Annotated in this window: 53 protein-coding genes, 3 tRNA genes and 1 pseudogene (1 of these 57 only partly in view); 23 read left to right on the top strand and 34 right to left on the bottom strand. The window is 68.4% G+C overall.

Annotation, left to right across the window (positions count from 1 at the left end; translation table 11 throughout):
* Positions 1-128: 128 nt before the first annotated feature.
* From M1L36_RS10610 to M1L36_RS10590, 5 genes are all read right to left on the bottom strand, one after another.
* Complete coding sequence (locus M1L36_RS10610) at positions 129-917, bottom strand: enoyl-CoA hydratase/isomerase family protein (RefSeq protein ID WP_250873708.1); 789 nt, start codon at positions 915-917, stop codon at positions 129-131.
* Positions 918-992: 75 nt separating this feature from the next.
* On the bottom strand, positions 993-1,844 hold the full coding sequence (locus M1L36_RS10605) for an SDR family oxidoreductase (protein WP_250873707.1): 852 nt from the start codon (positions 1,842-1,844) through the stop codon (positions 993-995).
* Between the two features lie 93 nt (positions 1,845-1,937).
* The gene (locus M1L36_RS10600) at positions 1,938-2,738 is read right to left on the bottom strand and encodes an enoyl-CoA hydratase/isomerase family protein (protein WP_250873706.1); all 801 of its coding nucleotides are present in this window, start codon (positions 2,736-2,738) and stop codon (positions 1,938-1,940) included.
* 67 nt (positions 2,739-2,805) lie between these two features.
* Positions 2,806-3,390, bottom strand: a complete 585-nt coding sequence (locus M1L36_RS10595; RefSeq protein ID WP_250873705.1) for a class I SAM-dependent methyltransferase — start codon at positions 3,388-3,390, stop codon at positions 2,806-2,808.
* A 326-nt stretch (positions 3,391-3,716) separates the two neighbouring features.
* Positions 3,717-3,787: transfer RNA gene (locus tag M1L36_RS10590), tRNA-Gly, on the bottom strand.
* A gap of 295 nt (positions 3,788-4,082) precedes the next feature.
* On the opposite strand from M1L36_RS10590, the gene M1L36_RS10585 reads away from it, so the two are divergent.
* Positions 4,083-4,913 carry an NAD+ synthase gene (locus M1L36_RS10585; protein WP_250873704.1) on the top strand — a complete coding sequence of 277 codons (831 nt, stop codon included), beginning with the start codon at positions 4,083-4,085 and terminating at the stop codon, positions 4,911-4,913.
* Positions 4,914-4,943: 30 nt separating this feature from the next.
* Here M1L36_RS10585 and M1L36_RS10580 read toward each other — a convergent pair whose 3' ends face one another.
* Complete coding sequence (locus M1L36_RS10580) at positions 4,944-6,920, bottom strand: alpha/beta hydrolase family protein (protein WP_250873703.1); 1,977 nt, start codon at positions 6,918-6,920, stop codon at positions 4,944-4,946.
* Between the two features lie 87 nt (positions 6,921-7,007).
* Positions 7,008-7,748: an enoyl-CoA hydratase/isomerase family protein gene (locus M1L36_RS10575; RefSeq protein WP_250873702.1), complete on the bottom strand. Its 741-nt coding sequence runs from the start codon at positions 7,746-7,748 to the stop codon at positions 7,008-7,010.
* Between the two features lie 60 nt (positions 7,749-7,808).
* Here M1L36_RS10575 and M1L36_RS10570 point away from each other — a divergent pair, with 60 nt between their 5' ends.
* On the top strand, positions 7,809-8,429 hold the full coding sequence (locus tag M1L36_RS10570) for a DUF7114 family protein (protein WP_250873701.1): 621 nt from the start codon (positions 7,809-7,811) through the stop codon (positions 8,427-8,429).
* A 50-nt stretch (positions 8,430-8,479) separates the two neighbouring features.
* Positions 8,480-8,551: transfer RNA gene (locus M1L36_RS10565), tRNA-Thr, on the top strand.
* A 46-nt stretch (positions 8,552-8,597) separates the two neighbouring features.
* On the opposite strand, the gene M1L36_RS10560 is transcribed toward M1L36_RS10565, so the two are convergent.
* From M1L36_RS10560 to M1L36_RS10525, 8 genes are all read right to left on the bottom strand, one after another.
* Positions 8,598-8,969 carry a hypothetical protein gene (locus M1L36_RS10560; protein ID WP_250873700.1) on the bottom strand — a complete coding sequence of 124 codons (372 nt, stop codon included), beginning with the start codon at positions 8,967-8,969 and terminating at the stop codon, positions 8,598-8,600.
* 33 nt (positions 8,970-9,002) lie between these two features.
* Positions 9,003-9,356, bottom strand: coding sequence for a hypothetical protein (locus M1L36_RS10555; protein WP_250873699.1), 354 nt, complete (start codon positions 9,354-9,356; stop codon positions 9,003-9,005).
* Positions 9,357-9,432: 76 nt separating this feature from the next.
* Positions 9,433-10,554 (bottom strand): oxidoreductase, encoded by a 1,122-nt coding sequence (locus tag M1L36_RS10550; protein ID WP_250873698.1) that lies wholly within the window; start codon positions 10,552-10,554, stop codon positions 9,433-9,435.
* Between the two features lie 108 nt (positions 10,555-10,662).
* Entirely contained in the window at positions 10,663-11,160 is a 498-nt protein-coding gene (locus M1L36_RS10545) for a DUF7992 family protein (protein ID WP_250873697.1), read from the bottom strand.
* Between the two features lie 54 nt (positions 11,161-11,214).
* Positions 11,215-11,820 carry a GAP family protein gene (locus M1L36_RS10540; RefSeq protein ID WP_250873696.1) on the bottom strand — a complete coding sequence of 202 codons (606 nt, stop codon included), beginning with the start codon at positions 11,818-11,820 and terminating at the stop codon, positions 11,215-11,217.
* Positions 11,821-12,007: 187 nt separating this feature from the next.
* Positions 12,008-12,895 (bottom strand): fructosamine kinase family protein, encoded by an 888-nt coding sequence (locus tag M1L36_RS10535; RefSeq protein WP_250873695.1) that lies wholly within the window; start codon positions 12,893-12,895, stop codon positions 12,008-12,010.
* Positions 12,896-12,952: 57 nt separating this feature from the next.
* On the bottom strand, positions 12,953-13,279 hold the full coding sequence (locus M1L36_RS10530; RefSeq protein ID WP_250873694.1) for a DUF7344 domain-containing protein: 327 nt from the start codon (positions 13,277-13,279) through the stop codon (positions 12,953-12,955).
* 151 nt (positions 13,280-13,430) lie between these two features.
* Positions 13,431-15,830, bottom strand: a complete 2,400-nt coding sequence (locus tag M1L36_RS10525; RefSeq protein WP_250873693.1) for a PAS domain S-box protein — start codon at positions 15,828-15,830, stop codon at positions 13,431-13,433.
* A 197-nt stretch (positions 15,831-16,027) separates the two neighbouring features.
* On the opposite strand from M1L36_RS10525, the gene aceA reads away from it, so the two are divergent.
* Both aceA and aceB read left to right on the top strand, forming a co-directional pair.
* The gene (aceA, locus tag M1L36_RS10520) at positions 16,028-17,089 is read left to right on the top strand and encodes an isocitrate lyase (protein WP_250873692.1); all 1,062 of its coding nucleotides are present in this window, start codon (positions 16,028-16,030) and stop codon (positions 17,087-17,089) included.
* 69 nt (positions 17,090-17,158) lie between these two features.
* Positions 17,159-18,460: a malate synthase AceB gene (gene aceB / locus M1L36_RS10515; RefSeq protein WP_250873691.1), complete on the top strand. Its 1,302-nt coding sequence runs from the start codon at positions 17,159-17,161 to the stop codon at positions 18,458-18,460.
* Between the two features lie 141 nt (positions 18,461-18,601).
* Here aceB and M1L36_RS10510 read toward each other — a convergent pair whose 3' ends face one another.
* Together M1L36_RS10510 and M1L36_RS10505 are read right to left on the bottom strand one after the other, a co-directional pair.
* Entirely contained in the window at positions 18,602-20,428 is a 1,827-nt protein-coding gene (locus M1L36_RS10510; protein ID WP_250873690.1) for a multicopper oxidase family protein, read from the bottom strand.
* Between the two features lie 213 nt (positions 20,429-20,641).
* Positions 20,642-22,912 (bottom strand): NADP-dependent malic enzyme, encoded by a 2,271-nt coding sequence (locus M1L36_RS10505; RefSeq protein WP_250873689.1) that lies wholly within the window; start codon positions 22,910-22,912, stop codon positions 20,642-20,644.
* 124 nt (positions 22,913-23,036) lie between these two features.
* Between M1L36_RS10505 and M1L36_RS10500 the strand changes: the two genes are divergently transcribed.
* Genes M1L36_RS10500 through M1L36_RS10480 form a run of 5 tightly spaced genes read left to right on the top strand, consistent with a single transcriptional unit; the run spans position 23,037 to position 27,464 of the window.
* Entirely contained in the window at positions 23,037-23,864 is an 828-nt protein-coding gene (locus M1L36_RS10500; protein ID WP_250873688.1) for a COX15/CtaA family protein, read from the top strand.
* A gap of 59 nt (positions 23,865-23,923) precedes the next feature.
* On the top strand, positions 23,924-24,832 hold the full coding sequence (locus M1L36_RS10495) for a basic amino acid ABC transporter substrate-binding protein (protein ID WP_250873687.1): 909 nt from the start codon (positions 23,924-23,926) through the stop codon (positions 24,830-24,832).
* Positions 24,833-25,615 carry an amino acid ABC transporter permease gene (locus tag M1L36_RS10490; RefSeq protein WP_250873686.1) on the top strand — a complete coding sequence of 261 codons (783 nt, stop codon included), beginning with the start codon at positions 24,833-24,835 and terminating at the stop codon, positions 25,613-25,615.
* A complete protein-coding gene (locus tag M1L36_RS10485) occupies positions 25,612-26,475 on the top strand; it encodes an amino acid ABC transporter ATP-binding protein (protein WP_305794461.1) in 864 nt (287 codons plus the stop codon). Before M1L36_RS10490 ends, M1L36_RS10485 begins: the two co-directional genes overlap by 4 nt.
* Entirely contained in the window at positions 26,472-27,464 is a 993-nt protein-coding gene (locus tag M1L36_RS10480; protein ID WP_250873685.1) for an amino acid ABC transporter permease, read from the top strand. Before M1L36_RS10485 ends, M1L36_RS10480 begins: the two co-directional genes overlap by 4 nt.
* A gap of 37 nt (positions 27,465-27,501) precedes the next feature.
* Here the strand turns inward: M1L36_RS10480 and M1L36_RS10475 are convergent, their stop codons facing one another.
* Positions 27,502-28,563, bottom strand: coding sequence for a zinc-dependent alcohol dehydrogenase family protein (locus M1L36_RS10475; protein ID WP_250873684.1), 1,062 nt, complete (start codon positions 28,561-28,563; stop codon positions 27,502-27,504).
* A 90-nt stretch (positions 28,564-28,653) separates the two neighbouring features.
* Between M1L36_RS10475 and M1L36_RS10470 the strand changes: the two genes are divergently transcribed.
* A complete protein-coding gene (locus M1L36_RS10470; protein ID WP_250873683.1) occupies positions 28,654-29,232 on the top strand; it encodes a GNAT family N-acetyltransferase in 579 nt (192 codons plus the stop codon).
* A gap of 77 nt (positions 29,233-29,309) precedes the next feature.
* Here M1L36_RS10470 and M1L36_RS10465 read toward each other — a convergent pair whose 3' ends face one another.
* The 3 genes from M1L36_RS10465 to tenA form a co-directional block, all read right to left on the bottom strand.
* Positions 29,310-29,861 carry a hypothetical protein gene (locus tag M1L36_RS10465; RefSeq protein WP_250873682.1) on the bottom strand — a complete coding sequence of 184 codons (552 nt, stop codon included), beginning with the start codon at positions 29,859-29,861 and terminating at the stop codon, positions 29,310-29,312.
* Positions 29,862-30,001: 140 nt separating this feature from the next.
* The gene (locus M1L36_RS10460) at positions 30,002-31,462 is read right to left on the bottom strand and encodes a replication factor C large subunit (protein WP_250873681.1); all 1,461 of its coding nucleotides are present in this window, start codon (positions 31,460-31,462) and stop codon (positions 30,002-30,004) included.
* Between the two features lie 66 nt (positions 31,463-31,528).
* Positions 31,529-32,212, bottom strand: a complete 684-nt coding sequence (gene tenA / locus M1L36_RS10455; protein WP_250873680.1) for a thiaminase II — start codon at positions 32,210-32,212, stop codon at positions 31,529-31,531.
* A gap of 110 nt (positions 32,213-32,322) precedes the next feature.
* Between tenA and M1L36_RS10450 the strand changes: the two genes are divergently transcribed.
* The 3 genes from M1L36_RS10450 (at position 32,323) to M1L36_RS10440 (ending at position 34,195) form a co-directional block, all read left to right on the top strand.
* Entirely contained in the window at positions 32,323-32,778 is a 456-nt protein-coding gene (locus tag M1L36_RS10450; protein WP_250873679.1) for a pyridoxamine 5'-phosphate oxidase family protein, read from the top strand.
* Positions 32,779-32,853: 75 nt separating this feature from the next.
* Positions 32,854-33,477, top strand: a complete 624-nt coding sequence (locus M1L36_RS10445; RefSeq protein WP_250873678.1) for a GNAT family N-acetyltransferase — start codon at positions 32,854-32,856, stop codon at positions 33,475-33,477.
* 118 nt (positions 33,478-33,595) lie between these two features.
* Entirely contained in the window at positions 33,596-34,195 is a 600-nt protein-coding gene (locus M1L36_RS10440; RefSeq protein WP_250873677.1) for a DUF7978 family protein, read from the top strand.
* Between the two features lie 31 nt (positions 34,196-34,226).
* Here the strand turns inward: M1L36_RS10440 and M1L36_RS10435 are convergent, their stop codons facing one another.
* The gene (locus M1L36_RS10435) at positions 34,227-34,727 is read right to left on the bottom strand and encodes a GNAT family N-acetyltransferase (RefSeq protein ID WP_250873676.1); all 501 of its coding nucleotides are present in this window, start codon (positions 34,725-34,727) and stop codon (positions 34,227-34,229) included.
* 72 nt (positions 34,728-34,799) lie between these two features.
* Positions 34,800-35,504 (bottom strand): metal-dependent hydrolase, encoded by a 705-nt coding sequence (locus M1L36_RS10430; RefSeq protein WP_250873675.1) that lies wholly within the window; start codon positions 35,502-35,504, stop codon positions 34,800-34,802.
* A 127-nt stretch (positions 35,505-35,631) separates the two neighbouring features.
* Between M1L36_RS10430 and M1L36_RS10425 the strand changes: the two genes are divergently transcribed.
* On the top strand, positions 35,632-36,099 hold the full coding sequence (locus M1L36_RS10425) for a GNAT family N-acetyltransferase (RefSeq protein ID WP_250873674.1): 468 nt from the start codon (positions 35,632-35,634) through the stop codon (positions 36,097-36,099).
* A 60-nt stretch (positions 36,100-36,159) separates the two neighbouring features.
* Here the strand turns inward: M1L36_RS10425 and M1L36_RS10420 are convergent, their stop codons facing one another.
* On the bottom strand, positions 36,160-37,302 hold the full coding sequence (locus M1L36_RS10420; RefSeq protein ID WP_250873673.1) for a CBS domain-containing protein: 1,143 nt from the start codon (positions 37,300-37,302) through the stop codon (positions 36,160-36,162).
* A gap of 98 nt (positions 37,303-37,400) precedes the next feature.
* Here M1L36_RS10420 and M1L36_RS10415 point away from each other — a divergent pair, with 98 nt between their 5' ends.
* Positions 37,401-37,742, top strand: a complete 342-nt coding sequence (locus tag M1L36_RS10415; RefSeq protein ID WP_250873672.1) for a lycopene cyclase domain-containing protein — start codon at positions 37,401-37,403, stop codon at positions 37,740-37,742.
* Between the two features lie 16 nt (positions 37,743-37,758).
* Here the strand turns inward: M1L36_RS10415 and M1L36_RS10410 are convergent, their stop codons facing one another.
* From M1L36_RS10410 to M1L36_RS10400, 3 genes are all read right to left on the bottom strand, one after another.
* Positions 37,759-39,669, bottom strand: a complete 1,911-nt coding sequence (locus M1L36_RS10410) for a glycoside hydrolase family 15 protein (protein ID WP_250873671.1) — start codon at positions 39,667-39,669, stop codon at positions 37,759-37,761.
* A 455-nt stretch (positions 39,670-40,124) separates the two neighbouring features.
* Positions 40,125-41,972, bottom strand: coding sequence for a pentapeptide repeat-containing protein (locus M1L36_RS10405; protein WP_250873670.1), 1,848 nt, complete (start codon positions 41,970-41,972; stop codon positions 40,125-40,127).
* 460 nt (positions 41,973-42,432) lie between these two features.
* A tRNA-Val gene (locus tag M1L36_RS10400) sits at positions 42,433-42,507 on the bottom strand.
* 184 nt (positions 42,508-42,691) lie between these two features.
* Here M1L36_RS10400 and trpD point away from each other — a divergent pair.
* From trpD to trpG, 4 genes and pseudogenes are all read left to right on the top strand, one after another.
* Positions 42,692-43,699: an anthranilate phosphoribosyltransferase gene (gene trpD / locus M1L36_RS10395; RefSeq protein WP_250873669.1), complete on the top strand. Its 1,008-nt coding sequence runs from the start codon at positions 42,692-42,694 to the stop codon at positions 43,697-43,699.
* Positions 43,700-44,329 (top strand): annotated as a pseudogene (locus M1L36_RS10390) (phosphoribosylanthranilate isomerase).
* The gene (gene trpE, locus M1L36_RS10385; RefSeq protein ID WP_250873668.1) at positions 44,326-46,080 is read left to right on the top strand and encodes an anthranilate synthase component I; all 1,755 of its coding nucleotides are present in this window, start codon (positions 44,326-44,328) and stop codon (positions 46,078-46,080) included. The pseudogene M1L36_RS10390 and the gene trpE overlap by 4 nt, the downstream one beginning before the upstream one ends.
* A gap of 32 nt (positions 46,081-46,112) precedes the next feature.
* Positions 46,113-46,703 carry an anthranilate synthase component II gene (gene trpG, locus M1L36_RS10380; RefSeq protein WP_250874051.1) on the top strand — a complete coding sequence of 197 codons (591 nt, stop codon included), beginning with the start codon at positions 46,113-46,115 and terminating at the stop codon, positions 46,701-46,703.
* Positions 46,704-46,731: 28 nt separating this feature from the next.
* Here the strand turns inward: trpG and M1L36_RS10375 are convergent, their stop codons facing one another.
* Positions 46,732-47,163: a hypothetical protein gene (locus tag M1L36_RS10375; RefSeq protein WP_250873667.1), complete on the bottom strand. Its 432-nt coding sequence runs from the start codon at positions 47,161-47,163 to the stop codon at positions 46,732-46,734.
* Between the two features lie 67 nt (positions 47,164-47,230).
* A complete protein-coding gene (locus tag M1L36_RS10370; protein WP_250873666.1) occupies positions 47,231-47,416 on the bottom strand; it encodes a DUF8029 family protein in 186 nt (61 codons plus the stop codon).
* A gap of 347 nt (positions 47,417-47,763) precedes the next feature.
* Here M1L36_RS10370 and M1L36_RS10365 point away from each other — a divergent pair, with 347 nt between their 5' ends.
* Entirely contained in the window at positions 47,764-50,880 is a 3,117-nt protein-coding gene (locus tag M1L36_RS10365; RefSeq protein WP_250873665.1) for an adenosylcobalamin-dependent ribonucleoside-diphosphate reductase, read from the top strand.
* Positions 50,881-50,988: 108 nt separating this feature from the next.
* Here M1L36_RS10365 and M1L36_RS10360 read toward each other — a convergent pair whose 3' ends face one another.
* From M1L36_RS10360 to M1L36_RS10350, 3 genes are all read right to left on the bottom strand, one after another.
* Positions 50,989-51,288, bottom strand: coding sequence for a DUF8036 family membrane protein (locus M1L36_RS10360; RefSeq protein ID WP_250873664.1), 300 nt, complete (start codon positions 51,286-51,288; stop codon positions 50,989-50,991).
* Complete coding sequence (locus M1L36_RS10355; protein ID WP_250873663.1) at positions 51,288-51,560, bottom strand: ArsR/SmtB family transcription factor; 273 nt, start codon at positions 51,558-51,560, stop codon at positions 51,288-51,290. Before M1L36_RS10355 ends, M1L36_RS10360 begins: the two co-directional genes overlap by 1 nt.
* A 64-nt stretch (positions 51,561-51,624) precedes the next feature.
* On the bottom strand, positions 51,625-53,112 hold the full coding sequence (locus tag M1L36_RS10350) for a molybdopterin-dependent oxidoreductase (RefSeq protein WP_250873662.1): 1,488 nt from the start codon (positions 53,110-53,112) through the stop codon (positions 51,625-51,627).
* Between the two features lie 101 nt (positions 53,113-53,213).
* Between M1L36_RS10350 and M1L36_RS10345 the strand changes: the two genes are divergently transcribed.
* Positions 53,214-53,360, top strand: a complete 147-nt coding sequence (locus tag M1L36_RS10345) for an HVO_2523 family zinc finger protein (RefSeq protein WP_250873661.1) — start codon at positions 53,214-53,216, stop codon at positions 53,358-53,360.
* Positions 53,361-53,411: 51 nt separating this feature from the next.
* On the opposite strand, the gene M1L36_RS10340 is transcribed toward M1L36_RS10345, so the two are convergent.
* Positions 53,412-54,068, bottom strand: coding sequence for a VTT domain-containing protein (locus M1L36_RS10340; RefSeq protein WP_250873660.1), 657 nt, complete (start codon positions 54,066-54,068; stop codon positions 53,412-53,414).
* A gap of 129 nt (positions 54,069-54,197) precedes the next feature.
* On the opposite strand from M1L36_RS10340, the gene M1L36_RS10335 reads away from it, so the two are divergent.
* The gene (locus tag M1L36_RS10335) at positions 54,198-54,557 is read left to right on the top strand and encodes a DUF5830 family protein (protein WP_250873659.1); all 360 of its coding nucleotides are present in this window, start codon (positions 54,198-54,200) and stop codon (positions 54,555-54,557) included.
* 43 nt (positions 54,558-54,600) lie between these two features.
* Here M1L36_RS10335 and M1L36_RS10330 read toward each other — a convergent pair whose 3' ends face one another.
* Positions 54,601-55,168, bottom strand: the 3' portion of a protein-coding gene (locus M1L36_RS10330; protein ID WP_250873658.1) for a DUF7115 domain-containing protein. The gene runs 374 nt beyond the window's last position; 568 of the gene's 942 nt are visible here — the last part of the coding sequence; the start codon falls outside the window, past its right edge — the gene reads right to left on this strand; the stop codon is at positions 54,601-54,603.

Below are 55,168 nucleotides of genomic sequence, written 5' to 3'. Positions count from 1 at the left end.
GACGACGCAGTGGGGAGGGTCGACGACGCGGGCTCGGTTCGCACGGTACGGGCCGTCCACGGGACACCGACGTTCCGTCCGACACGCTGTCCGTACGACACTGGCCGTCGACACGACGCAGACCGTTCTCAGCGCCCCTCGAACTCCGGTGACCGCTTCTCGACGAACGCCCGGACCCCCTCCGCGAAGTCGTCGGTGCGGGCCGTCTCGGCCATCGCGTCGGTCTCGGCGGCGAGCTGCGCCTCCATCCCGCGGGTGGTGCTCTCGGTCAACAGCCGTTGGGTCCGACCCAGCGCGACGGTCGGTCCCTCGGCGACCTGTGCGGTGACGTCGGCCACCCGGCTCTCGAACTCGTCGGCCGCGACGCTCTCGGTCGCCAACCCCAGGTCGGCCGCCTCCTCGGGGTCGATGCGCTCGTTCAACAGCGCGATTCGTTTGGCCTGCCGCAGGCCCACGACGCGCGGGAGGAAGTACGTCGAGGAGCCGTCGCCCGTCGCGCCGATACCGGGGTAGCCGAACTGGAAGTACGACGCCTCGCTGGCGAGCACGTAGTCACCCATGATGGCGAAGCTGAACCCCGCGCCGACCGCCGGACCGTTGACCGCCGTCACGACCGGCACCTCGGCTTCGCGCAACTGGAACACCGCGTCGTGGAGCAGCGACGCGCCTTTTCGAATCTCGCCGGCGGCGTCCTCGCTGACGAACGTCGCCACGTCGCCGCCCGCACAGAACACGCCGTCGGACCCGGTGAGGACTAAACAGCGCACCGGCTCCTCGTGGAGTCGAATCGCGAGGTCGAACAGCTCCTCGGTCATCGTCCCGTTGAGCGCGTTCATCTTCGAGGTGCTGTGAATCTCCGCACGCAGGACGCCGTCCTCGAACGTCGTCACGAAGTTCTCGTAGTCGGGTTCGGTCATGGCTGTGGGTCACAGGGTGGTGGCAAAAGGGTTCGCTCGGGTCGCTGTCGACGGCCGCGGATGGGTCGGTACCGACTACTCCGGGCGCTGGAAGTCGGGGTCGAACATCTGTGCGGAGGTCGGTGCGGGGTCGCCGGGCGTGCAGTTGTACGCCGAGAAGTCCTCGACGCCGACCTCGCGCAGGAGGTCCTCGTCGTAGACGGCCTGTCCGGTGAACTCGCTTGGGTCGCGGTCGAGCAGTTCGAGCACCGTGTGCGCGAGGATGTCGGGAGTGCGCCAGTCGTCTTCGGTCCCAAGTCCGAAGTAGCGGGTCGCGCGGGTGTCGAGGGCCGTCACCGGCCAGAACGCGTTGGCGGCGATGTCGTCGCCGCGCAGTTCCTGGGCGAGCGAGAGCGTCACGAACGTCATCCCCATCTTCGCCCACGAGTAGGCGGCCTTGCCGGGCGCACTGGAGAGCTTCACGGGCGGGGCGTTGGTGAGGATGTGGCCGCCGCCGATCTCCTTGAGGTGCGGGATGAACGCTCGGGAGGTGACGTACGTTCCCCGGACGTTGACGTCCGTGACGAGGTCGAAGCGGTTGGCGGGCATCTCCTCGACGGCGGCGAGCTGGATGGCGCTCGCGTTGTTGATGACGACGTCGACCTCGCCGAACACGTTGATTGCCTCCTCGACGGCGTCGTGAATCTGGTCGGTCTCCCGGAGGTTGAGCTGGATGGCGTGGGCGTCGACGCCACGCTCCTCGCACGCCTCGGCGGTCTTGTGGATGGTGCCCTCGAGGTCGGAGTCGCTGTCGTCGACGGTCTTGCCCGTCGAGACGACGTTACAGCCGGCGTCGGCCAGCGCGAGTGCGATCTCCTTGCCCACACCGCGGGTGCTGCCGGTGATGAAGGCGGTTCGCCCGCTCAGGTCGGGTGCTTGGAAACTCATACCCCAACGTGGCCGACCGGTCACAATAACGTTCCCCTCACCGCAATCGCCGCCCCGCGTCGTCCTCCGGACGTTCCCCGACCGTCGCCGCTCTCAGCACCCCTCGAACTCCGGGTCGCGGCCCTCGATGCGCGCGCCGAACCCCTCCTCGTGGTCGTGGGTGTCGTACAGCGGCGCGGCGAGGTAGCCCTCCACGTCGAGGCCGTCCTCCAGGGGCACGTCGAGCGCGTGGTCGAACGCCCGCAGGGCGCGCTCCATCCCGAGCGGTGCGTTCTCGGTCAGTCCGTCGGCGAACGCTCGGGCGCGCTCGTCGACCTCGTCGTCGGGGACGACGTCGTTGACCAGCCCCATCCGTTCGGCCTCCTCGGGGGCGACGTACTCGCCGGTCAGGACGAGTTCTTTCGCCCGCGCCAGGCCCACGAGTCGCGGGAGGCGCTGGGTCGACCCGCCGCTCGGGAACACGCCCAGTTTCACCTCGACGACGCCGTACTTCGCCTCCGCACCGATGATGCGAAAGTCCGCCGGCAGGGTCAACTCGAACCCGCCGGCGACGGCGGCGCGCTTGATACCGACGACGACCGGCCGCGGGAATCGCTCGATGCGCTCGAACAGCGCCCGCAACTCCGTACCGATGACCTCGTGGAGCGCCGCACCGCTGTCGCGCATCATCGGGAGGTCCATCCCCGCACAGAACACCGGCCCCTCGCCCAGTAGCGTCACCGCCCGCACGTCCTCTCGGTCGGCGACGTGGTCGAACGCGTCCGTCAGGTCCGCGATGACCGCCCGGTCCATCGCGTTGCGTTTGTCGGCCCGGTCGATGAGTACGTCCGCGCGGTAGCCGTCGATTTCGACGCGAGCGTACCCGTTCTCGGCGGTGAACGCCTCGTGTGACATGGACTAGCGCTCGGGTGGTGGTGCCAAAAGTCCGCGGGCGGGTGCCCCGGCCGTCGCGGCGGGTGGCTCAGTTCGGTACCGCGAGCACCGCGACCCAGTTGTCGGTGGTCTCGACACGGGTCGTCTCGAACCCGTTCTCGGAGAACAGGTCGGTCACCTCTTCGGGACGGTAGTAGACGAAGTGGCGGTCGTTCGCGTCGTGAGTGGCCCGCTCGCTCGACTTCACCGAGAGGTAGACGACGCTCTCGGGACGGAGGACTCGACGGAACTCCCGGAGCGTCCCCGCCGCCTCCGCCCGCGGGACGTGGAGGAACGACGCCGAACTCCAGAGTCCGTCGAACGTCCCCTCGTCGAACGGCAACCGCCGCATGTCTCCGTGGACGAACGACGCCTCGGGGTGGCGGTCGGCCGCCGCCTGGAGGAACCCGGGTGTGAGGTCGAGGCCAGTCACGTCGTACCCCGTGTTCAGAAACGTCTCGACGTCCGCGCCTGGGCCACAGCCGACGTCCAGCACCCGTTCGCCGTCGAGGCCCTCGACGGCATCGCGGAACGCCGCACCGTAGCGGGCGGCGACGGACTCCGAACGGTACTTCTCGACGTACGCGTCGGCGTCGGTACTGTAGGCGTCGAGTGTGCGGGAGACCTCGTCCATGCCTTCCGCACAGACCTGTCGGTGAAAGTGGTTCCGAACCGAACTCGACTGCAGTGGGTCGCCGGAAATGACGCCCACGGTAGCGCGGTCGCTCTTCACGCTCGTTCCGAGCAGAATGCACCGTCGGGGAATCGAACCCCACTCGCTCCCTGCAGTCGCTCGCTGGTTCGATTCTGAAGTAGAGCGTTTGCTCGTCGCGTTCGCGACTCGCAAAATGCACCGTCCGGGAATTGAACCACGCCGAGACGTGCTCGCTTCGCTGCGTGCGTCTCGTCTACTTCAATTCCCACCTACTGATTTCGTCCTCACTGCCGTTCGGACAGAAATGCACCGTCCGGGAATTGAACCCGGGCTATTGGCTTGGGAAGCCAATGTCCTACCACTGGACCAACGGTGCTCCCTTCGTCACCGGCGACTGCGTCGCCGGTTTCCAGCGGGACCTTCGGTCCCGCGCGGCTCACACCGAGACTCGCGTCCCTTCGGGACCGCTCGCCAACGGTCTCGGTTCTGTCAGCACTGGTTGTTCTGCATCACCCCACTTGAACGTAGCGTCTCATCGCGACGCCGAGGAGTCGTGCCGGTCGGAACCCCGTCGTTCAGTTCGGGTCGAGGTACCCACTCTCGATGGACGAACGGTCGGAAATATCGCGTGACAGGGCAGCTATTAGTCGGTCGAACGCCTCGATACGACCATGAGTGACGCCGTCGCCCGACCGAAGGACCTGCCCGTCGACCTCACGCTCTCCGAGTCGGAACTGGAGGCCCACCGCGAGCACATCACGGCGTTCGTCAGGAGCGTGGTCGACGACGCGGGGGCCGACGGTGCGGTCATCGGCCTGTCGGGAGGTATCGACTCGACGCTGACCGCCCACCTCGCCGTCGAGGCGCTGGGGGCGGAGGCGGTCCACGGCCTCGTGATGCCCAGCGACGTCAACACCGAGGGGAACATGAGCGACGCCGAGCGAGTGGCCGAGATGCTGGGTATCGACTACGACGTCGTCGACATCGAACCCATCGTCGACGCGTTCGTCGACGCCTACCCCGCAGGCGAGGACCACCGGATGGCCCTCGGAAACGTCCGGGTCCGCACGCGGGGGGTGCTCAACTACTTCGTCGCCAACGCAGAGTCGCGCATCGTCCTCGGGACGGGCAACCGCTCGGAGACGCTGACGGGCTACTACACGAAGTACGGCGACCAGGCGGTCGACTGCAACCCCATCGGCAACCTCTACAAGCGCCAGGTTCGCCAACTCGCCGACCACGTCGGCGTCCCCGAGGACCTCGTCGAGAAGCCCCCGAGCGCCGAGATGTGGGTCGGCCAGACCGACGAGGAGGAGATGGGGCTGAGCTACGACCTGCTCGACGCGGTGCTCGTCCTCCACGTCGACGGCCCCCTCTCGACGGCCGCGACGGCGAGCACGCTGGACGTCGACGAGTCGGTGATCGACCGCGTCGACGAACTGTACGCGACGAGCGAGCACAAACGCCACATGCCGCCCGCGCCCGACGCGCTCTCGCTCTGAGTCGGCCCGAACCCTCCTCGCGCGGTTCTCTCAACCCCCGCGCTCGACGGCGACGCCACGTTCGTCCAGCGCCGCGAACACGTCCGGGACGTCGCAGTCGAGCACGTCGGAGACGGTGAGTCGCGCGTCGTACGGGTAGTCGCGACTCGTCGCCATCTCGCGGAAGTTCGGACCGAGGTCGCGAAGGCCGAGGGCGTCGACGCGCTCGTCCGCGCCCGCGGCGTACAGCGCGTGGTACGCGCCGACGCCCTCCCCGACGAGCGACACCGTCTGGCTGTCCGTCCGGGACCGGAGGAACGCGGCGGCACACAGCACGTCGAACACGCGCATCCCGAACAGCGAGTCGTCCAGCGCGTCGTACGCCAGTTCGAACTCGGTCCCGTAGACGCCGTCGTACGCGTCGACCCAGTGCGGAATCGGTATCTCTCGGTTCCGGACCGCCCCGACGCCCCGCGGGTCGAACGCGAACGCCGTGCCCCGTTCGGCGGCCAGTTCGCGCAGTTCTGCGGCCCGGTCGGGGTCCGCGACGGCCTCGGTGCCGTCCTCGTAACAGACGACCGCGGGCGAGCGGGCCGGGACGCCGAGCGTCGAGACGAGCACGCCCGCGACGACGACGTCCGGGTCGCGTTCGGTGCGAAACCAGACGTGCTCGACCGAGAACCCGTCCGTCTCGGTCTGGCGGGTGGTTCGCGGGTGTCGGTCGGCGGCGGACCGGTCGAGGTCGAACCGCTCGACGAGTCGGTCGCGGAGTCGGACATCGCTCGCGGCCTCGTCCTCCCGCGGGTCGCCGGCAGACGCCGCTCGGAGACGGTCCGCGTCGAGGTCCGAACGGAGCAGGTCGGTGACGGTGCGCTCGTCGGGGAAGGCGGTCAGGACGGCTCCGTCGGTGGTGCAGTCGAGGGCCGACGGGTCGACGACCGCGTGCTCGTCACGAGGTGAGTACTCCCCGACGCCGAGGTGCGCACAGAGCCACTCGTACACCGGGTCGCCGAGGTCGTACACCGAGCAGTGTGGCTCGTCCGCGACGACGAGTTCCAGGCGGTCGGCCACGTCGGACAGGTCGTACACTCGCCGCGCTCGCTCGACCGCATCGTGGACGCCCTCCACGGGGAAGTACTGGTCCGAGGCGGCCGCCCCGACGAGGAGCGGTCGCGGAGCCATCGCGGCGAGGAAGTCGTCGTGGTCGACGCCGTCGGCGATGGCTCCCGGGAGCAACTGCTCGGCGTCGATGCGCTTGCCCGTCCGAAGCCACTCGGCACGCGTCGTGACCGAACAGCAGGGGGCGGCGACGGCGACCCGGTCGTCGAGCAGGCCGAGGAACTGGGTCCGGAGGCCGCCGCCGGAGGTGCCGACGACGCCGAGTCGCTCCGAGTCGACGTCGTCCCTGGTAGCGAGCACGTCCAGCGCACAGCGGTCGTCGTGGACCACGTACCGCGCCAGCGTCGCGCCCGCGGTGAGACACTGCTGGCCAGCGTAGCAGTGTTCGGAGACGCCGCCGCGGACGACGTCCGCGCCGAGGTCGGTGTCGGGGTACTGTTCGCGCTCGCCCTGCCCCAGCGAGTCGACGACCAGCACGAGGACGCCGTTCGTCGCGAGTTCGATACACGCGCGCTGGTTGAGCGGGTCGGCCTTCCCCGCGTCGACGTGTCCGCAGAGGAACAGCACGCCGGGGTGAGGCACCTCGCTCTCGGGCACGTAGCAGTTCGCGGTGACGTGGAATCGCGGGTGACTCTCGAAGACGATGCGCTCGACGCGATAGCCGTCGCGGTCGTCCGTTCCCACCGTCTCCATCGCGAGGGCTTCCGGGCGGTCGGGCAGTCCGCCGATGCGGTCGAGAAACCACTCGCGGACGCGCTCGCGGCGGTCCTCGTACTCCTCGCGGGTGTCGACGGCACGTTTCTCCGCGTGAGTGCGTTCGAACTGCGCCTCCGCTCGTCGCCGGAGGTACCGAGTCAGTTGGTCGGCGGCGTCGTAGTGCCCGTCCAGGGCCGGCAGGAACCCGTCCATCGTCTCTCCCGGGGCGACGGACCACCTCGTGAAAAGTCCGGGGGACCCGGACGTCCTTCGGGCCGTTCGGTGGGGGCTACCTACCGCTCAGTCCCGCCGGAGCGCGTCGGCGTTCCGGGCGACGAGGTCGGCGAACACGCCAGCCTCGGCCGTCTCCCGGTCGTCGTCGCTCCCGCGACTCCGGAGCAGCGGCTTGACCCGTTCGAGCGCGGCGTGGTCGTTGTCGGCCAGTTCGCGGGCGACGGTCGCGGGGTCCTCGACCACCCGGGAGACCAGCCCCATCCGGAGCGCCTCGTCGGCGTCGACGGCGCGCCCGGAGAGCGTGAGGTCCATCGCGTTGCCCTCGCCGACGATTCGCGGGAGACGGACGGTCCCGCCCCACGCGCCGAACAGGCCGAACGTGACGCCCGTCTCGGCGAACGTGGCCGCGTCGGTCGCGACCCGGAGGTCACACGCGAGTGCGAGTTCGACGCCACCGCCGCGGGCCGCGCCGTCGATTCCCGCGAGGACGACCGCCGAGGAGTCGGCGATGGCGCGGGCGGTCCGCTGGCCGTGTTCGGCGAAGGCGGCCGCCGGGTCGGTATCCGTGGTGTCGCCGTCGGTGGTGTCGCCATCGGTCGTGGTCGCGGCCGCGACGTCGGCGACGGCGTCGAGGTCCGCGCCCGCACAGAAGGCACTGCCCGCCCCCCGGAGGTAGACGACCGGTTCCGGAGGGTCGGAGACGGCGGCGGCGAGGTCGTCGAGCATCGCGGGGGTGAGCGCGTTGCGTCGTTCGGGTCGGTCGAGTGTCACCGTCCGGACGCCCGCGCTGTCCTCGATTCGGAGCACGACCGTCGCTCGGATGCGGTTTCCAAAGGTCTTTGCGTGTTCCGGGGCTATCTCGAAGCAATGGAGGACGCCGCCGCCGTCCGTCGGACTGCGCGTGCGTCGGTCGACGACATCGAGCCGAAACGGCTCCGCGACGACCTGCACGCGTTCATCGACGACGGCTCGATGGTCCCGGGGGTGGTGACGACGCTCGTCGGCCGGTCCCACGGCGCAGCGGGCGACTCGCTCCTCGAACGCGCCGCCGGCGTCCAACTCGTCTACGACGGGCTCCGTCTCACCCGCACGCTCGCCGACACCGAGCCGTGGCTCTCGGGGGACCGCGACACCGGCGACATGCACGTCCTCGCGGCCAACGCGCTGGTCGCTCGGGGGTTCTACCTCCTCGCGCGCACCGAGGCCGCCGAGGCCGCCGTCGGCGTCGTTCGCGCGTTCGGCCGCGACGAGACCGAACGTCGCGAGCGCGGCGACAGCGACCCGACGACCCTCGAAGCCGACGTGCTCGACCTGGCGGTCGTCGCGGGAGCGACGGCCGGCGGCGGCGACCCGACCGACGCGCTCCGGACGATGGCGTCGGACCTGGCGGGCACGCTCGACGCGCCGTTCCCGCCGGCGGCGACGCTGGCCGACCACGACGTCGCCGACCGCGTGCGACGTGATACCGGGGCGTTCGCCGACCACTGAATCGAAACGCCTAAAGTCGAGTCGTGGCACTCTGAAAACGCACTCAGCGTGCCTGGGTAGCTTAGCGGTAAAGCGCGTCCTTGGTAAGGACGAGAGCCCGGGTTCAAATCCCGGCCTAGGCTTCTTCCGAACTCACTTTCTCCGACAGTAACGCTTCCCGGACACCGACTACTCGACGAACGTCAGTCCCTCCGAAGACTCCGTCCGCAGGTCGCCCGCGAGACCGTACACCGTCGCGAACGCCTCGTCCTCGAACGAGACCGTCGTCCCCGTGTCGGAGAACAGGGTGGACCGCCCGAGGACGCCACACTGTGCCTCGTAGCCGTCGCCGTGGATCTCGGCGCTCGTCCAGCGGAGCGCGGTGAACACCGCGTCGCACGACGGGGGCCGCCACAGCTGGAGCCGACAGTGGAAGTCGTCTGCGAGTATCTCGCTGACGAACTCGTACACGTCGCTCGTCGGCCCGTCGTGGTCGACCTGCGGGTCGTGGTCGGTGCGTTGGAGGGGGCCGGTCTGCCGAAGTGGGTAGTTCTCGTACAACCGGTGGTAGTTCGCCCAGTACAGTTCGTCGCGCTAGTCGTGGCCGACGGTGGTGAACGAGTACGACGGCCCACCGATGGAGGGCCGTTCGAGGCCGAACCAGACGCGCTTTGCGTATCCGTCGAGGACGCCGTAGGCACCCGACTGGTCGTCGAGTCGCCACGCGAGGTAGCCGGCCTTGCTCTCCATGTCGTGAGCGACCGTCTCCGGGGTCCAGAGCGGTTGCCAGAACTGGAGCTCGAGCGTAAGATGCTCCGTACCGTCGGTGACCGTCAGTTCGGCCACGTCACCACGGTGGACGTCGTCGCCACCAGGTGCCGGTCCGTCGTCGACCGGGCAGTCGCTGTACTCGACGTCGTCCGACCCGAGTTCGTGGCTCCACGGCATCGTCACTACCACGCCAGTCACACGAGAAAACGTTTCCGAACCCCGACACGTTTCGGTGGGCGAACGATCGGTCGTCTCAGTCCAGCGACGCCACGTCCGTCTCGGGCACTTCGTCGTCCCCGATGGTCGCCGAGGGGAGCAGGATGCCCTCGAAGTCGAACGGGTCGGGGTCCTCGCCGCGGGCGACCTGCTCGGGCCAGTCGGGGTTCGACAGCGCGCTCGTCCCGAGGGTCAGCAGGTCCGCACCGGCTTCCAGCACGCTGCGAGCGGTCTCGGGGTCGCCGAGACCACCGTTGGCGACGACGGGGGCGTCGCCGTACTCGACGGCGGCCGCCGCGAGCGTCGGACCGTCGTCGCCGAAGGCGGGGGCGGTGATGTCCGTCTCGGTGACGTGGAGGTAGTCCGCGCCGGCTTCCGAGAGCGCCGCGAAGACGACTTCGGCGTCGTCCTCACCGCCGGGCCACTCGTAGCCGTCGTCGTTGACCTTCTCCTGGGAGACGCGGATGCCGACGACGAACGACTCGGGCATCGCCTCGCGGACGGCGGCGAGCACTTCGGCGGGGAACCGCACTCGCGACTCGACGTCGCCGCCGTACTCGTCGTCGCGCCGGTTGGCGTCGGCGGCGAGGAACTCGTTGAGCAGGTAGCCGTTGGCGGCGTGGAGTTCGACGCCGTCGAAGCCGGCCGCACGGGCGTTCTCGGCCGCGGCGACGAACGTCTCGCGCACGTCGTCGAGTTCGTCGTGGGTGAGCGCCTTCGGGGTGTCGAACTCCCCCTCGCCGCCGTAGAGGCCGGACTTCTCCCCGTCGGGCCGAATCGCGGAGGGGCCGGCGGTCTCGTCGGTGTGGGGGTTGCCCTGCGAGATGGCCCCGGCGTGCATCAACTGGGCGAAGATGGGTGTGCCCTCGTCGTGGACCGCCTCGGTCACCTGCCGCCAGGCTTCGACGTGGTCGTCGGTGACGAGGCCGGGTTGGTTCTCGTAGCCCTGGCTGTACTCGGCGTCGGTGTAGACGCCCTCGGTGAGGAGGAAGGAGAAGCCACCGCGGGCGAACTTGGCGTAGTAGCGCGCCATCCGTTCGGTCGCGCGACCGTCCGCGGTCGCGCTCGTTCGGGTCATCGGGGCGAGACCGACCCGGCCGTCGACCGTCAGGTCGTCGAACGAGAACGCCTCGAACAGCGCGTCGTGGTCCGTTGGCATCGACTCTCGGTTCGGCCGCGCGCAGTAAGTACGCCCTCCGGGTTTGCACGGGCCGTACACTGTCCGTACGGTAGCGATGCACACGATAGCCCCGAGAGTGGGAGACGGTCAGCGCTCTTCGCTCGGCGGTTCGAGGTAGTCGTCGTCGCCGCCGTTGAACTGGTCGCCGAACATCTCGTGGTACGTCGAGTGGCGTCGCCCGGTCGGCTCCCAGTCGAGGAAGTAGTCGTCGAGCGTGTTCGCGACGGTCGCGCCGAGGCTGTCGAGTTCCTCGTCGACGGTCGAGGCGGTCGACCAGGAGTCGACGTCGGCGTACGCCTCGCGGTCGGGCCAGTCGTCGGGCACCGTCGGCGCGTCGTACTCGACCCGGTCGCGGGCGGCGTACCAGTAGAAGTCGAGCGTCGGAATCAGGCGGAGCACGACGGCCGTGGCGGGGTCGTCGTCGGTCAGCGAGGTGTCGGTGGCCCACTCGTCGAACGCCTCGCCCCACGCGTTGTCGAGCGAGAGGTACGCCTGTAGGTCCCCACGGCGCTCTGCGTCGTACTCCTCGTCGACGGCCCCACCGTCGACGACGGGCGGGTCGGGGGGCGTCACGCTCAGTCCCATACTCGATGGTATGTCACGGAGACACATAACCAAGCGCTCGCCGGGGACCCTCGCTCACGTCAGGGTGAGCACGACGAAGAACGCGAGGACGGCCTCGTTGACGACCCAGGCGTTGTCGTTCATCCAGTCGCGGATGGTCGGGAGCGTCCGTTCGGCGCGCTCTCCCAGTCCGAGGACGGCGAGGCCGGGTAGCGCGATGAACAGGAGGGTCAGCCCGATGAACCCCAGCGAGTCGGTGACCGGGAGGTCGTTCGACGCGAGGTGGGAGCCGACGGCGACCGAGGTGAGGATGTCCGTCGGGAAGAACCCGAGCAACAGGAACCCGAGTCGGAACGAGAACCGCGGGGAGGCGCGTTCCAGCTTCCCCATCCACGACGGCGGTTCCGACTGCTCGCGGGTCAGGTAGGTGTGGACCATCGCCGCGAGCAGGGCGACGACGATGACGACGGTGAGCAGCGGTCGCGACTCCGACCCGCCGGTGGCGACCCCACCGAGCGTGTAGGCCAGCAGCACTATGGCGGTGATCGAGAGCGACGCGCCGACGACGTACGCCAGCGAGTTCCGTCGCCACTGCCGACTCGTCGCGAGGAAGATGGCGCTGAGGAGCTGTGGCCCGGCGACCATGACGACGGCGAGCGGGAGGATGGTCGCGAAGCTCACGACCACCCCTCCCGGGTGGCGCGGCCGGCCAGCTCAGTCGTCGCGCCACGCGAGCGCGACCCTCCCCGCGTCGCAGTTCCTCGCACGGTCGCTCGCGGCCGACCGCTCCGGTCTCCGTCGCCCCAGCCCCTGCCTCGCATCTCGCTACCGGTACGTGAGCCGTAGTAATCAATTCGTTGACTACTTCTCAGACACTCAGGCGGTCGAGTCGGTCACGGAGGCCGACGAGCAGGTCGTCGCGCCGGTCGACGTCGACGAACCACCACGCTTGCTGGCAGTAGAAGACGACCTCGTACACCGCGCGGCGGGTCTCGAACCCTGCTGCCAGCCCTGCCCGGTCGCGGTAGCGCTCGACGAACGTCTCGCCGGCGGTCTCGGTCCAGCACACGTACGTCACCTCGGCTTCGGGGTGGCCGTAGTAACACGCGGGGTCGAGGAACGCCGCCACGCCGTCGCCGTCGACGACGAGGTTCTGCGTCCAGACGTCGCCGTGGAGCAACGCGGGCGCGGCCGGGTCGTCGAGTAGGTCGGGGAGTCGGTCGCCGAGTCGCCACAGTCGCTCCACCAGGGCGGCCGGGAGGGCCGCGTCCGAGGCGGCGAGGGCGGCGTAGTAGCGCAGTCGGTGGTCGCGGACGAACGCGGGCCACGACTCGGTCCACGGGTTCGGCTTCGGGAGGGGGCCGGCCGTGGTGTCGAACGGGAACCCGCAGGCGTCGGTGGTCTCGTCGTGGAGGGCGGCGAGGTGGTCGGCGAGGTCGCGTTCGACGGCGGGCGTGACGGGGTCGTCGCCGGGGACGAACGCGAGCACCAGCAGGTCGTCGCTAGCGTAGCGGACGTCGGGGAGGGGGAGCGAGGAGTGGGTGGCGAGGTACCGTAGCATCCGCGCCTCGACGGTGAGCGGGGTTGGGGCGGTCTTGGCGACGACGCGACGGCCGTCGGCGAGGTCCACGCGGAACGCGCGCCCGGTGACCCCGCCGTCGAGGGGGGCGACGGCGACGACCCGTCCCTCGAGGGCCGCCTCCAGTTCGTCGCGCCACGTCTGAGGTTCGTCCGCGTCGGTGGGTCCCTCGACCATGCGCTCGCAGGTTGCGCCCGGAGTCGCCCATCAGTTTCGGTCGGGCGACGCGGTGGCTCAGGCTTCGAGTCGACTCGCGAGCGCTCGACCGCGGTCGGTCGGCGTCACGACGTCGCCGTCGGCGTCGACGTCGAGCAGGCCCGCGTCGGCGAGCTTCGGGAGGTGGACGTGGTGGAGGCGGATGCTGGCGTGGTCGCGGTCGTCGGCGTCGGCGGCGATGTGGTCGCGGAGGTCCTCGACGGCGACGTGCTCGGCCTCCTCGAACGCGCCGAGGAGGGTGCGGCGTTCGTCGTCGGCGAGCAGTCGGAAGGTGTGGTCAGCGTCGGGCGTCGTCCGGGCGGTCGGGGAGTCCGTCGTCGGTCGTCGCAGTCCGTTCTGTGCCATCTTGCCAGTAGGTTCGTCCCGAACCGGGTGTGTTCGGTGCCACGATTGTCGGGGGTACTTGACAACGACACCACGCTATCGTGGTGTTCGTTCGTGAAGGGTCCTCGCGGGCCGCTCGACGTTCGTACGTAGCCGGAACGTGTGAGGAGAACTACTCCTCGGTGTCGTGGTCGTAGACGAGGGCGAACAGTTTGCGCTCGGCCGCTCGGAGGTGCTGGGTGAACGTGCTGGGGGAGATGTCGAGCGACTCGGCGACCTCCTGGCCGCTGCGGCGACGGGGGCGCTCGAAGTAGCCCGCGCGGTAGGCGGCCTCCAGCGTCGTCGCCTGGCGGGCGGTGAGTCGCTCGTCGAGTTTCGCGCGGAACGCCGTCCGCGAGCGCAACGGTCGGTCGCGCTCGCGCCGTGCCACGAGGTCGACGCCGGTCGCGACTCGCGAGAGCGTCTCGACGACGCCACGCACGTCGGCGTGTTCGGCGACGTCCACGACGACGGTACAGCCGGTGGTGTCCGCTCGGGCGGTCCGCACCGTCGCCCCGCCGTCGGCGAGCGTCGAGACGATGGTGTCGCCGTCGACGAGCACCTCCAGGAGGGTGGCGTCGTCGGCGTGCCCGACAGCGCTCGCGTGGCGCACGCCGTCGAGCGACTGGGCGGCCCCGGCCGCGGTCTCCTCCTCCGTGGCGGCGACCGACAGCGTGAGGAGCGTCGTCCCGTCGGCGCGGCCGACCGCCCCGTCGAGCGCGACGGTGGTGTCGAGCGCGTCGGCGAGTTCCGAGAACAGCGGTGCTTCGTCGAGGTGGAGTTCGAGTTCGACGACGGCGTCGCTGGAGAGCGCTCGCTTGCGCTCGACGGCGGCGATGGCGTAGCCGACCGTCTCACCCAACTCCGCCAGCACCGCCCGTTCCTCGTCGTCGAACGCTTCGGGACGCTCGGAGTAGACACAGAGGACCCCGTACAGCGCCTCCCCGGAGACCAGCGGGACGGCCGCCGAGGAGCGATAGCCGCGTTCGAGGGCGTCCTCGCGCCACGGCTCGAAGTCCGGGTCGTCGACGATGCGCTGGGCGACCGCCACCTCCCGCGAGCGGATGGCCCGTCCGACCGGGCCTCGACCGGTGTCGGCGTCCTCGACGTCGATGTCGATGTCGTCGAGGTAGCCCGCTTCGACGCCCGCGAACGCGCGGGAGACGACCCGTCCGTCGGGGCCGCTCCGGTCGCCGACCCAGGCGAAGCGGTAGCTCTCGGAGTCGGCCAGTCGGTCGCAGACGCGCTGTTCGATGGTCTCGCGGCTCTCGGCGTCGACGAGCGACCGGACGACACTCCGGATGACGCTGTTGATGCGGTCGAGGCGTTCGAGTTCGTCGCGCTGTCGTTCGAGCAGCGCCTCGCGTTCGGCCTGCTCGGAGATGTCCCGGCCGATACCCGTGAGGCCCACGACCTCGCCGTCGGTGTCGGTGATGGGGGCGCCGGTGAACTCGTAGGGGACCTCGCGTCCGTCTTTCGTCAGCAGGTGGGAAGCGATCGTCACCATCTCGCCCTCGTCGACGACGGCGGCGATGGCGGCCATGATGCGGTCGTGGTCGTGTTCGGGGACGAACTCGAAGGCGCTCATCTCGGCGATCTCCGCGTCGGTGTAGCCGGTGACCGCGGTCACGCGGTCGTTCCACCGGAGGATGTCGCCCCCGGCCCCGACGGTGTACAGCACGTCCGGCAGGCCGTCGAGGACGCTCTCGACGAACGCCCGCTCCTCTTCGAGTTCCCGCTCGCGTCGCTTTCGCTCGCCGACGTCACGGACGATGGCGAGCAGCCGTTCGTTGCCGTCGATGGTCGCGAGTTTGAGGCTGATCTCTACCCACAGCTCCTCGCCCGCGACGGTCCTCGCGTGCGACTCGAAGCGCTGGGGGTCGCCGTCGATGGCCGCCGCGATGTGGTCGGCCGCGCGGTCCTTCTCGTCGTCGTCGGCAGCGAGCGTCACGTCTGCCAGCGACCGCTCCAGCAGCGTCTCGCGGTCGAAGCCGAACATCTCGCAGAAGCGTTCGTTGACGTCGTCGACGTCGCCCGTCTCGGGGTGGTAGACGACGAGTCCGGCGTCGACCTTCTCGAACACCTCGCGGTAGTTCGTGTGCGCGCGGCTCTCGGAGACGGCGGTCCGGACGCGGTCGGCCAGTCGTTCGTGGTGTTCGACGGTGTCGGAGCGCCTGAGGTGGTCGGTGACGCCCGCAGCGACGGCACGGTCGACCTCGCCCGGCGACGCCGCCGAGAAGAGGATGACCGGGAGGGAGGGGCGCTCGCGACGGATGCGCTCGACGAGCGCCGGCGCGTCGCCGTCGGGGAGGTCGTACGCACAGACGACGCAGTCGACCGCCGAGAGCGTCGCCAGCGCGCTCTCGCCGTCGGGGAGTGCCTCGGCCTCGATGTCGCCGGCGAGTTCGAGTCCGGTGACGACCAACTCGGCGAACGCCTGGTCGGTGTCGACGTACGCGACCCGGACCGGTTCCGTCGGCCGATTCGGCCGGTTCGGGCTGAGTGCCCGGGTCGCGTCGCTGTCGTCCGGCATTGTGGCGGCGGTACGCAGTCACCCAATTAAATGGCTCTGGCCGAGATGACGGTCAGCCTGCCGGTTGCATCACGGGAGTGGGATATAAGGTAGTAATAGGCGATTATAGACTATTATCATTATCTATCATAACAGTTTTTAGTCGGACTGTTGCAGGTGGGGATACGTCACGCGGAGCGGTCGCGTGCGAACCAACCATGAAGGATTCACAGGACAAGGTTGCGAGTCGGGTGCGAAGCACGGAGTCGAACATCAGAGACGTCGACAACGCCGCGGGCCGCGAGTTCCGCGAACTGCTGACCGACGAACCGTACGTGTTCGCGCCGGGGCTGTACCACGCGCTCGACGCGCGACTGGCCGAGATGGCCGGACACGACGCCGTCTACATGAGCGGGTACTCGACCGTGTTGGGGCAGTTCGGGTTCCCGGACCTGGAGATGGTCACCATGACCGAGATGGTCGAGAACGCAAAGCGCATCGTCGAGGCGACGAACCTGCCGGTCGTCGCCGACTGCGACACCGGCTACGGCGGCATCCACAACGTCCAGCGGGCCGTCCGCGAGTACGAGAAGGCCGGCGTCGCCGCCGTCCACATCGAGGACCAGACCTCGCCGAAGCGCTGTGGACACATCGCGGGCAAGCAGATCGTCTCCCGCGAGGAGGCCGTCTCGCGGTTCTCCGCCGCCGTCGACGCCAAGCAGAGCGAGGACACGGTCATCATCGCCCGCACCGACGCCTACGGCTCCTCCAACGGCGACTGGGAGGAACACCTCGAACGCGGTCGTCTGTACGCCGACGCCGGCGTCGACCTCGTCTGGCCGGAGATGCCCGACCCCTCGCGAGAGGACGCGGTCAACTACGCCGAGACCATCCACGAGACCCACCCAGACCTCGACCTGGCGTTCAACTACTCCTCCAGTTTCGCCTGGAGCGAGGAGGAGGACCCGCTCACGTTCGCCGAACTGGGCGACCTCGGCTACAAGTACATCTTCGTGACGCTGTACGCGCTGCACTCCGGCGCACACGCCGTCTACGAGGACATGAAGAACATCGCGGACAACGCCGAGCAGGGCCAGATGGACCTCGAAGGTCGCTACCTCGACCACGAGACCGAGAGCCACCACCAGCTCTCGTTCGTCCCGCGCTACCAGGACATCGAAGCCGAGTTCGACCCCGAAGCCAGCGAGCGCATGCAGAAGTCCGCCGGCTTCAGCGAGGACCGCTCGGAGCCGCTGACCTCGAACAACGACGACGACTGAACCGACGACCACCCTCGAAATTCGCCCCTACTTTAATGTTCATTCCAGTTCCCTACAGAGTCGATTACGATGACCGAACGTAGACACCAGCGGAAGTTCGTGCGGACGTTCTTCACCTCGCCCACGGCGTTGCAGGGCGAGGACGACTCCGCGAAGATGATTCGCCGTGCCGCCCAACTGCGCGGTCTGGAGGCCCCGGACGTCTGGGTGCCCGACAACGAGGACGCCACCGCCCCGTCGATGCGCGACGAGGGTGCGCGGAACATCATCGATGTCGTCGCCGAGGGCGGCGCGGAGTTCCCCGGCGAGATCCACCCCCGCGTCGTCTGGCACCGCGACAGCCCCGCCACGCGCTACCAGGGGTTCCAGCACATGCTCGAGATAGCCGACCCCGACAACGGCGCGAGCGAGCACATCGACGGCTTCGTCATCCCCGAGGTCGGCGACATCGACGACTGGAAGAAGGCCGACGAGTTCTTCACCATCGTCGAGACCGAACACGGCCTGGAGGAGGGGAGCCTCAAGATGTCCGTCATCATCGAGAGCGGCGAGGCCGAACTCGCGATGGGCAAGCTCCGCGACGAGATGGGCAAGGACACCAACAACCTCGAACGCCTGTTCCTGCTCGTCGACGGCGAGGTCGACTACACGAAGGACATGCGCGCGATGACGCCGACCGGGAAGCTCCCGGCGTGGCCCGAACTCCGCCACAACACCTCACGCGGTGCGAGCGCCACCGGCTGTATCGCCGTGGACGGCCCGTTCGACGACATCCGCGACGTCGACGGCTACCGCGAGCGCATGACCGAGAACCACGCCAAGGGGATGCTCGGCATCTGGTCGCTGACGCCGGGGCAGGTCGTCGAGGCCAACACCCACCCGCTCCCGCCGAAGGAGGGGAGCTGGCAGCTCACCGTCGGCGACCAGACGGTCACCCTCACCGACGAGGGCGACGTGCAGGCCTACGAGGGCGACCGCCTCTCGCTGGAGGAGACGGGTGACGGCTACGTCCTCCGGACGCCGGGCGGTGAACAGCACCTCGACGAGGACGAGTTGCGCGAGGAACTGCTCGACATGGCCGAGTACGTCCCGAGCATGGACGACATCGTCGACTCCATGGAGGAGTTCGAGGCCGCCCGCGACGCCGGCACCGGTGCCATCGCGATGGAGCAGGCCACCACGCTCCGCTTCGGCGACGTCGAGGTCGACATCTCGAACGACCGCATGTGGGACGAGGCGACCTACCAGGCCGCGATGACCCCCATCGCACTGTTCCAGGACGTCTACGAGAACCGCCCGGACCAACACGAGGAACTCGCCGAGATGTACGGCGAGAGCGTCGTCGAGCGCGCGACGAGCGTCGGGAAGTAGTCGAGCGGTCTCGCTCGACGTCGCTGTCGTCCGTCTTTCCTCCGCCACCGTCGATTCGCGTCGCGAGCCGTCGGCTCCCGGAGCGAGAACGAGAGGAGTCGAGGTCGGTGTGACCCCGGAACTGCGGGTCAGGACCGGCGCTCAGTCGTCGTCTTCGCCGTCGTCGTCATCGTCGTCCCACTCGTCTTCGTCGCCGACGACCTCGAACTGGCGCATCATCGCGTGTTCCTCGTGTTCGAGGACGTGACAGTGCCACGGGTACTTCCCGGCGTAGTTGTCGAAGCGCACGACGATGCGGACGGTCTCGCCGGGGTCGACCCGGACGATGTCCTTCGGACCGCGCTCGGTGGGCGCGGGCGGGTGGGTCCCGTCGGGACCGCGACCGACGATGTCGAACGTCACGAGGTGCATGTGGATGGGGTGGGAGTGGTGGCCGGTGTTCTCCAACTCCCAGACCTCGGTCGTCCCGAGTCGGGGACGCGCGATGTCGCCGCCCTCGTAGGAGGCCTTCCCGTTGAGCACGTGGAGGTCAGGTTCGTCCATCATCATCCGCATACCGAGGGTCATCTGGCGGGTCTCGACGGCGGCCTGCTCGTTGTGGACGGGGCCACCGGGCAGGTCGAGGGTCGCGGGGTCCGCGCTGGTGTCGGGTTCGCTGACGCTCTCGGCGACGCGGAACTGCATGACCTCGTCGATCTGGGGGTACTCCTCGTCGCCCATGTCCATGTGCATCCCGTCGTCGCCACCCATGTCCATGGAGTCGTTGCCGCCCATCTCCATGCTGCCGCTGTCGTTCATCTCCATCCCGCCCATCTCCATACTCTCGTTGCCGCCCATCTCCATGTCGCCGTGGCCGCCGTGGCCGCCCGGCCCCGTGTACGGGAACGCGGCGTCGTTGGTCATGGTGATGGTCTCGCCAGCGTACTCCGAGAAGTCGACGACGACCTCCGCGCGCTCGAACGGCGCGAGGACGAGCGACTCGGCGTCGCCGTGGTGACCGATCTCGACGACCTCCTCGAGGAAGCCGTGGTCGGGGGCGATCTGGAACATCGTCGGGCCGCCGTGACCGTCTTCGCTCGCGAGGCTCATGCCGAACGTCCGACCGTTGGCTTGGTTGACGAGACGGAAGCGGTACTTCCGGGGTTCGACCTCCATGTACGGCCACACCGCGCCGTTGACGAACGCGGTGTCACCCGCGAAGTTCGCGACGAACTCGTCGGGGTAGCTGAGCGAGCCATCGTCGTGGAACGACTTGTCCTCGAGCATGATGGGGACGTCGTAGTCGCCACTCGGGAGGTTCAGTCGTTCCTCGTCCTTGCTCTCTATCTGGTAGAAGCCGTGCAGGCCCGCGTAGTTGTTGAGTCGACTCACACCGAGGGCGTGGTCGTGGTACGTCGCCGTCATCCGGTCCTGACGGTTGGGCAGTTCGTGAACGTCTTTGGCCGGCTGTGGGCCTTTCACGCCGTCGGGGGACTCCCACTGGCGGGCCTGACCGTCGCTTAGGCGCTCGACGTTGAGGCCGTGCTGGTGGACCGACGTCCGGACCTCGGGGACGGGGCCGTCGTGGTTCTCGTAGTCCTCGGGCTTCGTGCCGTGGACGAACTCGTCGACCGACAGGATGTGCTCCTCGGGGAGCGCACTGTTGTCGTAGCGAACGTGGATGCGCTCGTTCTGCTGTGCCTCGATGACCGGTCCGGGAACCTCCCCGTCGAACCCCCACATCGTCGTCGGCGGGAGGTCCGGGTGGACCGTCCGCTCGACCTGTTCCATCGGAATCTCGTAGTAGTCTTTCCCCCGCATCCGACCGTCGGCCTCCCTGACCGACGGAATCGGAAGCGGCTGGACGAACTTCTCGAGGTCGGGCGACGACTCGGCCGCCGTCGTGACCCCCCACGTGAGCACTCCCCCAACCCCGAGCGCGGTTCCCGCCTTCATGAACTGCCGCCGGTTCAGCCCTCGCTCTGTCATGGGTAACACCAACGCCCGACCAGACATTAATATTGTGATGAATGTAGTTATTAAGTGAATGTAACTGGTTGGAACAACTCACGGCGAGAGCAGACGACACTCGACCGACCACCTACGCGCTCGCCACCCGACGAGGCGGTCTCGATGCGAGGGTCTCGCGACTCGTCGTGGCCGCGTTCTCGGAAAAAGTGTGTCCGGCGAGTCGCCGGGGGCTCAGTTCCCCTTCTCGCGCTCCTGGGCGTCGACGACGGCGACGCCGGTCAGGTTGACGATGTCCTTCACCTCGTCGCCGCGCTGGAGGACGTGGACGGGTTTGTCCATGCCGACGAGCATCGGGCCGATGGCGTCCGCGCCGCCGAGGCGCTGAAGCAGTTTGTAGCCGATGTTGCCCGCTTCGAGGTTCGGGAAGACGAGCACGTTGGCGGGTTCGTCGAGTTCCGAGAACGAGTACGTCCCGTTGAGCATCTCCTCGACGACGGCGGTGTCGGCCTGCATCTCGCCGTCGACCGGGAAGTCGACCTCGGGGTCCGAACGGAGCTGTCGAGCCGCGCTCCGGGGCTTGCGGGTCCCCGTGTTGTCGACGCTGCCGAAGTCGGAGTACGACAGCAACGCCGCCCGTGGCGAGACGTTGAACCGACGAGCCAGTTTCGCGGTCTGCTTCGTGACCTCCGCGAGGACGGCCTCGTCGGGGTCCTGGTTGACCGTGGCGTCCGCACAGAACACGACGTTGTTCTTGAACGTCAGCAGGTAGACGCCGGCGGCGTAGTCGGCGTCGGGTGCGGTGCCGATGACCTGCAACGGCGGGCGCAGCGCCGACGGGTAGTGGTGCATCAGGCCGGTGAGCATCGCGTCGGCGTCGCCCATCTCGACCATGACGCTAGCGAGGTAGTTGCCGTCCTCGATGAGTTCGCTCGCTTCACGACGGGTGACGCCCTTGCGCTTCCTGAGTTCGTGGAGGCGCTCGGCGTAGCACTCCAGGTCGGTCTCGTCGGGGTCGACGATGTCCAACTCGCTGTCGAACTCCAGGCCGAGTTCGTCGGCCCGCGACTCGATGGTCTCGCGCTCGCCCAGCAGGATGGGGTGGGCGATGCCCTGCTCGATGACCTGCGCGGCGGCGCGGATCATCTTCTCGTCTTCGCCCTCCGCGAGCACGACGCGCTTGGGGTCGGACTTCGCCTTGTTGAGGACGACGCGCATCATCTCGCGGGACTTCCCGAGACGCGCTTCGAGGCGCTCGACGTACCGTTCCATGTCGAGTTCCTTGCGGGCCGCACCGGAGTCCTCGGCGGCGCGCGCGACGGCGGGTGCCACCTCGAACAGCACGCGCGGGTCGAGCGGTTTCGGGATGATGTACTCCGGCCCGAACTGGAGCGGCTGGTCGCCGTAGGCCTTGACGACGGCGTCGGGGACGTCCTGACGAGCGAGTTCGGCGAGCGCCTCGGCGGCGGCCACCTTCATCGCCTCGTTGATTTCGGTGGCGCGCACGTCGAGCGCGCCCCGGAAGATGAACGGGAACCCGAGCACGTTGTTCACCTGGTTCGGGTAGTCCGAACGCCCGGTTGCCATGATGACGGTGTCGTCGCGGGCGTCCTTGGCGTCCTCGTAGGTGATCTCGGGGTCGGGGTTCGCCATCGCGAAGATGATGGGGTCGTCGGCCATCGACCGGACCATCTCCTGGGAGACGATGCCGCCGACCGAGAGGCCGACGAACACGTCGGCGTCGGCGAGGGCGTCCGAGAGGGTCCCCTCCTGACGGTCGCGGGCGAACTCCCGTTTGAACTCGTTGACCTCGCCGTCGTCGGCGCGCTGTTTCGTGATGATGCCCGTCGAATCACACATCGTGATGTTCTCGGTCTTCGCACCGAGCGAGACGTAGAACCGAGCGGTGGCGATGGCCGATGCGCCGGCCCCGGAGAACACGATGTCGAGGTCCGCGAGGTCCTTCCCGACGACGTCCGCGGCGTTGATGAGCGCCGCCCCGGAGATGATGGCGGTGCCGTGCTGGTCGTCGTGGAAGACGGGGATGGACATCTCCTCGCGCAGACGCTCCTCGATCTCGAAGCACTCCGGCGCTTTGATGTCCTCCAAGTTGACGCCGCCGAAGGTGGGTTCCATCGCCTTCACCGACCGGATGAGGTCGTCGGGGTCGGTCTGGTCGAGTTCGATGTCGAACACGTCGATGTCGGCGAAGCGCTTGAACAGCACGCCCTTCCCCTCCATGACGGGTTTCGACGCCTGCGCGCCGATGTCGCCGAGACCCAGCACGGCGGAGCCGTTCGAGACCACACCGACGAGGTTCCCTTTCGCGGTGTAGCTGTAGGCCTTGTCGGCGTCGTCGGCGATTTCGAGACACGGTGCGGCGACACCCGGCGAGTACGCCAGCGAGAGGTCGCGCTGTGTGTTCGTCGGCTTGGTCGTGTTGATCTCCAGTTTCCCCGGCGGGTCTTGCCGGTGGTACTCCAGAGAGTCCTCGTCGATGCCCATACTCGCAACCGCGCAAGGCGGGAGCAAAAAGCTATCCGAGGGTCGCCTGACGTGTGGGCCTTGCCATCGCCCCACGTGGCTGGTGAACGGTGGGGGTAAGTGTGTCCGGTCCCCAGTTCCGGCCATGGAGTCACGGTTCCGCAGGCTCACCGCCCTCTCCGCCGGCTTGACGTTCGTGTTGGTCCTCCTCGGCGTCTACACGGCGGCGGCGGGTGCGGGGCTGACGTGCGACCAGAACTGGCCGTTCTGTGACGGTGCGGTGTTCGGACTGTTCCCCGCGAACTGGGCGAGTTTCGTCGAGTGGTTCCACCGCCTCGTCGCGATGGTGACCGGCTTCGTCATCCTCGGGAACACCGTCAGCGCGTTCCGTGGCGCGGCGGGCCGGAAGACACAGGGTGCGCTCGCAATCGCGACCCTGCTGTTGCCGGCCCAGATAGTCCTCGGTGCGCTCACCGTCACGCAGTACGAGTGGCTCATCCTCACCGCGCACTTCGTGACCGCGGCGACCATCTTCGCGGGCGTCGTCCTCGCGGCGCTGTGGGCGGCCGACGACGTCGTGACGAACCGACTCGTCCGTGCGGTGGCCGGCCTCGTCCCCCTCACGGTCGGCGCGATGGTCGTCCTCAACCCGCGGACGTTCGTCGCCTACACCCCCCCAGTACAGGTCGCGTACTACGCGGTCGCCCTGCTGGCGTTCGGCGGCGCGCTCGCGACGGCCGTCTGGGCCGGTCGCCACGGTCTCGACGCTCGCGCCCGCCTCCCCGCTCTCGGCTGCTCGACGCTCCTGTTCGGCCTGCTCGCCGTCGGCCGGCAGTACTACGGCCTCGACGGCCGGGTCCTGTCGCTCGGTGCGACCGCACTGGCACTCGGGTTGGCGCTCCTGACGTGGTGGGTCGCTCGGCGTGACAGTCCCGACGGGAGACACGAAACGGGCGTTCCGTCGGACGACTAGGCCGAAATCGGCCGAAAACCGCCGCAACGTTAAAACGGGTTTCTGACGCATGGGTCTGTATGACGCGAAAAGACGCTATCGGTCGTCGTTCGTATCTCGCTGCGGTCGGTGCGGGTGCCGTCGCGGGACTGGCTGGCTGTCTCGGTGAACCGTCCGAAGGGACCGAATCGCCCGGCGAGGGCGGTGGCGGAACCGGCGGCAACGAGACCGACGGGGCCGGTACCGGCAACGAGACGGAGATGGGGAACGAGACGGACATGGGCAACGAGACCGACGGCGGCACCGCGAGCGGCGAGGAGCAGGCAATCGTCGCCGGCACCGCCCCCGGCTTCCCGCCGTTCGAGATCAAGGAGGGCGAGGAGCTGACCGGGTTCGACGTCGAACTGCTCGAAGCTATCATCAGCGCCGCTCCGGGCTACACGCTGGAGGGCTGGCAGGAGTTCGAGTTCGACTCGCTCATCCCCGCGCTCACCGGCGGCAACATCGACGTCATCGCCGCGGCGATGACCATCACCGAGGAGCGCCAGCAGACCATCGCGTTCACCGACCCGTACTACGAGGCCGACCAGTCCATCCTCGTCCGGGCGGGCGGTGACTTCCAGCCGGGGCAACTCGGCGACCTGGAGGGCCAGGCCGTCGGTGCACAGAACGGCACCACCGGCGAGCAGGTCGTCCGGGAGGAGCTGAGCGACGTGAACTACAACGGCTACGGGAGCTACGTGCTCGCCGTGACCGACCTGGAGAACGGCAACATCGACGCCGTCGTGCTCGACAAGCCGGTCGCCGAGACGTTCGCCGCCCAGCGCGACGTCGAGGTGGCGTTCACCTACGAGACCGGTGAGGAGTACGGCTTCGGCATCCGGCAGGACGCCAGCGACCTCCAGAGCGCGCTCAACCAGGGGCTCGCGACGGTCCAGGAGGACGGCACCTACGAGGAACTGCGCAACGAGTGGTTCAGCGAGGCGTAGATGGTTCTCTCGCTGGCGTCTCCGCCCGCGCTCGACGCGGTCGACTGGGTGGCGCTCGCCCAGTTCGAGTCCGGCGACTGGGCGTTCGTCCGTGAACAGCTGCCGTACCTGGCTCGCGGGTTCGTCGTCACGCTGCTGTTGACGCTGACGAGCATCGTGCTCGGCTTCCTCGCGGGCTTCCCGATGGGGGCCATCGAGGTGTACGGCCGCGGCCCGCTCCGCTCGTTCGTCTACGGCGCGGGCGTCGTCCTCCGGGCGATTCCCATCGTCGTCATCCTCGTGTTCATGTTCTTCGTCGCGCCCATCCCGCTCCCGGGGGGGCAGTTCGCGTTCGACGTGCCGCGGGTCGGCTCGGTCTCGTTCGGCCGGAGCGCGTTCCTCGCGGCGACGGTCGGTCTCGGCCTCCGCTCGGCGGCCTACCAGGCACAGATCTTCCGCGGGGCGCTCCAGAGCGTCAGCGGCGGCCAGATGGAGGCCGCCCGCTCCGTCGGGATGAGTCGGCTCCAAGGCATCCGACACGTCGTCCTGCCACAGGCGTTGCGGCGGTCGATTCCCGGGTTCCAGAACGAGTTCACCATCGTCCTCAAGGACACCAGCATCGCGTTCGCCATCGGACTCACCGAACTGTTCGCGCGGGCGGACAACCTGTTCACCCAGCGGACGACGGCGACGCTCGAACTGTTCCTGTTCATCAGCCTCGTCTACTTCATCATGACCTTCGTCACCAACCGTTCGCTCGACTACCTCGGCGACTACTACGCGATTCCCGGGGGTGACCGATGAGCGACCAGCACTCCGGGACGGCCGACGGCACCGACACGAGCGCCGCTACCGCCAGCGGTACCGAGGCGAGCGACACAGACACCGCCTCGGCGGACGCTGCCACCGCGGGGGCCGCCTCGCAACCGTTGTTGCGCGTCGAGGACCTCCAGAAGTCCTACGGCGACGAGACGGTGCTCCGGGGCATCAGCTTCGACCTCGACAAACGTGACGTGGAGGTCATCATCGGCCCCTCGGGGTCCGGCAAGTCGACGATGCTGCGCTGTGTCAACCGCCTCACCGAGTTCCAGGGCGGGGCCATCTACCTCGACGGCGAGTCGGTGATGGCGATGAACGACAACGACCTGCGCCGCCGGGTCGGGATGGTGTTCCAGGACATCAACCTGTTCGCCCACCTCACCGCCCTGCAGAACGTCACGCTCGGGCTTCGGAAGGTCCGCGGGATGGGCAAGGAGGCGGCCCGCGAGAAGGCGATGGACCAACTCGACCGGGTCGGCCTCGCTAGCCAGGCCGACTCCTACCCCGCCGAACTCTCGGGCGGGCAGAAACAGCGCGTCGGCATCGCTCGCGCGCTGGCGATGGACCCCGAACTGCTCCTGTTCGACGAACCGACGAGCGCGCTCGACCCCGAACTCGTCGGGGAGGTGCTGGAGGTGATGCGTGACCTCGCGGAGGGCGGGATGACGATGCTCGTCGTCACCCACGAGATGGGGTTCGCCCGCCGTGCCGCGTCGTCGCTGATGTTCCTCGACGAGGGGCGCATCGTCGAACGCGGGCCGCCGGAACAGCTGTTCGACGACCCCGAACACGACCGCACGGCCGAGTTCCTCCAGCGGCTGACCACCATCTCCGAGGAGGTATGAGCGGGGAGCGTTCGACGGCCCGGACCACGCTCGCCCGCGCCGGCGAGGGGCTCCCGACGGGTCGGTCTGTCGGCCTCGCCATCGGCGCGCTGTTCTGGGCGTGGCTCGTCGTCCGGTGGGTCACCATCTGGGCGGGCTACTCGGAGCCGTTCTTCCCCGTCGCGTTCTTCGAGGGTCTCGCGACCGGCTTCGAGAACGACGCGCTCGTGATGCAACAGAACACGGGAGCGCTCGCACCGGTGCTCGACTTCGTCGCGGGGTTCTGGTTCCTCTTCTCGGACGTCGCCTCGTTCGTCGCGTTCGCCGTCGAGTACCTCCCGACGCTCGCGGAAGGGGCGTGGCTGACGGTCGTCCTCACCGTCGCGGGCATCGCCTTCGGGCTGGTCATCGCCGTCCCGCTCAGCGTCGCCCGGGTTTACGGCGGCGTCGTCACGCGGAGCCTCGCGCTGGTGTACATCGAACTCATCCGCGGGACGCCGCTGCTCGCCCAACTGTTCGTCATCTACTACGGGCTGAACATGTCCCAGTACTTCCGTGGGGTCAGCTCCGGGCTGCTCCCCACGACGGCCGTCTGGGTCGCCATCGTCGGGTTCACCATCAACTCCGCGGCCTACCAGGCGGAGTACATCCGCTCGGCGCTCGAGTCGGTCGAGTCGGGCCAACTGACCGCGGCGCGCGCCATCGGGCTCTCGCGGATCGACGGCATCCGACACGTCGTACTCCCGCAGGGGCTTCGCTACGCGATTCCGGGCTGGACGAACGAACTCGTCTACCTCATCAAGTACTCCTCGCTGGCGGCGTTCATCACCGTCGTCGAACTGTTCGAGTCGGGCCGGGACATCGCCGGCCAGACGTTCCAGTACCTGAACATCTACGCGCTGCTCGCGCTGTTCTACCTCGCGCTCGTCCTCTCGGCGACGCTGTTCATGGGCTGGGTCGAGGACCGCGTCGCGATTCCCGGACTCGGCGTCCGCGACGGCCGGGAGTAGTTTCCCCGTTCGAGACCCGCCCGTTCTCGCACCCGGCTCAGAACTCGGTGACGACCTCGACGCCGACCGTCTCGTAGTCGGTCATCGCGGCGAGTCGCTCGGGAACCTCCTCCAGCGACACCTCCCGGGTCACGAGCGCGCCGGGGTCGAGGTGGCCGCCGGTCACCAGCGCCAGCACCTCCTCGTAGCGCGTCGGCGGCATCCCGCGCGCACCGAGCACCGACAGCTCTCGGCCCGCGATGGCGTCGGTCGGCAGCGGAATCTCGCCGCGCTCGTCGTCGCCGGTCAGTCCGACCTGGAGGTAGCGTCCGGCCCGCCGCAGTCCGTCGAGCGCGTCACGGGCGGTCACCTCGCTGCCGAGCGCGTCCATCGCGACGTGGGCCCCGCCACCAGTCGCCTCGCGGACGGCGGTCGCCGTGGCTTCGACTGCGCTCGCGTCGACGGTCACGTCCGCGCCCAGTTCGGCGGCCTTCGTCAGTGGCGCTTCGCGCACGTCGACGGCGACGACGCGAGCACCGAGGGCGCGGGCGACCTGCACCGCCGAGAGGCCGACGCCGCCACAGCCGTGGACGGCCAGCCACTCGCCCGCGCCGAGGTGGGCGCGGTGTTCGAGCGCGTGATACGCCGTGACGTAGCGACAGCCGAGTGCGGCCATCGCGGTCGGGGAGACGCCGTCGGGGAGCGCGAGGAGGTTGTAGTCGGCCGCCGGGACGGCGACGAACTCCGCGAACGCACCCGGTGCGTCGGCCTCGAAGCCGAGTGCGGTGCCGTCCGGACAGACGTTGCCCCGCCCCGAGAGACAGTACGAGCAGGTGCCGTCGCCGAGGCAGAACGGGACGGCGACGCGGTCGCCGACGGCGACGGTCTCGACGTCCGGGCCCGCCTCGACCACCCGACCGGCGGGTTCGTGCCCGAGGACCTGCCCGCGCGGCACGCGGTCGTCGACCCAGTCGCCGTGGCCCTGCCAGGCGTGCCAGTCCGAGCGACAGATGCCACACGCCTCGACAGCCACGACGACGCCGTCGGGCGGTGCAGCGGGACGCTCGCGCTCTTCGATTTCGAGTGGCTCTCCGTACTCCCGGACGACGGCGGCGCGCATACGCCGACTTCGGTCGGGGGCGGGTTAACTGTCGGCGCGGTGCGTTCGCGTCCCGGAACTGCTACAACGGGGGACTCGTTCGGTTCGGCCATGCCCGGCCCCGTCTTCGCCCGCGACGGCGACCTGACGCTCCGCACCGTCGAACGCGACGACCTCGAGTTCCTCCAGCGCTGGCAGAACGCACCCGAACTCCGCGACGCACTCGGATTCACGACCCCCGCGACCGCCGACGAGGTCGAACAGCAGTACGAGCAGTGGACCGTCGAGGCCGACCAGGACCTGAACGTCCTCGTGTGTCTCGAACACGGCGACGTGCCGCGTGGGCCGCTCGACCCGGCGAGTGACGTCCCGGTCGAACCCATCGGCAACGTCGCGCTGTTCGACGTCGAGTACGACCGCGGCGAACTCGCGTACTGGCTGGTTCCCGACCACCACGGGATGGGCTACGCCACCCGCGCCGTCTCGATGGTCCTCGACCACGCCTTCGACACGCTCGCGCTCCACAAGGTCGTCGCGAAGGTGTTCGACTACAACGACGCCTCCCAGGGTCTCCTGGAGTCGCTGGGGTTCACCCGCGAGGGGCAGTTCCGCGAGCACGTCTTCCGGTTCGGAGAGTACCACGACGAACACCACTTCGGCCTGCTCGCCCGCGAGTGGCGCGAACGGTGAGACGGTCGTCGTCGAGTCGGTGGTCGGACCAAGAGCGTGAGTAGAACAAAACGATACTCGTCGGGTTCCGAACGGTTCTACCGTTCGAACACTGGGTCTTCTCGACGGTCCAGGTCCCCCCTGAGCAGTAGTCCCACGTCCTCGGAGAGGTTCGGGCCACTCAGTAGTTTCGTGAGTATCATCACCACACCCGACAGAGCGACGACGGCGAGTGCGAAGGACATCGGCACCATGGACAGTACGTCGAGTCCACCAGCGACCAACGGCCCACCGACCGTCACAGCACCTCGAACGAGCGACCTCATCGGTGGGTGACCGAAGAGTGCCCCAGCAGTTGCAGCGTTCAGAACCACGAGTACGGACCCGGCGATTCCCACGAGACCGAGCAGCCCGACCGTTCGGACGATTCCGCCGAAGATGTGCTCGTCTCGTTCGTAGTACTCCGCTGGGTGGAGTATGTCCGCGAGTATCCCGGTTAGCAAGAACAGTCCCGGTATCGCGAGGACGCCGAACGCCCCGAGGGTGGCCGGATTGTCTTCGGCGACTCCTGCAACGACGCCAAAGAGGCCGATGATAGAGAGCGGGACGGTCGTCCCCAACCCTCGAAGGTGGATGGGGTATATCTTCACGAGGGTTCGTTCTCTCACCGAGCGTATAAGGGTTCGTCGAGCCACCGAGTAGCCACCCTGGTCGACCCGTAGCGTACCCCTGTCGCACGGTGTACTTCGGGTGGCACGCGTCGTGGAATCGACTGATGCGGGTCGACTGGTCAGTAGAAGTCGGCGAGGCCGGACTGCTGGTCGTCGCTCCCACCTTCTTCACTCGCGTCCGATTCGTCCGTCTCCGCTTCCTCCGCCGTCTCGCTCTCGCCGACTTCCTCGGTCTCCGCGTCCAGTTCCTCCTCGGCGTCCTCGCTGTCGAACTCTCCGCCCGCGAACGCGCCACCGGAGTGCTCGACGGCGGCCTCCTCGCGCAGTGTCTGGGCGTCCTCGACGATGGACTTGACCTTGTTGGTGTCCTTCCCGCTCCCGGTGACGAACGCGACGTGTTCGGCCTCCAGGTCGTACGTCGCCGTCATCAGCACGGTCAACTCGCGGTTCTTGCAGTGGTGGGTCATCGTCGCGAGGTACGGGAGCACCTGCTTGCGCGCCGTCGCCATCGACATCCCGCCGACCTCGGCGATGTGGCGGGCGACGTAGTCGCGTCTGTCGCGGGCGGCCCGCGAACTGCCAAGTTTGCGCCAGTAGCTCGGTGGCCCGTAGCGCGTCCACCCGCCTTTCTGCCCCGAGCGCGAGGCCGCCACGCCGGCGGTCATGTTGTCGCTCGCGTAGCGCCAGAACGAGTAGTTCTGGGTCGCTCGGACCCGCCCCAGCCAGCGGTCGGCGTTCGCGAGGAAGCCGTAGGCGTCGGCCAACTCCGCGCCGTGGTAGTCCTTCGGGACGTTGTCCTCGAGCCAGTTGATCATGTCGTCGGGCGTCTCGTCGACGTCGTAGGAGAACTTCAGCGCGCCTTCGGCGTCCTGTTCTTTGAACACCGCGTCGAGCAACTGGAAGATGCCTTCCGTCTTGTCGCGACCGCCCGCAGTGACGTCCTCTTTCGTTATCTTACTCCGGCCTTCGGCCGTCGCCTGGAGGTCCTTGACCGCCCCGCGGAGGTCACCCGAGTTCGCCTCCGCGATGGCCTCCAGCGCGTCGGGGTCGTACTGGAGCTCTTCCTTCCGACAGATGTCGCGGAGGACGGGGACGATAGAGCGCGCCGAGACGTCCCGGAACTCGACGTCCTCACACGCCTTCCGCAGGCCGTTGGACATGTCGTAGAACTCGTTGGCGATGAGGACCATCGGCTGTTCGGCCTCCTTGACGAGCTTCGTGATGGCCCCCGACCCGCCGCGGTCGGCGTTGCCGTGGATGTTGTCCGCTTCGTCGAGGATGATGAGTTGTCGGCCGGTCCCGGAGAGCGACTGGTTCATCGCCGCGCCGCCGGCGTACTGTTCGATGTCGGCTTTGGTGCGCTGGTCGCTCGCGTTCAACTCGATGGTCGGCCAGCCCATGTCGTTGGCGAGCGCGTGGGCGGCGCTGGTCTTCCCGACGCCCGGCGACCCGTGGAGGATGACGGCGTCGCGGTGGTCGTCCCACGACTTCGCCCACTGGTGGAGCGCCTTGCGGGCCTTGTCGTTGCCACGGACCTCCGCCAACGTCGTCGGGCGGTACGTCTCCGTCCAGTCAGCCATTACCGAACCGAGGTCGGAGTAGCGGGTAATGGTTTCGGAGCGCGCGTCCCGGCCGACCACTCGCGCTCAGGCCGTCGGACCGGCGTCCGACTCGTGGGGCCACGACTCCTCGGTGTAGGCCATCTCCCAGAACGCGTGTTCGAGTTCGCTACAGCGGAGGAACGCCGCCTCCATCTCGTCGTGGAGCGAGGGGTGGGCGGTCGCCTGCCGGTCGACGAGTGTGCGCATCGTCGCGACGGACTCGCGGAACGGGTCGCTCGTGTACTTCTCGACGAACGGTGTGTAGCGGTGGTCCTCGTCCGCGAGGTTCGCCATGTGCTCGGCGACGTCGAGGTAGCCCTGCCCGCAGGGGTAGACTGCGGCGACGCCGACGGACAGCGGCCGCTCGCGGGCCGTCCGGAGCAGGTAGTTCGTGTACGCCTCGCAGGTCGGGGTCTTCCCGACGCTCGCGAGGTCCGCGCCCGTCAGGCCGTAGTCCGCGGCGAACGACCGGTGGAGGTCCATCTCCTCGGCGACGACGGCGTTCGCCACCGCGAAGCAGTGGGCCATCGTCGCCTCGTCGCGCGCTTTCGTCCCGAGGACGGCGAACGTCCGCGCGTAGTCGAGCAGGTAGCGGTAGTCCTGTTCGAGCCACGTCCGGAACGCCGCCTCGTCGAGCGTGCCGGCAGCGAGTTCCGTCACGAACGGGTGTCGTTTCTGTGCGTCCCACAAGTTCGTCCCCACGTCGAGCAGGTGGTCGCTGAACGCCATCGTCTCGACGAACGTCGCGCGGCGGTTATATATCTGGCTACTACCACTGGGTTGTAGCTGGTGGTGTCAACGCTCGCGAGCTTTTTCCTCGTGGCGCGCTACCGTCGACCATGGAGTACAACCGTGCGGTCGAACTGGACGACGAGGCGGTCGCGACGTTCCTCGGGACCGGGGGAACCGGCGTCGCGTCGTTCGCCCGCGGTGCGGACGTCTCGCCTCACTCGATTCCGGTGTCTTACGGGTTCGACGCCGCGACCGGTCACCTGTTCTTCCGGTTCGCGTTCGGTCCCGACAGCGCGAAACGCGACGTCGTCGCCGCCGGCACGCCGGTGTCGTTCGTCACGTACGGCGACGAGGACGGGCGGTGGCACAGCGTCGTCGCGACCGGTCGCCTGGAGGCCGTCGAGGACGTCGACGTCGCGGAGGGCGTCCTGGAGTCGCTTCGCCGGGTCGACATCCCGATGGTCGACGCCTTCGAGACTGACCCGCGGACGCTCACGTTCGGCTTCTTCCGTCTCGACCCGGAGACACTGACGGGCCGGACCGAAGCCCAGAGCGACGACTGACTCGCGCCGTACGTCACTCGATGTCACGGCCAGCGAACGCTTTTTGAACCGTCTGTCGTCGGTCGAGGTACGACGATGTTCCCCGAACGGATCGAGACCGACCGCCTCCGCCTCGAACGACTGACGACCGACGACCTCTGGAGCCTCTACGAACACGCTCGCGCCGACGCCCCCGACGTCGACGAGGTGACGCGATACGTGAGTTGGGAGCCACACGAGACGCCGAAGGTGACCCACGAGTTCCTCTCGATGGTCGAGACCCAGTGGGCCGACCGCGAGGGCGCGACCTACGTCGTCCGGACGCGCGAGGGCGAACCGCTCGCCGGCGAGTTCGGCGGGACGACCGGTCTCGGCGTCGACTGGGACCGACGTCTCGGCACGCTCGGTCTCTGGCTCCGGAAACCGCTGTGGGGCCGCGGCTACTCCGGTGAACGAGCGGGCGCGCTGCTCGCGCTGGCGTTCGACCGCCTCGATCTGGAGGTCGTCGCCGTCAACCACGACCCCGAGAACGACGCCTCGCGTCGCGCCATCGAGAAGTACGTCGACCGCTTCGGCGGCCGCCGGGAGGGTCACCTCCGCAACGACATCCGGTTCCCCGACGGCACCGTCCGGGACTCGGTGCGCTACACCGTCGCCCGCGAGGAGTGGCGCGAGGCGGTCGGCGACGACCACGGCGTCACGTTCGGTGAGCGGGCGTAGGGGGACCATCGAGGAGGCGTCCGACGGGGTCCGGTCCGGCGCACACGCTACCACGCCCCCTTCACCGGCCCGACAGTTGGCCACTAGCTTGATACGCGCCGATTGCATCGCGTGGTGTATGTCCCAGCGAGCGTCGTCCCGGAGCGCGTCGGACCGTCGTGTGGGGTCGGTGGCCGCGGGCGGTGCCGCCGCCGGCGTCGTGGCGTGGCTGCTCGGCTACGCCGTCACCTTCCTTGCCGCCGGCGACCAGGTCGAGCAGTCGCTCGCCGACCTCAACTCCATCGTGGGCTTCGTCGGCGGGAGCGAGGTGCCCACGTGGAAGGCCATCTCGTGGCTCTACCTGAACGCCCACATGGCCGTCATCCGCGTCACGGGCCTGCCCGGCGGGTCGCGGAGCTACGACATCATCGCCGAGAGCGACAGCGCGAACGCGCCGTTGCTGTACGTCCTCCCGCCGCTCGCCATCCTGCTCGTCACCGTCGCCGTCGTCGCCATCGCGGGCGCGAGAGACGTGGTGTCGGGGGCCGTCGGCGGAGCGGCCGTCGTCGTCGGCTACTTCCTCGTCACCGGCGTCGTCGCGCTCCTCTCCGCGCACTCGTTCGGTGGCAGCGTGACCGTCGCCGTCGCGCTCGTCCCCGCGCTCCTCCTCGCGGGGTTCGCCTACCCGCTGGTCTGTGGGTCGGTCGGCGGCGCGCTCGTCGGTCTGGTCCGCTCGTGAGGTCGCCGGAGCGCGCCTCGTCGCGTACTCCTCACGCGTCGTCGAGGTCGAGCGCGACCATCCCGGCCCACGGCTCGAAGCCGTAGCGCTCGTACACCCGCGCGGCCCGCCCGTTCTCGGGGTCGACGTCCAGCACGAGTCGCTCCAGCGGGAGGTCCTGACTCCGTGCGTGGGCGACCGCTCGGTCGAGCAGCGTGTCGGCCAGGCCGCTCCCTCGGTGGGCGGGCGCGAGGAACAGTTCGTTGAGCACGGCGGCGTCCCAGACGTACGCGAACGCCGCCGGGAGGACGAACACGTACCCCACCAACTCTTCGTCCGCCTCGACGACGGTGATGCAGTCGGGGTCCCGCGCCACGCAGTCGCCGACCCACCCGCGATAGCCCGCCCGGTACTCCTCGGTGAGCTTCGCGTCGTAGCTCTCCGACTTCGCCTCGTTCGCACTCCCCAACTCCCGCTCGAAGGCGGCTTTCAGCTCCCACAGGCCGGCCCAGTCGCGCTCGTGGTCGTAGGTCCGAACCGTCGCGTCGGTCATAGCCCCGCTACTCGCGAGGGGTGGAAAACCCGACCGGTCCACCGCGGGAAGCGCGACACCGACGTCGGTGCGTCAGCGTCGGCCGCTCCGCCGCCGCTCGACGGCCTTCCCGGCGAGCACCACACCCGAGGTGAGCACGAGCAGCAGTTGCCACCCCGACTGGGCGATGGGGAAGATACGTTCGACGTCGTCGGGTTCGGCCCCGCGACTCGGGTCGATGCCGGTGTTGACGTGGACCTTCTCGGTCGACCCGCGCTGGCCGGCGTCGACCACGCGTCCGCCGCCGCCCTCCCCACCGCTTCCGCTGGCCGCCTCCGCGGGCGTGGGGTCGAGGTTCACCTCCACGAACGTCTGGACCCACCCCTTCGTCGAGGAGTACTGGAGTCGTCCCGAAATCTCGTAGAACTGGTCGTGGAGGGGGTAGAAGGGGTTCGCACCGCCGCCGGTGAACAGGTCGAGACCGATGCCAGCGAACGCGTAGACGACGACACAGACCCACGCGAGGTGGACGCCGCGGGCACCGTACCGTCCCGCGAGCCACGACCGTTCGCGGCGGCGCGTGTCGACGTAGAGCACCGTCCCCGCGACGAGCGGAATCAACAGCGTGTGCAACAGCGCTCGGTGGGTGCCGGGGACGAGGAAGCCGCCGAACGCGTCGAGGTCCGGAATCACCGGCACGAGGAGGACGAGCGCGACGGAGCGCCGGTCGAACTCCTCGCCGAGCAGTGCCGCCCCCACCAGCCCCGCGAGCGCCACGTGGACGACGAGTGATGGCATACCACACCGTTCGAGGTGTGTGTAATGGGTGTTGTGGCGCGGTGACCGACCGGACGGGTGTGGTGGCCGCGACGGATGTCACACTACCGACGGCGATAACTGCCGGGTCGACGAACCCGTCTCTCGTATGGAACTCGTCGAGGCCACCGCGGACGACCTACCGACGCTCGCCCGACTCTGGTACGCGCTGGCGACGGCGATGGAGCCGTACGCCGAGGTGAACGCCGTCGCCTACCCCGACGCCGAGGCGGTCCCCGAGGACGGGTTCCGCCGACATCTCGCGGCCGACGACACCACCTACTACCTCCTCCGGGAGGGCGAGGAGACCGTGGGCTTCCTGTTGGTCCGTCGCGGCGAGCACGCCTCGCGGGTCCACTCCGAGTACCTCCGCATCGTCGACCTGTTCGTCCGCGAGGGGTGGCGTGACCGCGGCTACGGCTCGACGACCGTCGAGCGCGTGCGAGCGATGGCTCGCGAGGACGGCGTCGACTACCTGAAGGTCGCCTGCGAGTGGCACAACGAGGACGCTCGTCGGTTCTACGAGAGTAGCGGCTTCGAAGAGAAACGGGTCGAGTACGTCCAGCGACTGGAGTGACGGTGCGCGGCGCGTCACGACGCGCCGTCGGAACGAACGCGCCGTAGGTGGGCGTCCGGCTTACAGCTCGTTGAGCTTCCGCAGGAGCTGGCCCTTGTACTCCTCGTCGCTGCGCATCCCCTTCATCTCGATGACGTTGCGTTCGAGCTTGTCGAGGGCGACGCGGAACGCCGACTCCGCGCCGTAGCCCTCGCCGCTGCCGGCGACCTGGCCGTGGGTCGTCCGGAGGCGAATCTGGCTCTGGATGAGCGGGGTGCCACGGAGCTTCTCGCGGTGCTGGTGGAAGCGCACGTGGGCGTGCTGGACGCTCATCTCCTGGTACTTCTGGGCGACCTGCTCGATGGACTGGCGGATGTCGTCGCGCGTGATGGTGTCGAGCACCTCGACGTTCGTGATCTGGACGTCCATGTGCTCCTCCTCGGTGTAGGTGAGCGCGCGCAGCACGTCGGTCTTGGTCAGGATGCCCGCCACGAGCGAGTCGTCGTACTCGGGGGTGACGACGAGCCCGGCGTAGTCGTACTCGAACATGAGTTCGACGGCGTCCTGCACCGAGTCCTCGAGGTCGATGGTGATGACCGGGCTGGACATCTCGTCGTAGACGGGCAGGTCGAGGATGCGCTCGATGTCGCCCGCGCGGTCGCCCTGGGTCGCCTTGTCCATGTTCCGGACGGCCACGTCGACGATGTCGTGGGTGGTCACCATCCCGGTCAGCTTCCCGTCCTCGTTGACGACGGGCAGTCGCGAGACGCTGTTCTCCCGGAGGAGGTTGATGACGCGACCGATGTGGGTGTCTTCGGTGACACTGACGACGTTGTCGGTGTAGATCTGGTCGACGGTCAGCACGTCGAGGTTGTCGATGACGGCGTGGAGGATGGCGTCGGCGTCGATGATGCCCCAGAGGTCGCCGGCTTCGAACACCGGTGCGACCTTGGTGTCGCCCTCGACGAGCATCCGGGCGACATCGCGCACGTCCGCGTCACGTTCGATCTTGGGAGCGGACTTCACCATCGCGCCGGCCTTGGTGTCGTCTTCGATGTGCGACTGTAACAACTGCTGCTGGGTGATGACCCCGGCGTAGTCGCCGTCGTTGGTGACGATGACGCCCTTCGGGTTCTCCCGCTCGAACAGCGAGCGAACCTTCGAGAGGCGCTGGTCAGCGTCGACCTCGACGAACTCCTGGGTCGCGATATCTGCGATGTCCATTGTGCTCTCTCAGTGGTGTTCACCACCCGCGATTATGAAGCTAGGCCGCCATCGTGGCAAGGCCACAGGACTATCCCGTCAGCGAGCCTTCGTGTTCCATGGACATCACGGTGTTCGGCCCCTACACCTACCTCGTCACCGAGGTGTTGTGGGCCGCCGTCGCGGTGGCGTTCGTCACCTACGCCGACGCGTGGCGGGCGGCCGCCCGGACGACGCTCGTGCTCTACCCGTTCGCGTACGTCTGGGACTGGTACACCCTCGAAGTCGGCGTGTTCGAGATACCGCTCAGAACGGGCGTCGAACTGCTCGGCATCCCCATCGAGGAGCACGTGTTCATGCTGCTGGTCCCGACGATGGTCGTCGGTGTCCACGAGACGCTCAGGAAACGGGACCTGACGCGACGACAGTCGGCGGCCGACGCGGAGTCGCGCGTCTCCTGACCGCCCGCATCGGCGCTCACTCTCGGGTCGAGACGACGGGGTCGTCGGCGGCGAGACCGTCTTCGTTCGCTGCGGCGAGACCGAGGACGCTGTCGACGAGACCGGCGTGGGCGAACGCCAGCGGGTAGTTCCCGCGGTGGCCGTCGTCCATCGGGTCGATCTCCTCGGCGAACAGTCCCAGCGAGGAGCCGCGCGCGAGAATCGCGTCCAGCATCCGCCGGGCGGCCTCCTGGCGACCCGCCGCCGCCATCGCGTCGACCAGCCAGAACGTACAGAGGACGAACGCGTGGTCCCGTCCGGGGAGGCCGTCCGGCCCCTCGTAGCGCTGGACGAGACCGTCGTCGACGACGAGGCGGTCGAAGACGGCGTCGATGGTCCCTTGCACGCGCGGGTCGTCCGCCGGCAGGAACCCGACGAGCGGGATGCGTAGACACGCCGCGTCGAGCGCCTGGTCGGCCTCGAACGACCGGACGAACGCGTTCTCCGCCTCGCGGAAGCCCTCCTCGCAGACCGTCTCGTGGATGGTGTCGCGGGTCCGTCGCCAGTGGTCGGGGACGGGGTCGCCCCGCGTCGCCGCGAGTTCGATACCGCGGTCGACGGCCGCCCAGCACATCACCTTCGAGTGGACGAACTGCTCGGGGTTGCTGCGGACCTCCCAGATGCCGTAGTCCGGCTGGTCCCAGACCGCACAGACGTGTTCGACGACGCGGCGAAGCTGGGTCCACTCCGTGTCGGTGAGCGACACGCCGGCGGCGACGAGTTCGCTCGCGCTCAACAGCAACTCGCCGTAGACGTCCAGTTGCTTCTGGTCGTAGGCGGCGTTGCCGACGCGGACCGGCGCGGAGTCGCGGTACCCCGAGAGGTGCGCCAGGGTCCGTTCGGTGGTCCGGTCGGTGCTCGCGTCGTCACCGTCGAGCGCCGCGAGGTCGTACAGCGGGTGGAACAGCACCTCGTCGTTCGCGGGGCCATGCTCTCGGAGGTAGTCGAGCCACCAGTTCAGGTTCGCACGCGCGGCGACCGTCCCGCCCAGACGGGCCAGCGACCGGGCGACGATGGAGGAGTCGCGCACCCAGTGGAACCGGTAGTCCCAGTTCCTGACGCCGCCGACGTCCTCGGGCAGAGAGGTCGTCGGTGCGGCCGCGATGGCTCCCGACTCCGCGTTCGACAGCAGTCGCATCGTCACCGCCGAGCGGACCAGCAGGTCGCGGTGTTCGCCCTCGACGTTGGCGAGGCCGTCGACCCAGCCACGCCAGTGGGTCGTCGTCGCGTCCAGCACCCGTCGGCAGTCCTCGCGGGTGGGTCGGGGGCTGTCGCCCGCGGTCAGGACGAACCAGCGCGACTCCCCTTCGGCCAACGTCACCGTCCCCGTCGCGCCGTCGTTCTCGCCGTCGCGGGCGACGTCGAGGCGGGCGTCGGTCCAGAGCGTCAGCGTCTGGTCGCCGCCGCTCACCCGGTAGCCGACGATACCGCCGTCGGGGACTCGCCCGTCGGCGCTTCGGGACTCCGAGACGCTCTCGACGGTGGTCGGCGTCCCCGCGAAGTCGAACCGGGGGTGGAACGCGACGTGCAGGCTCTCCTCGTCCTCGGTACAGGTGACCCGTCGGACGAGCGACCGAGCGGTGACCGTCTCGGGAAGTTCGACGTCCCGCGGCGGCATGAAGTCGGTCAGTTCCAGCGTCCCGTCGTGACCTCGGAACGTCGTCCGGAGGACTGGCGTGTCATCGAGGTACGCGTGCCCGGACTCGAAGTCGCCGACCGGACAGAGGCTGAACCACCCCCCGGCGTCGATGTCGAGGATACGGGCGAAGACGCTCGACGAATACAGGTTCGGGAACGGTAACCAGTCGACGGCTCCGTCGGGGCCGACGAGAGCGCACGTCTCCCGGTTGCCGACGACGCCGTAGGATTCGATCGAACGGTACTCCATTGCACTCACTACAGCGTGGGCAAGCAAAGGACTGTTCGTTCGATGCGTCGGTTCGCGTCACCGGCCCGCGGCGAGCGCGACCGCGTCGCTGTCGGGTGGTGTCGGACGAAGTGGTGCCAGCCCGCCGAGGGAACTGGCACCCACGGGGTGGACTGCGACTGGGAACTCGCTCGGCCCCGTCGGTCGGAGGTGCGTCATCCGCCTGAGCACGCGGAGGACGGGCCATTCGTTCGACCGCCTCGAGTTTCGATGACGCGCCTCGATATCACCGAGCCGCCATGTTCACTTATAGGTTACTTTAGCGTCATTCGTTGTCCGAACAGCTGTGAATTTGTATATCTTTGGTGGTTATAATCGGACAAAATTGGTCGAAAAGTGAACGACTCCCGATTCGGTAGAGGTGCCGTACAGAGGGTCGTTCAGGTCGGCCTGCAGGGTGCGCTCCTCGTACCACGTTATCGGCCGCGTAGCCAGGAGACAAACCCTGCGCCTTGTTCCTTGACACTGAGGTATGTGCGCAGTCGCTGGAGGAACAACAGTACGAACGGGACGACGAGAAGGCCGCCGACCAGTCGCTCAGTCATCTCGATCGTCACGCCGATTCCGTCTGACGGCCTCGTCGTGGGGACACCCACCTCTTGTCCCACTGCCACGAACAGCGAGCGGGCTGCTTCGGCCAGTCCGGACGGGTCCAGGTCCTGAACGATGGAGTACGGGCCGTCGAGGAGTACGCCGAGGCTGAACAGCCAGAGCGCTGGAAGCTCGTTCAAGGGGGTCGCTCTCGGATAGCCGACGAGGGAGTACAGGACGAGGAACGCGACGGAAACCACCGCGACGACCGGAACTAACAGAATCGGCCGTTCGCCCAGAACCATCGCGGCGTTGGTCAGTTCGAGCGTCCAGCGATTCCTCGCGTCGGTCAGTTTTGCGTGTTCGATTCTCGCCCGTTGTTCGGCGAGGTAGTGCTTCTCGCGTCGAGCATCCTCGACTCGACCACTCCGCATGAGCAACGAGTGGACGATTCGATGTGTCGAAGCCGACTGCAACCATCGTTCGGCCTGCTCGGCTTCTCCGAGACCTATCCACGGGTCGGTTTCGGGGTAGTGAACCGATACGTCGGTCGCCGCATCGACGAGCGTCTCGCCGAACTCGGCGGCGTGAATCGTAGCGTCGTCGAACCGTGTGCGGCGGCAGTTCGCCGTCGAGAACGAGGCATTCTGCGCGTCCGCTCCGGTGAACGTCGTCTCGAAGAGCGTCGCTCCGGTGAAGTCGGCCCGGCGAAGTGACGCGTCCGTGAAGTCGACACGCGTGAGGTCCGCGTCCGTGAAGTTCGCTCGGTCGAGTCGGGCCTTCGCAAACGAATCGGCTCGGAAGAGACCACCGCTGAAGTCCGCCAGTTCGAAGTTCGCTCGGTGGGTATCTGCGACCTGTACCCTGCCCGTGTGGTCTGCACGTCGGAACCGCGCCCCGGTGACACGAGACTCCCGGAAATCTGTCCAGCGGAGTTTCGCGCCGGATAAGTCGACCCCGTCGAGGTTCTGGTACGAGAGCCGTGCCCACGACAGGTCCGCCTCCGAGAAATCCGTCCCCGCCAGTCCCGTCTGCCAGAGGTCGCCTCCCCTGAGATTCGCCTGCCAGAACGACGTCTTCGAGAGATCGGCCTTCCACATGCTCGCTCGCTTGAGGTTGGCCTTTGCGAACTCCGCCCCTTCGAGGGTCGCCTTCCGAAACGTCGCGAACCGTAGCTCCGCCCGCCAGAAGTCGGTGTTCTCGAACGACGACTTGCTCATGTCGGTGTTCACACCGGTCGCATAGGCGAACGACGACTCGTCGAACGTCGCCTCTCGGAGTATCGTGTCGTCGAGAGTCGCGTACCGAAAGGTCGCTCCCGTCGCATCCGCCTCCACGAGGTAGGCCCTCGTGAGATCTGCACTTTCGAAATCCGCTCGGTCCAGCGTCGCCTGGTGGAAGTCTGCGGTGTGTAACTTGGCCCCGGTAAGCGTCGCGTCCGAGAAATCAACGCCCCACAACCTCGCGTTACAGAAGTCTGCCTCGACGAGACTACAGTCGGCGAACGAGACGTTGGTGTCGAACGAGACACCTCGGAGAACGGCTCCGTCGAGTCTCTCTGGCAGCTCACTCCGCGAAGCGAGGAGTTCGCTGGCCGGCTTCTGTTCCTCGTCTGCATGCCACACACAGTGGCCGGTGTCGTTCCACTTCGGCCGACGACAGATCAGTACGGCCGAATCAGTCCCCGGTGACCAGTTCTCGTCGTCGAGTGGCCTCCCGTCGTCGGCGGTCACGTAACCACACTCACCGGCCGGCAAGGACGAGTCTTCGATACTCTGCGTTGCAGTTCCCATCTCCTATCTCTCACTGGTAGTCCAGTAGGAACTGTAGGGTGCTGGACACGATATCCCTGTCCTCACCGCTCACGGACGGTCCGAACCCCGAGGGATTCTCGTCATCGCGGGGTAGTCAACCCGTCTCTCGAGTTCGTTGCGCGCTCCTCCTCACGAGAGAGTACGAACCGTGGCTGGAGAGTCGAACGATGGTCGCGTCCCCTCGGTCCGAACTAGCGCAGTCGACGCTCGGAGTACCGGCCCGTTCTCCCGAGAACGACGTGAGAAGTGGGTTGGGGCAGATTTGAACCCCGGTCGGACGTGCTCACTTCGCTGCGCGCGACCTCCCTGGTTCAAATCTGGTACTCCATTTCGACGGCGAGCCTCCTCGCTCCGCTCGTCGTGTAACGCCGTCGAAAAGTGGGTTGGGGCAGATTTGAACTGCCGACCTCCTCCATGTCAAGGAGGTGTCATAACCAGCCTAGACCACCAACCCTCGCATTATCGAGTATCCCGCGATGGTACTTGAACCTTTCCGAACGCTCCGACGGTGCTTCCCCGTCCCGTGGGACGGTTTCACGCCAGCGCGCCGCCCGAATCCGTCCCCGAACCGACGACAACAGGGTTAAGTCGGTGTACACAGTTGTACATCATAAGCCAACTACGCTCATCTACCAACCATGATGAACTACATCGAGCGCGTCACGGACGGCGCGGACCTGACCCAGGCGGAAGCGCGCGAAGCGTCGACGGCGGTGTTCGACGGGGCGAGCGAGGCCCAGATCGGTGCGTTGCTGACGGCGCTGCGCGCGAAAGGCGAGACCGAGACGGAGATCGCCGGGTTCGCCGAGGGGATGCGCGACGCCGCGCGGACCATCGACCCCGACCGGACGCCGCTGGTCGACACCTGCGGGACGGGCGGCGACGACTACGACACGATCAACGTCTCGACGACCAGCGCCGTCGTCGCCGCGGGCGCGGGTATCGCCGTCGCCAAACACGGCAACTACTCGGTCTCCTCGAACTCCGGGAGCGCGGACGTGCTCGACGAGGTGGGCGTCGACGTGGCCGCCGAACCGCCGGCCGTCGAACGCGCCATCGAGGAGCGCGGCATCGGGTTCATGCTCGCGCCGGTGTTCCACCCGGCGATGGAGGCCGTCATCGGTCCGCGACGCGAACTCGGGATTCGCACGGTGTTCAACGTCCTCGGGCCGCTGACGAACCCCGCCGGGGCGGACGCGCAGGTCGTGGGCGTCTACGACCCCGACCTCGTCCCCGTGCTCGCGCGTGCGCTCGCGAACCTCCCCGTCGAGCGGGCACTCGTCGTCCACGGCGACGGGATGGACGAGATCTGCCTCCACGGCGAGACGGTCGCCGCCGAGGTCCGCGGTGACGACATCGAGGAGTTCACCGTCACGCCCGCCGACCTCGGACTCGACAGCGCGCCGGTCTCCGCCGTCGCGGGTGGCACCCCCGCAGAGAACGCCGCCGACCTGCGTGGCATCGTCACCGGCGAGGTGACCGGCCCCAAGCGAGACATCATCCTCGCGAACGCCGGAGCGGCCATCTACGTCGCGGGCGAGGCCGAGACGCTCGCCGACGCCGTCGACCGCGCCCGCGAGGCCATCGACTCGGGGGCGGCCGCCGAGAAACTCGACGCTCTGTGTGGCGTCACGGTCTCCGCGTAGATGACGCGCGCCAAACTCTGTGGCATCACGTGAGCGGGCGAACGCGACGCGGCCGTCGCCGCCGGCGCGGACGCGCTCGGGTTCGTCGTCGACGTCCCCGTCGACACGCCACGCGAACTCGCTCCCGACGCGGCGGCCACGCTCGTCGAGGACGTCCCGCCGTTCGTCACGACGGTGCTGGTGACGATGCCCGACGGTCCCGCCGAGGCGGCCACACTGGCCGACCGCGTAGGGACGGACGTCGTCCAGGTCCACGGTCTCGACCCCGCCGCGGTGTCGGACCTCGCGGCGACCACCGACGCCCGGGTCGTCGCCGCGACGGACCTCGCGGGCGACCACGCCGCCTACGCCACCGCGGCCGACGCCGTCCTCGTGGACTCGACGGACGCCGACGGCGCGGGCGGCACCGGCGAGACACACGACTGGTCGCGTACCCGAGAGCTGGTTGAGACGCTCGACGCACCCGTCGTGCTCGCGGGTGGGTTGACCCCCGAGAACGTCGCCGAAGCCGTCACGACGGTCGGTCCGTTCGCCGTAGACGTCGCCAGCGGCATCGAGGCGGCCCCCGGCGAGAAGGACGCCGACGCGATGGCGAGGTTCGTTCGCCGCGTTCGGAGGGTCGACTCGTGAGTGGCTCTGCCGACCGGGCGCTCGACTGCTCGCGCGAGCGCTTTCGCGAACAGGTCGACGGCGACGACGAGGGACGAGCGGTCGTTCACGCGACGGCCACTCTCGACGTGGCCGTCGAACCCCTGACCGCGTACGCGACGCTCCGCGACGCGGCGACGACCGACTACGGCTTCCTGCTGGAGAGTGCCGAGAAGGTCGCCTCCTCCGACCCGAACGGCGCGTTCGCGCCGTCAGCGGACCTCGCCGAGACGACCGACGCCGAGGCCGAGCGCCACGCCCGCTACTCGTACGTCTGTGTCGACCCGGCGGCGGTGGCGACGGTGGGTCACGCGAACCGGGCGGGACCAGAGGTCCCGCTGGAGACCGGCGACGCTGCCGGTGACGAACGTGAGGGTGACCGTGGACCGGCGAGCGGTGTCGAGGTGTTCGACGACCGCTACGCCGACCTCGCGCTCGACGACGGCCCGGAGGCGGACTCGCTGGACGAACTCCGCGGGGCGCTCCCGGACGTGCCGACCCGCGGGTTCCCCGAGGGCGACCGCCAGCGACTCACCGGCGGGCTGGTCGGGTTTCTCGCCTACGAGGCCGTCTACGACCTCCACCTCGCGGAGGTGGGCGTCGACCGCCCGGACACCGACACGCCCGACGCGCAGTTCGTGCTGGCCGACCGCGTACTGGCGTTCGACCACGCGACCGACACGCTCGAACTCGTGTTCACGCCGCTCGTGGCTCCCGACGAGGACGCCGACGCACTGTACGACGCACTGGTCGCCGAGGCCGCGCGCGTCGAGGCCGTCCTGACCGACGCGACGCCGCCCGAGTTGGGCGGGTTCGTCCGGACCGACGAACGCGCGGGAGCACGGGACGACTACGAGGAGGCCGTCCGTGCCGCCAAGGAGCATGTCCTCGACGGCGACATCTATCAGGCGGTCGTCTCCCGGGAACGGGAGCTGACGGGGGAAATCGACCCGCTCGGGCTGTACGCCTCCCTGCGCGAGGTCAACCCCTCGCCGTACATGTTCGCACTCGACTTCGGCGAGCGCCGTCTGGTCGGGGCGAGTCCCGAGACGCTCGTCTCGGTCGGCGGCGACCGCGTCGTCGCAAACCCCATCGCCGGCACCTGTCCCAGGGGGGCGTCGCCCGTCGAGGACCGCCGCCTCGCCGGCGAGTTGCTCGCCGACGAGAAGGAGCGTGCCGAACACACGATGCTCGTCGACCTCGCGCGCAACGACGTGCGTGTCGTCTCGGAGCAGGGGAGCGTCCGCGTCGAGGAGTTCATGAACGTCCTGAAGTACAGCCACGTCCAGCACATCGAGTCGACCGTGACGGGGACACTCGCGCCGGAGTGTGATGCCTTCGACGCGACCCGCGCGTCGTTCCCCGCCGGGACGCTCTCGGGCGCGCCGAAGGTGCGGGCGATGGAACTCGTCGACGAGCTAGAGGACACCCCACGGGGGCTGTACGGCGGCGGCGTCGGCTACTACTCCTGGACCGGCGACGCCGACGTCGCCATCGTCATCCGCTCGGCGACGGTCGAGGAGTGCGACGAGGGCGAGCGCGTGACCGTCCGGGCAGGCGCGGGCATCGTCGCCGACTCCGACCCCGCCAGCGAGTACGAGGAGACCGAATCGAAGATGCGGGGCGTGCTCGCCGCGCTGGAGGCCATCGAGGAGACCGACGTCGTCCTCGACGACGGGTCGGACGGTCCCGACCGGTCGGACGACCCCGACGCGCCGGAGGTGTCGCAGTGAGCGAACCGAGTCACCGACCCGCAGCGCCCGGTGTGAGCGTCGTCGACCGCCCGCGCGTGCTGTTCGTCGACAACTTCGACTCGTTCACGTACAACCTCGTGGAGTACGTGGGCGACTACGCCGACACCGAGGTCGTCCGCAACACCGCCTCGCTCGCCGACGTGCGCGACTACGACCCCGACGCCGTCGTGCTCTCGCCGGGGCCGGGTCACCCCGAGAACGCCCGCGACGTGGGCGTGACGATGGCCGTCCTGCGAGAAGTGAGTCCCGAGGTGCCGACGCTCGGGGTCTGCCTCGGTCTCGAAGCGGCCGTCTACGCCTACGGCGGGAGCGTCGGCCGTGCGCCGGACCCGGTCCACGGGAAGGCCCACGCCGTCGACCACGACGGCGAGGGCGTGTTCGCGGACCTCCCTTCCCCGCTGCGCGCGGGGCGGTACCACTCGCTCGTGGCGACCGACGTCCCCGACTGCTTCACGGTGAGCGCGCGCACCGACGACGGTCTCGTGATGGGTGTGCGCCACCGCGAGTTTCCCATCGAGTGCGTCCAGTTCCACCCCGAGAGCGTGCTCACCGAACGCGGACACGACGTGGTGGCGAACTTCCTGCGACTGGCGACGGCGTGACGTCGGCTGAGTGAGGCGTTACGAAGGCTCAGCAGGTCGACGCGACCACGTAGTAGTCGTACTCCTCGAAGCGGACGATGACCGGACTACCCCACCGGTCGGGCAGGTCGTCGCCGAGGTCGGTACTCCCGTCTTCTCGCGCCTTCTGGAACTCCGTCTGTCGCTCTGGTGCGAGGGCGGTGTAGTTCACCGTTCGGTCGACGCGGGTCTGTTGCTCCTGGCTCGCTACGTCGACGGTCAGACCGTACCCGCACTCCTGGAAGGAGCGTTCCGTGTGTGTCGTCTCACCGGTCGACGGGGTGGGTGTCGCCGCTCCGGTCGTCGTGTCGGTCGTGGTGGATGCTGGCGTCGCCGTCGGTGTCTCGGTCGTCGTATCGGTACCGGTCGGTGGTCCCGACAGACACCCACCGAGCACGGCGAGGACGACGAGTCCTGCGACGAGGAGGGCTGTCGTTCGCATACTCGAAGCTATCCCCGTAGTGATAGATGTCTTGTGGAGGGTCAAACAGCCGTCGAACGGTGCGCGGCTACAGGAGCGCGACGGCCTGTGGCATCCCGGCGACCCACAGGACACCGAAGACGACGAGGGCGAGGAGGGCGACCTTCCAGACGACACGCAGGACCAGTCGAGCGACGAACAGGACGACGACCAACCCTACCAGCGCGACGAGAAGGTCGGGGGCGACGACCTGTCCGACCGACGAGACGACCATGGTACCTCATCGCTCACGAGGGCGATAAAACCGTCGGCCTCTCCAGTGTGATCGTCTGTCGAACACCCTCTCTCTTCGACTCGAAAGGCGTCGCAGGCGCACGGTTCTCGTGACCACGTCGCACTTTCACTGCGGTCCGGCAACCATTATACTCGGGCCATACCTGTCTCCAGTTGGACGCCGTGGGGCGGCTGGAATCGTCCGACGGCTCGGAAATCAGACACTAACCCGTCCAGCAAAATCTCCGGACCCGATGGGTTGAACTTGCTGGACGGTAAGCACTCGTCGTTACCGATGACTGGACCCACCACCACCACGACCCGAGCATCGACCCCCACGGAGGGGCTATGAGCGAGGCAGACCTCACCGCGGACGAACTCGTCCTGCCCGTCAAGCGCACCGACGGCGAGACGCTCGCCGACCGCATGACGAGCAACGCCTACGACAACATCCTCCCCGCGCGCTACCTCAAGCGCGACGCAGACGGCGAACTGATCGAGAGCCAGGAGGACCTCTTCCCGCGCGTCGCCAAGAACGTCGCCCTCGCCGAGGTCGTCTTCGAGGCGGGCAAGCGCGACGAGACCGTCACCGTCACGCCCGACCAGCTCAAGCCCGACCACCCCCGGCGCGACGAACTCGCCGCCGAAGTGTTCGGAGCCGGGACGACCGTCGAGGACGACGTCGAGACCGACCTCTCCGTCTACAACGTCTCGAAGTTCGCCTACGACACCGTCGTCCCCGACCTCGACGACGACCTCCGCACACACGTCGAGGACGTACGCGAGGAGTTCGAGGAGGCGATGTCGCGACTCTCGTTCATCCCGAACTCGCCGACGCTGATGAACGCGGGCGGCGAACTCCAGCAGCTCTCCGCCTGTTTCGTCGACTCGCCCGAGGACGACCTCACCGACATCCACCAGACCGCCAAGGAGGCCGCCGAGGTGTTCCAGTCCGGCGGCGGGATGGGCTACGCGTTCTGGCGACTCCGTCCGTTCGGCGACGCCGTCGGTTCGACCGGTGGCATCGCCAGCGGCCCCATCACGTTCATGCGGACGTTCGACCAGATGTGCGAGACCATCGCGCAGGGCGGCACCCGCCGCGGCGCACAGATGGGCGTCATGCGCATCAGCCACCCGGACGTCATCGAGTTCATCCACGCGAAGAACAAAGACGTGAGCCTCGCACACTGTCTACGGCTCAACGACCCCGACGACTACACCTACACGTCGTTCTCCGAGGCGCTCGAAGAGGCACGGGGCCTCATCGACGAGGACGGTCGCGTCCCCAAACACCTCCGCAACGCCGTCGAGGGTCACCTGTCGAACTTCAACATCTCCGTCGGCGTGACGGACGGGTTCATGGACGCGCTGTACGAGGGCGAGGAGTACGTCTTCGAGAACCCGCGCACCGAGGAACCGCACATCGCCACCGAGGAGACCAGGGAAATGTACTCCCGCTACGGTCTCGGCGAGTACATCGAACCGGGCGAGGTCATGTCGATTCCCGCCGACGTGCTCTGGGACCGCATCGTCTCGGGCGCACACGAGAACGGCGAACCCGGCGTCGTCTACCTCGAACGCATCAACAAGGAGCACTCCTTCGACGTCGAGGAGCACCCCGACCACCGCATCCTCGCGACGAACCCGTGTGGCGAACAGCCGCTGGAGGAGTACGAGGCGTGCAACCTCGGGCACATCAACCTCTCGACCATCGTCGCCGAGGACGCCCCCGACTGGCGCGTCTTCCGCGAGGAGTTCGACGGTGACACCGAGGCCGCCGTCGAGGCGTTCCTGGAGGAGGCCATCGCCACCGACGAGTTCGACCGCCGCATCGAACTCGGCACGCGCTTCCTGGAGAACGTCGTCACGATGAGCGACTTCCCGGTGAAGAAGATCGAGGAGAAGGTCCGTGCGATGCGCAAGATCGGTCTCGGCGTCATGGGGCTGGCACAGCTCTACATCCAGTTGGGCATCCGCTACGGGAGCGAGGAGGGCAACGAGGTCGCCCGCCAGCTGATGATGCAGATCAACCACGACTCGAAGTCGGCCTCCCACGACCTCGCCGAAGCGCGTGGCTCGTTCGAGGACTGGGACGACTCGAAGTACGCGAACCCCACGGAGTACCGCGAGTGGTTCGAACACCAGACCGGCGAGTCCGCAGACGACTGGGCCGACGGCTACCCGATGCGCAACCACAACACGACCACCATCGCCCCGACGGGCACGACCTCGATGGTCGGGAACACAACGGGTGGCTGTGAGCCCATCTTCAACGTCGCGTACTACAAGAACGTTAGCGACGACGTGCAGGGCGACGAGATGCTCGTCGAGTTCGACGACTACTTCCTGCGTACGCTGGAGGCCAACGACATCGACGTCGAAGCCGCCAAGCGCGAGGCCCAAGAGCAGATGGCGACCAACGAGTTCGACGGCGTGACGGGGCTGGAGACCGTCCCCGACGCCATCGGCGAACTGTTCGTCGTCACCTCCGACCTCTCGGGCATCGACCACGCGGGCGTCCAGACGGCCTGCCAGCAGGGCGTCGACTCCGCTATCTCGAAGACCTGTAACTTCCCGAACTCGGCCAGTAAGGAGGACATGGACGAGGTGTACCGCTACATCTACGACCACGGTGGAAAGGGCGTCACCGTCTACCGCGACGGCACCCGCTCGAAGCAGGTGCTCACCACGCGTGCGGACAACGCCGAGTTCGCAGACGAGGAGGAGGCCGCCGCGGCCATCGTCTCTCAGATCGAGGAGGTGTTCGGTGGTCTCGACGGGTTCCTCGACGACGAGAACGTCCGTGCGGCGCTCGACACCGAAATCGACGCCGTCATCGGCGGCGCGGCCGCCCCGGACTACGCCGAGAAGCAGGCCCGCCCCGACGTGCTCCACGGCGTCACCCAGCGCATCGACACCGGCTACGGCAAGGTGTACGTCAACATCAACGAGGACGACCACGGCCGGCCGTTCGAACTGTTCGCGAACATCGGTCACTCCGGTGGGTTCACCAACTCCTTCACCGAGGCGCTGGCGAAGGTCATATCGACTGCGCTGCGCTCCGGCGTCGACCCCGAGGAGATCGTCGACGAACTGCAGGGCACGCGCTCCCCGAAGGTCGCGTGGGACAAGGGCGAGCAGATCCAGTCCATCCCCGACGCCATCGGCACGGCGATGCGCCGCTACCTCGACGACGAGATCGACAAGCCGTACCCCAAACAGCAGAACCTGACGGAACTCGCGGAGGGCGAGGACGCCCCCGAACCCGACGGTGGGCTGGCCGCGGAGGCCGACACGCCTCCTCAGTCGGGGAACGGCACCGCGACCGACGAGAACGCCGACATCACCCAGGACCTCATCGCGGCGGGCGAGAGCCCCGAGTGTCCGACCTGTGGCTCGATGTCGCTGTACATGAGCGAGGGCTGTAAGACCTGCCAGTCGTGTGGCTGGTCCGAGTGCTCGTAAGCTGAACTAGACGGCGCTCTCTCCCTTTCGGTCTCTCTCCGACGCTCTTCGACTCTCACTCTCCGATACGCACTCGACCGCCGGCCGCCGTCCGTGTCCTCGGTGGCTCTACTTCACCGTCACGTAGGTCAGGAACACCAGTGCGAGCGCCTGTAGCCCGCGCAACACGGCGACGACCTGCTGGACGCCGGGGTCCATCGAGTACAGCGACTGCATGCTGAAGAAGAAGTAGATGGCGACGGCGTTCTCGACGAGCATCACCGCGCCGAACGCGACGAGACCGGCGACCATCCCCGAGCGGAACGTCCGGTAGTTGCGCAGCCAGACGGCGGTCAGCACGCCCAGCAAGAGCAGGTTGACCGTCGCGAGGGCGCTGGCGACCATCACCCAGGGTCCCATGGCGGCCATCAGAGGTGCTCCGCGATGGTCTCGAACTGTTCGCGGTGGTGCTCGAAGCGGTCGGTGAGGAAGTACAGCTTGCCGTACTCACCGCCGCCGGTCTCGACGACGTCGTGTTCTAGTAGCATGTCCAGGTGGTGTCGGACGGTGTTGTAGTCCACGTCGAGGCACTCCGAGAGCTGGTTGGCGTTGCGCGGGCGCTCCGAGAGCGCGCGGATGATGCGCGCCCTGTTCGCCCCGCCCCGCGTCCCGACGAGCAGGTACCAGAGTGCCTTCTCCATCCGTCAGTAGGGGGTTCGTGTGGTGTGGTAACTCCATCGGTCGCCGAGACTGCTCGGCGAACCATCACGACACCGTCCGGGACACCCATCCCGAGGGGCCGCTGGGGAACGCCTCACGCTCCTCCTGGGGTTGGCGGGTCCCGTCGCCGTCGTACGCGCGGACGACGACCTCGTGTTCCGTATCGGGGTGGTCGTACTCGTAGGCCCACTGTCGCCAGACGTCCTCGCCCGGCAACTCCTCCGATAGCTCCGCGTCGGTCCACGTCTCACCGCCGTCGGTCGAGACTTCGACGCGGGAGATGCCCCGCGTCCCGGCGTAGGCGTGGCCCGCCACCACGACGCTCCCCTCGCGTTGGTCGAGGACGTGGAGTTTCGCGACGGTGTTTACCGGACCGGTGCCGTGCCAGCCGCGTTCCTCCCAGTAGCCGTCGACCTCCTCGGTCAGAATCTCGAGTTCGGTGAGCCACTTGACGTTGATCTCCCCCCAGTGGCCGGGGACGAGCAGGCGGGCGGGCGCGCCGTGCGCGCGAGGCAGTGCCTCGCCGTTCATCCCGTAGGCGATGCGGGCGGTGCGGAGCACCGACAGCGGGAACTCCTCGTAGAAGCCGTCCGCGGCGCGAGCCATCACACAGCAGTTCGCGTCGCCGACCCCCGCCTCGTCCAGCAGGGGGGCGACGGGTACTGTCTCCCACAGCGCGGTGTCCATCTTCTTGCCGTTGAGCGACTCGCCGACACAGCGTAGCGTGACGAACTCCGGCCGGGACTCCATCGCGCGCAGGTCGTCGTAGCTGTAGGTCACCTCGCGGTCGACGTTCCCGGTGACGGCCATCGACCACGAGTCGGCGTCGACCGACGGGTCGACGGCGTTGATGTCGACCTGGTAGAACGAGTCGCTCACCAGCGGTTCGAGGCCCTCGACGTCGAGGGACTGCTCGCTGGCCTGCGCGAGGAGGCGCTGGGTGTCGGCGCGCTGGGGTGCCGGGGCGGCCGCCCCGCCCGACTCGTCGCCGAGGCGACTGCCGACGTCGATGCCCAGCACGCCGAAGGCGAACGCCGCGGCGAGCGTACCGAGCGCGCTCCGGCGGCCGGGGTCGACGCGCGTCCCGGCGTCGGCGACCCGCCGCCCGAACAGGTCGACCGCATCGAGGACGACGACCACCGGCGTCCCGGCACCGAGCGCCGCCAGTGGTTCGCCCGTCACGAGGAGGGCGAGTGCGCCGACGACGACGCCCGCACCGACGGCCCCGACCAGGGGTGGTGCGCGTCGGGCGACGACCACGCCGGCGAGGGCGACGCTGGCGACGACGCCGACGACGAGCAGCGTCGCCGTGAGCAGGCTCAACTGCTGCCCGAGACTGCCGAGGACGGTGATGGCGAACGTGACGACCGCTCCGGGCATCGCCCGCGAGAGGCCCGACTCGACGGGGGCGACGACGTAGCCGGTGGTCGACCCGGCGACGGCGTACGACCCCGCGACCGCGGCGACGCCCGCCGCCAGCGCGACGCCGACCGCCGGGAGCGCCGTCCGTGCGCGTGTTCGATAGCTGTCCATACGCGACCGGAGACGAACCGCGGGTAAACGGGTTGTCCGAACTGGTTCTAGAATCTCTCCCGAATCCCAACGGTGAAGCGGTCGGCGACGAACCGATGCGCATGAGCGAGTCGGACGAGCACCCCGACCGTCCCGAGCGTCGAGGGCGGCCGTGTCCCTACTGCGAGGCGTCGATGTACAAGCGCCACTGCAAGTACGTCTGTCCGAACCACGGCGTCGTCGTCGACTGCTCGGACCCGTTCGTCTGAGTACCACGTCGCCCGGTCTGTTCCCGTCGTCGGCCCTCCGAGTTCTTCGGTCTACTCCACCGTCCCCGTCGAGAGCTGTCGGTACAGCGGGCCGCTGAGGAGCAGCGATCCGACGGCGAGTCCGGCGACGACGAGGGGGAGCCCCGCGGACAGTCCCTCGGTCGTCAGCGTCTCCATCGAACTGCCCGCGAGGAGTGCGGCGACGACCCACGGCGCTTCCCCGAGTGCGGTCCCGAGGACGTACGGTCGAGCCGAGACGTTCGAGAGGCCCGCGCCGTACGAGACCACGTCGGTCGGCAGCGGCGCGAGGCGGGCGGCGACGACGCCGCGGGTGTCGCCGGCCGTCTCGAAGCAGTCCGCGCCGGCGTCCGCCAGCCAGCCCAACACCCCCTCGCTGGGTCGGTAGCGACGCGCGAGGAGGTACGGGATGGCGGCGGTGCCGGTGGCGACGGCCAGCCCCAGCGCGAGTGCGAGCGGCGTCACGCCGAGGACGTAGCCGACGACGCCGACCAGGGGCGTCATCGGCCAGGCGACGACCGGCCGGAGGAGCGCCGCGCCGAGCACCACCCCCGCGAACACGAGCGGGTCGGCGGCGACGGCCGCCATCGCCCGGAGGACGCGCTCGGGCGAGACGGCCAGCGAGGCGACGGCGACGACACCGACCGCGAGCGCCAGTCCGCTCAGCTGTCGTCGCGTCGCGCGTTCCATACCATCGGGTTCCACGGACGCGGTAAGTCCCTTCTGGTCGTCGGAGTGATGGGTCCGTCGGCCCCGTTTCGGTCGCCTCTCTCCCGTCGTGGCGTACCGTTTAAGCCCTCACACTCTGTAGCGCCGGGCGTGAGCGACGAGACGGTCGAACTCGGTGTCCAACTGCTCGAACGCCTCGAACACGAGGAGCTGTCGCTCGCCGACGCCGTCGACCGTCTCGAGACCATCACCAGCAACCCGACCACGACGCGGACCATCCTCGACACCGCCGAGAAGCGCGGCGTCATCGACCGCGAGGACGGCATCATCCGCCCGAACGGGGGGAGCTTCCTCTCGTTCCAGAGCGAGGTCGTCGAGAAACAGGGCGACTTCCAGTGTAAGCGCTGTGGGGCGTCCATCTCGACGGGCTACTTCATGCGCCTCCAGGCGGGCGAGCACGGGCCGTTCGGCTCGTCGTGCATCCGGAAGGTGACCGGTCGAGAGTCCTGACGCGGTGACCGGCCGAGAGCCCAGCCACCGTGCCTCCTCGACCTCAGCGACCCTGTCGCAACTCCTCGATGAGCACCTGGAGGGTCTCCTGCTGGCGTTCGATGAGGTCGGTCTGGTGGTCGACGGTCGCCTCCAACGCGTCGAGACGCTGGAGCACCTCGTCGGGGGCGGCCGGAGTCTCGTCGGCCGTCCCGGTCGTCCCGGTCGTCGGGGCTGCCGTCGAAGCGCTCGTGGTGCTCTCGTCCTCCGCGGCGTCGTCGAGCAGCGGTGCGACCGTTCGGGTCGGCTCGTCGTCGGGCGTCGTGGCCGTCGCTTCGTCCGCGGTGACCGCCTCGTCCCCGTCGTCCTCGTCGGCGGTCTGGGCTCGCAACGCGGCCAGGGAGTTCACGCCGTGGTAGTCGAGCAGCGCGCGCTGGAGGGTCTGTCTGACCTCGCCGGCGCGTTCGCTGGGGGCTTTGACCCGCTGGGGTCGCCCGCCGACGGTGAGGACGAGTTGGGTCGCGACGCTCCCCTCCTCGACGTCGAAGTCCGTCACGTCCGCGAACGGGAACGACTCGTACTCGGCGTCCCACAGCGCGGTTCCGACGTGCTTGACGACCCGCCCTTCGGTG

Origin of the sequence: Halomarina rubra (assembly GCF_023699475.1) — an archaeon.
Lineage (GTDB): Archaea > Halobacteriota > Halobacteria > Halobacteriales > Haloarculaceae > Halomarina > Halomarina rubra.
Note: the sequence above shows the minus strand (reverse complement) of the source record. Positions and strands in the feature narration are given on the sequence as shown.

What these genes read in the sequence shown, in the direction of transcription:
- aceB (WP_250873691.1), top strand. Translation starts at nt 17,159, where the DNA reads ATGACCGAACGTAGACACCAGCGGAAGTTCGTGCGGACGTTCTTCACC.
- M1L36_RS10535 (WP_250873695.1), bottom strand. Translation starts at nt 12,895, where the DNA reads ATGGTCGAGGGACCCACCGACGCGGACGAACCTCAGACGTGGCGCGAC.
- tenA (WP_250873680.1), bottom strand. Translation starts at nt 32,212, where the DNA reads ATGGCGTTCAGCGACCACCTGCTCGACGTGGGGACGAACTTGTGGGAC.
- M1L36_RS10425 (WP_250873674.1), top strand. Translation starts at nt 35,632, where the DNA reads ATGGAACTCGTCGAGGCCACCGCGGACGACCTACCGACGCTCGCCCGA.
- M1L36_RS10545 (WP_250873697.1), bottom strand. Translation starts at nt 11,160, where the DNA reads ATGGGACTGAGCGTGACGCCCCCCGACCCGCCCGTCGTCGACGGTGGG.
- M1L36_RS10430 (WP_250873675.1), bottom strand. Translation starts at nt 35,504, where the DNA reads ATGCCATCACTCGTCGTCCACGTGGCGCTCGCGGGGCTGGTGGGGGCG.
- M1L36_RS10530 (WP_250873694.1), bottom strand. Translation starts at nt 13,279, where the DNA reads ATGGCACAGAACGGACTGCGACGACCGACGACGGACTCCCCGACCGCC.
- M1L36_RS10585 (WP_250873704.1), top strand. Translation starts at nt 4,083, where the DNA reads ATGAGTGACGCCGTCGCCCGACCGAAGGACCTGCCCGTCGACCTCACG.
- M1L36_RS10605 (WP_250873707.1), bottom strand. Translation starts at nt 1,844, where the DNA reads ATGAGTTTCCAAGCACCCGACCTGAGCGGGCGAACCGCCTTCATCACC.
- M1L36_RS10345 (WP_250873661.1), top strand. Translation starts at nt 53,214, where the DNA reads ATGAGCGAGTCGGACGAGCACCCCGACCGTCCCGAGCGTCGAGGGCGG.
- M1L36_RS10415 (WP_250873672.1), top strand. Translation starts at nt 37,401, where the DNA reads ATGGACATCACGGTGTTCGGCCCCTACACCTACCTCGTCACCGAGGTG.
- M1L36_RS10550 (WP_250873698.1), bottom strand. Translation starts at nt 10,554, where the DNA reads ATGCCAACGGACCACGACGCGCTGTTCGAGGCGTTCTCGTTCGACGAC.
- M1L36_RS10475 (WP_250873684.1), bottom strand. Translation starts at nt 28,563, where the DNA reads ATGCGCGCCGCCGTCGTCCGGGAGTACGGAGAGCCACTCGAAATCGAA.
- M1L36_RS10420 (WP_250873673.1), bottom strand. Translation starts at nt 37,302, where the DNA reads ATGGACATCGCAGATATCGCGACCCAGGAGTTCGTCGAGGTCGACGCT.
- M1L36_RS10495 (WP_250873687.1), top strand. Translation starts at nt 23,924, where the DNA reads ATGACGCGAAAAGACGCTATCGGTCGTCGTTCGTATCTCGCTGCGGTC.
- M1L36_RS10570 (WP_250873701.1), top strand. Translation starts at nt 7,809, where the DNA reads ATGGAGGACGCCGCCGCCGTCCGTCGGACTGCGCGTGCGTCGGTCGAC.
- M1L36_RS10435 (WP_250873676.1), bottom strand. Translation starts at nt 34,727, where the DNA reads ATGACCGACGCGACGGTTCGGACCTACGACCACGAGCGCGACTGGGCC.
- M1L36_RS10370 (WP_250873666.1), bottom strand. Translation starts at nt 47,416, where the DNA reads ATGGTCGTCTCGTCGGTCGGACAGGTCGTCGCCCCCGACCTTCTCGTC.
- M1L36_RS10510 (WP_250873690.1), bottom strand. Translation starts at nt 20,428, where the DNA reads ATGACAGAGCGAGGGCTGAACCGGCGGCAGTTCATGAAGGCGGGAACC.
- M1L36_RS10580 (WP_250873703.1), bottom strand. Translation starts at nt 6,920, where the DNA reads ATGGACGGGTTCCTGCCGGCCCTGGACGGGCACTACGACGCCGCCGAC.
- M1L36_RS10360 (WP_250873664.1), bottom strand. Translation starts at nt 51,288, where the DNA reads ATGGCCGCCATGGGACCCTGGGTGATGGTCGCCAGCGCCCTCGCGACG.
- M1L36_RS10470 (WP_250873683.1), top strand. Translation starts at nt 28,654, where the DNA reads ATGCCCGGCCCCGTCTTCGCCCGCGACGGCGACCTGACGCTCCGCACC.
- M1L36_RS10480 (WP_250873685.1), top strand. Translation starts at nt 26,472, where the DNA reads ATGAGCGGGGAGCGTTCGACGGCCCGGACCACGCTCGCCCGCGCCGGC.
- M1L36_RS10490 (WP_250873686.1), top strand. Translation starts at nt 24,833, where the DNA reads ATGGTTCTCTCGCTGGCGTCTCCGCCCGCGCTCGACGCGGTCGACTGG.
- M1L36_RS10525 (WP_250873693.1), bottom strand. Translation starts at nt 15,830, where the DNA reads ATGCCGGACGACAGCGACGCGACCCGGGCACTCAGCCCGAACCGGCCG.
- M1L36_RS10340 (WP_250873660.1), bottom strand. Translation starts at nt 54,068, where the DNA reads ATGGAACGCGCGACGCGACGACAGCTGAGCGGACTGGCGCTCGCGGTC.
- M1L36_RS10450 (WP_250873679.1), top strand. Translation starts at nt 32,323, where the DNA reads ATGGAGTACAACCGTGCGGTCGAACTGGACGACGAGGCGGTCGCGACG.
- M1L36_RS10500 (WP_250873688.1), top strand. Translation starts at nt 23,037, where the DNA reads ATGGAGTCACGGTTCCGCAGGCTCACCGCCCTCTCCGCCGGCTTGACG.
- trpD (WP_250873669.1), top strand. Translation starts at nt 42,692, where the DNA reads ATGATGAACTACATCGAGCGCGTCACGGACGGCGCGGACCTGACCCAG.
- M1L36_RS10485 (WP_305794461.1), top strand. Translation starts at nt 25,612, where the DNA reads ATGAGCGACCAGCACTCCGGGACGGCCGACGGCACCGACACGAGCGCC.
- M1L36_RS10410 (WP_250873671.1), bottom strand. Translation starts at nt 39,669, where the DNA reads ATGGAGTACCGTTCGATCGAATCCTACGGCGTCGTCGGCAACCGGGAG.
- M1L36_RS10350 (WP_250873662.1), bottom strand. Translation starts at nt 53,112, where the DNA reads ATGGACAGCTATCGAACACGCGCACGGACGGCGCTCCCGGCGGTCGGC.
- M1L36_RS10365 (WP_250873665.1), top strand. Translation starts at nt 47,764, where the DNA reads ATGAGCGAGGCAGACCTCACCGCGGACGAACTCGTCCTGCCCGTCAAG.
- M1L36_RS10460 (WP_250873681.1), bottom strand. Translation starts at nt 31,462, where the DNA reads ATGGCTGACTGGACGGAGACGTACCGCCCGACGACGTTGGCGGAGGTC.
- M1L36_RS10505 (WP_250873689.1), bottom strand. Translation starts at nt 22,912, where the DNA reads ATGGGCATCGACGAGGACTCTCTGGAGTACCACCGGCAAGACCCGCCG.
- aceA (WP_250873692.1), top strand. Translation starts at nt 16,028, where the DNA reads ATGAAGGATTCACAGGACAAGGTTGCGAGTCGGGTGCGAAGCACGGAG.
- M1L36_RS10555 (WP_250873699.1), bottom strand. Translation starts at nt 9,356, where the DNA reads ATGCCGTGGAGCCACGAACTCGGGTCGGACGACGTCGAGTACAGCGAC.
- M1L36_RS10595 (WP_250873705.1), bottom strand. Translation starts at nt 3,390, where the DNA reads ATGGACGAGGTCTCCCGCACACTCGACGCCTACAGTACCGACGCCGAC.
- M1L36_RS10440 (WP_250873677.1), top strand. Translation starts at nt 33,596, where the DNA reads ATGTCCCAGCGAGCGTCGTCCCGGAGCGCGTCGGACCGTCGTGTGGGG.
- M1L36_RS10600 (WP_250873706.1), bottom strand. Translation starts at nt 2,738, where the DNA reads ATGTCACACGAGGCGTTCACCGCCGAGAACGGGTACGCTCGCGTCGAA.
- M1L36_RS10355 (WP_250873663.1), bottom strand. Translation starts at nt 51,560, where the DNA reads ATGGAGAAGGCACTCTGGTACCTGCTCGTCGGGACGCGGGGCGGGGCG.
- M1L36_RS10445 (WP_250873678.1), top strand. Translation starts at nt 32,854, where the DNA reads ATGTTCCCCGAACGGATCGAGACCGACCGCCTCCGCCTCGAACGACTG.
- M1L36_RS10610 (WP_250873708.1), bottom strand. Translation starts at nt 917, where the DNA reads ATGACCGAACCCGACTACGAGAACTTCGTGACGACGTTCGAGGACGGC.
- M1L36_RS10375 (WP_250873667.1), bottom strand. Translation starts at nt 47,163, where the DNA reads ATGCGAACGACAGCCCTCCTCGTCGCAGGACTCGTCGTCCTCGCCGTG.